The organism is Flavobacterium sp. (assembly GCF_044341265.1).
GTDB lineage: Bacteria > Bacteroidota > Bacteroidia > Flavobacteriales > Flavobacteriaceae > Flavobacterium.
Window position 1 is genome coordinate 1 of the sequence record NZ_JBIISA010000006.1, and the last position, 57,671, is coordinate 57,671.

The 57,671-nt window shown below is 28.5% G+C and carries 58 protein-coding genes and 1 tRNA gene (1 of these 59 running past the window's edge); 17 read left to right on the forward strand and 42 right to left on the reverse strand.

The window, feature by feature from the left end; genetic code table 11:
- On the forward strand, positions 1-482 hold a 482-nt coding region (locus ACIQ06_RS03995; RefSeq protein ID WP_396143987.1), incomplete at its 5' end, for a hypothetical protein.
- Positions 483-914: 432 nt separating this feature from the next.
- Here ACIQ06_RS03995 and ACIQ06_RS04000 read toward each other — a convergent pair.
- From ACIQ06_RS04000 to ACIQ06_RS04130, 27 genes are all read right to left on the reverse strand, one after another.
- The gene (locus ACIQ06_RS04000) at positions 915-1,187 is read right to left on the reverse strand and encodes a hypothetical protein (protein ID WP_396143988.1); all 273 of its coding nucleotides are present in this window, start codon (positions 1,185-1,187) and stop codon (positions 915-917) included.
- A gap of 80 nt (positions 1,188-1,267) precedes the next feature.
- Complete coding sequence (locus ACIQ06_RS04005; protein WP_396143989.1) at positions 1,268-1,711, reverse strand: hypothetical protein; 444 nt, start codon at positions 1,709-1,711, stop codon at positions 1,268-1,270.
- Positions 1,701-2,093, reverse strand: coding sequence for a multiprotein-bridging factor 1 family protein (locus ACIQ06_RS04010; protein ID WP_396143990.1), 393 nt, complete (start codon positions 2,091-2,093; stop codon positions 1,701-1,703). The genes ACIQ06_RS04005 and ACIQ06_RS04010 overlap by 11 nt, the downstream gene beginning before the upstream one ends.
- A gap of 12 nt (positions 2,094-2,105) precedes the next feature.
- On the reverse strand, positions 2,106-2,645 hold the full coding sequence (locus tag ACIQ06_RS04015) for a hypothetical protein (RefSeq protein WP_396143991.1): 540 nt from the start codon (positions 2,643-2,645) through the stop codon (positions 2,106-2,108).
- A gap of 314 nt (positions 2,646-2,959) precedes the next feature.
- Positions 2,960-3,832: an Abi family protein gene (locus ACIQ06_RS04020; RefSeq protein WP_396143992.1), complete on the reverse strand. Its 873-nt coding sequence runs from the start codon at positions 3,830-3,832 to the stop codon at positions 2,960-2,962.
- Between the two features lie 132 nt (positions 3,833-3,964).
- Positions 3,965-5,062: a hypothetical protein gene (locus tag ACIQ06_RS04025; RefSeq protein WP_396143993.1), complete on the reverse strand. Its 1,098-nt coding sequence runs from the start codon at positions 5,060-5,062 to the stop codon at positions 3,965-3,967.
- Positions 5,055-6,011 carry a hypothetical protein gene (locus ACIQ06_RS04030; protein ID WP_396143994.1) on the reverse strand — a complete coding sequence of 319 codons (957 nt, stop codon included), beginning with the start codon at positions 6,009-6,011 and terminating at the stop codon, positions 5,055-5,057. The genes ACIQ06_RS04025 and ACIQ06_RS04030 overlap by 8 nt, the downstream gene beginning before the upstream one ends.
- Before the next feature lie 280 nt (positions 6,012-6,291).
- Positions 6,292-7,713 carry a hypothetical protein gene (locus ACIQ06_RS04035; RefSeq protein WP_396143995.1) on the reverse strand — a complete coding sequence of 474 codons (1,422 nt, stop codon included), beginning with the start codon at positions 7,711-7,713 and terminating at the stop codon, positions 6,292-6,294.
- 26 nt (positions 7,714-7,739) lie between these two features.
- Complete coding sequence (locus ACIQ06_RS04040; RefSeq protein WP_396143996.1) at positions 7,740-8,042, reverse strand: hypothetical protein; 303 nt, start codon at positions 8,040-8,042, stop codon at positions 7,740-7,742.
- 2 nt (positions 8,043-8,044) lie between these two features.
- The gene (locus tag ACIQ06_RS04045; RefSeq protein WP_396143997.1) at positions 8,045-11,065 is read right to left on the reverse strand and encodes an Eco57I restriction-modification methylase domain-containing protein; all 3,021 of its coding nucleotides are present in this window, start codon (positions 11,063-11,065) and stop codon (positions 8,045-8,047) included.
- A 321-nt stretch (positions 11,066-11,386) separates the two neighbouring features.
- Entirely contained in the window at positions 11,387-11,527 is a 141-nt protein-coding gene (locus tag ACIQ06_RS04050; protein WP_396143998.1) for a hypothetical protein, read from the reverse strand.
- A 228-nt stretch (positions 11,528-11,755) separates the two neighbouring features.
- Positions 11,756-13,747, reverse strand: a complete 1,992-nt coding sequence (locus ACIQ06_RS04055; RefSeq protein ID WP_396143999.1) for a hypothetical protein — start codon at positions 13,745-13,747, stop codon at positions 11,756-11,758.
- Positions 13,748-13,924: 177 nt separating this feature from the next.
- The gene (locus tag ACIQ06_RS04060; protein ID WP_396144000.1) at positions 13,925-15,418 is read right to left on the reverse strand and encodes a hypothetical protein; all 1,494 of its coding nucleotides are present in this window, start codon (positions 15,416-15,418) and stop codon (positions 13,925-13,927) included.
- A gap of 115 nt (positions 15,419-15,533) precedes the next feature.
- Positions 15,534-15,773: a hypothetical protein gene (locus ACIQ06_RS04065; RefSeq protein ID WP_396144001.1), complete on the reverse strand. Its 240-nt coding sequence runs from the start codon at positions 15,771-15,773 to the stop codon at positions 15,534-15,536.
- A 155-nt stretch (positions 15,774-15,928) separates the two neighbouring features.
- Positions 15,929-16,072, reverse strand: coding sequence for a hypothetical protein (locus ACIQ06_RS04070; RefSeq protein ID WP_396144002.1), 144 nt, complete (start codon positions 16,070-16,072; stop codon positions 15,929-15,931).
- A gap of 71 nt (positions 16,073-16,143) precedes the next feature.
- The gene (locus ACIQ06_RS04075) at positions 16,144-16,296 is read right to left on the reverse strand and encodes a hypothetical protein (RefSeq protein ID WP_396144003.1); all 153 of its coding nucleotides are present in this window, start codon (positions 16,294-16,296) and stop codon (positions 16,144-16,146) included.
- 4 nt (positions 16,297-16,300) lie between these two features.
- Positions 16,301-16,747, reverse strand: a complete 447-nt coding sequence (locus ACIQ06_RS04080; RefSeq protein ID WP_396144004.1) for a hypothetical protein — start codon at positions 16,745-16,747, stop codon at positions 16,301-16,303.
- 150 nt (positions 16,748-16,897) lie between these two features.
- Positions 16,898-17,236, reverse strand: a complete 339-nt coding sequence (locus ACIQ06_RS04085; RefSeq protein WP_396144005.1) for a hypothetical protein — start codon at positions 17,234-17,236, stop codon at positions 16,898-16,900.
- Positions 17,237-17,317: 81 nt separating this feature from the next.
- A complete protein-coding gene (locus ACIQ06_RS04090; protein ID WP_396144006.1) occupies positions 17,318-17,944 on the reverse strand; it encodes a hypothetical protein in 627 nt (208 codons plus the stop codon).
- Positions 17,931-18,812, reverse strand: a complete 882-nt coding sequence (locus ACIQ06_RS04095) for a DUF4747 family protein (RefSeq protein WP_396144007.1) — start codon at positions 18,810-18,812, stop codon at positions 17,931-17,933. Before ACIQ06_RS04095 ends, ACIQ06_RS04090 begins: the two co-directional genes overlap by 14 nt.
- Before the next feature lie 83 nt (positions 18,813-18,895).
- Positions 18,896-20,122, reverse strand: coding sequence for a hypothetical protein (locus tag ACIQ06_RS04100; RefSeq protein ID WP_396144008.1), 1,227 nt, complete (start codon positions 20,120-20,122; stop codon positions 18,896-18,898).
- A 339-nt stretch (positions 20,123-20,461) separates the two neighbouring features.
- Positions 20,462-21,751 carry an HlyD family secretion protein gene (locus ACIQ06_RS04105; RefSeq protein ID WP_396144009.1) on the reverse strand — a complete coding sequence of 430 codons (1,290 nt, stop codon included), beginning with the start codon at positions 21,749-21,751 and terminating at the stop codon, positions 20,462-20,464.
- Between the two features lie 3 nt (positions 21,752-21,754).
- Entirely contained in the window at positions 21,755-23,947 is a 2,193-nt protein-coding gene (locus ACIQ06_RS04110; protein WP_396144010.1) for a peptidase domain-containing ABC transporter, read from the reverse strand.
- On the reverse strand, positions 23,948-25,363 hold the full coding sequence (locus ACIQ06_RS04115) for a TlpA family protein disulfide reductase (RefSeq protein ID WP_396144011.1): 1,416 nt from the start codon (positions 25,361-25,363) through the stop codon (positions 23,948-23,950). It abuts the gene before it with no gap.
- Positions 25,364-25,429: 66 nt separating this feature from the next.
- Complete coding sequence (locus ACIQ06_RS04120) at positions 25,430-25,687, reverse strand: hypothetical protein (protein ID WP_396144012.1); 258 nt, start codon at positions 25,685-25,687, stop codon at positions 25,430-25,432.
- Between the two features lie 102 nt (positions 25,688-25,789).
- Positions 25,790-27,334 carry a vitamin K epoxide reductase family protein gene (locus ACIQ06_RS04125; RefSeq protein ID WP_396144013.1) on the reverse strand — a complete coding sequence of 515 codons (1,545 nt, stop codon included), beginning with the start codon at positions 27,332-27,334 and terminating at the stop codon, positions 25,790-25,792.
- A 317-nt stretch (positions 27,335-27,651) separates the two neighbouring features.
- Positions 27,652-28,335, reverse strand: a complete 684-nt coding sequence (locus ACIQ06_RS04130; protein ID WP_396144014.1) for a response regulator — start codon at positions 28,333-28,335, stop codon at positions 27,652-27,654.
- Positions 28,336-28,442: 107 nt separating this feature from the next.
- On the opposite strand from ACIQ06_RS04130, the gene ACIQ06_RS04135 reads away from it, so the two are divergent.
- The 3 genes from ACIQ06_RS04135 to ACIQ06_RS04145 all read left to right on the forward strand — a co-directional run bounded on the left by ACIQ06_RS04135 (position 28,443) and on the right by ACIQ06_RS04145 (position 31,680).
- Positions 28,443-29,156, forward strand: a complete 714-nt coding sequence (locus tag ACIQ06_RS04135; RefSeq protein ID WP_396144015.1) for a LytR/AlgR family response regulator transcription factor — start codon at positions 28,443-28,445, stop codon at positions 29,154-29,156.
- A gap of 275 nt (positions 29,157-29,431) precedes the next feature.
- On the forward strand, positions 29,432-29,599 hold the full coding sequence (locus tag ACIQ06_RS04140) for a hypothetical protein (RefSeq protein ID WP_396144016.1): 168 nt from the start codon (positions 29,432-29,434) through the stop codon (positions 29,597-29,599).
- A gap of 134 nt (positions 29,600-29,733) precedes the next feature.
- The gene (locus tag ACIQ06_RS04145; RefSeq protein ID WP_396144017.1) at positions 29,734-31,680 is read left to right on the forward strand and encodes a sensor histidine kinase; all 1,947 of its coding nucleotides are present in this window, start codon (positions 29,734-29,736) and stop codon (positions 31,678-31,680) included.
- A 69-nt stretch (positions 31,681-31,749) separates the two neighbouring features.
- Here ACIQ06_RS04145 and ACIQ06_RS04150 read toward each other — a convergent pair whose 3' ends face one another.
- Together ACIQ06_RS04150 and ACIQ06_RS04155 are read right to left on the reverse strand one after the other, a co-directional pair.
- Positions 31,750-32,964 (reverse strand): tyrosine-type recombinase/integrase, encoded by a 1,215-nt coding sequence (locus tag ACIQ06_RS04150; protein WP_396144019.1) that lies wholly within the window; start codon positions 32,962-32,964, stop codon positions 31,750-31,752.
- A 67-nt stretch (positions 32,965-33,031) separates the two neighbouring features.
- Positions 33,032-33,105, reverse strand: a tRNA-Met gene (locus tag ACIQ06_RS04155).
- A gap of 135 nt (positions 33,106-33,240) precedes the next feature.
- On the opposite strand from ACIQ06_RS04155, the gene ACIQ06_RS04160 reads away from it, so the two are divergent.
- The gene (locus tag ACIQ06_RS04160; RefSeq protein WP_396144020.1) at positions 33,241-33,633 is read left to right on the forward strand and encodes an START-like domain-containing protein; all 393 of its coding nucleotides are present in this window, start codon (positions 33,241-33,243) and stop codon (positions 33,631-33,633) included.
- 61 nt (positions 33,634-33,694) lie between these two features.
- Entirely contained in the window at positions 33,695-34,525 is an 831-nt protein-coding gene (locus ACIQ06_RS04165; protein WP_396144021.1) for an aminotransferase class IV, read from the forward strand.
- On the opposite strand, the gene ACIQ06_RS04170 is transcribed toward ACIQ06_RS04165, so the two are convergent.
- The 6 genes from ACIQ06_RS04170 to ACIQ06_RS04195 all read right to left on the reverse strand — a co-directional run bounded on the left by ACIQ06_RS04170 (position 34,517) and on the right by ACIQ06_RS04195 (position 39,593).
- A complete protein-coding gene (locus ACIQ06_RS04170) occupies positions 34,517-35,077 on the reverse strand; it encodes a YqgE/AlgH family protein (protein ID WP_396144022.1) in 561 nt (186 codons plus the stop codon). The two genes, ACIQ06_RS04165 and ACIQ06_RS04170, sit on opposite strands and share 9 nt — an antisense overlap.
- Before the next feature lie 110 nt (positions 35,078-35,187).
- Complete coding sequence (locus tag ACIQ06_RS04175) at positions 35,188-35,460, reverse strand: HU family DNA-binding protein (protein WP_298115502.1); 273 nt, start codon at positions 35,458-35,460, stop codon at positions 35,188-35,190.
- Between the two features lie 181 nt (positions 35,461-35,641).
- Positions 35,642-36,589 carry a methionyl-tRNA formyltransferase gene (fmt, locus tag ACIQ06_RS04180; protein WP_396144023.1) on the reverse strand — a complete coding sequence of 316 codons (948 nt, stop codon included), beginning with the start codon at positions 36,587-36,589 and terminating at the stop codon, positions 35,642-35,644.
- Positions 36,589-38,484 (reverse strand): ATP-dependent DNA helicase RecQ, encoded by a 1,896-nt coding sequence (locus ACIQ06_RS04185; RefSeq protein WP_396144024.1) that lies wholly within the window; start codon positions 38,482-38,484, stop codon positions 36,589-36,591. Before ACIQ06_RS04185 ends, fmt begins: the two co-directional genes overlap by 1 nt.
- 77 nt (positions 38,485-38,561) lie before the next feature.
- The gene (locus ACIQ06_RS04190) at positions 38,562-39,056 is read right to left on the reverse strand and encodes a MepB family protein (protein ID WP_396144026.1); all 495 of its coding nucleotides are present in this window, start codon (positions 39,054-39,056) and stop codon (positions 38,562-38,564) included.
- Positions 39,057-39,593: an AAA family ATPase gene (locus ACIQ06_RS04195; protein ID WP_396144027.1), complete on the reverse strand. Its 537-nt coding sequence runs from the start codon at positions 39,591-39,593 to the stop codon at positions 39,057-39,059.
- Positions 39,594-39,730: 137 nt separating this feature from the next.
- Between ACIQ06_RS04195 and ACIQ06_RS04200 the strand changes: the two genes are divergently transcribed.
- From ACIQ06_RS04200 to ACIQ06_RS04225, 6 genes are all read left to right on the forward strand, one after another.
- Positions 39,731-42,916: a gliding motility-associated C-terminal domain-containing protein gene (locus tag ACIQ06_RS04200; RefSeq protein WP_396144028.1), complete on the forward strand. Its 3,186-nt coding sequence runs from the start codon at positions 39,731-39,733 to the stop codon at positions 42,914-42,916.
- Between the two features lie 208 nt (positions 42,917-43,124).
- Complete coding sequence (locus ACIQ06_RS04205) at positions 43,125-43,409, forward strand: DUF493 family protein (protein WP_298306661.1); 285 nt, start codon at positions 43,125-43,127, stop codon at positions 43,407-43,409.
- 1 nt (position 43,410) lies between these two features.
- Complete coding sequence (locus tag ACIQ06_RS04210) at positions 43,411-44,133, forward strand: DUF4290 domain-containing protein (RefSeq protein WP_396144029.1); 723 nt, start codon at positions 43,411-43,413, stop codon at positions 44,131-44,133.
- A gap of 77 nt (positions 44,134-44,210) precedes the next feature.
- Entirely contained in the window at positions 44,211-45,518 is a 1,308-nt protein-coding gene (gene murA, locus ACIQ06_RS04215; RefSeq protein WP_298304188.1) for a UDP-N-acetylglucosamine 1-carboxyvinyltransferase, read from the forward strand.
- A gap of 4 nt (positions 45,519-45,522) precedes the next feature.
- The gene (locus tag ACIQ06_RS04220; protein ID WP_396144030.1) at positions 45,523-45,963 is read left to right on the forward strand and encodes a hypothetical protein; all 441 of its coding nucleotides are present in this window, start codon (positions 45,523-45,525) and stop codon (positions 45,961-45,963) included.
- Between the two features lie 47 nt (positions 45,964-46,010).
- The gene (locus ACIQ06_RS04225; RefSeq protein ID WP_396144032.1) at positions 46,011-46,778 is read left to right on the forward strand and encodes a sulfite exporter TauE/SafE family protein; all 768 of its coding nucleotides are present in this window, start codon (positions 46,011-46,013) and stop codon (positions 46,776-46,778) included.
- Between the two features lie 53 nt (positions 46,779-46,831).
- Here ACIQ06_RS04225 and ACIQ06_RS04230 read toward each other — a convergent pair whose 3' ends face one another.
- From ACIQ06_RS04230 to ACIQ06_RS04255, 6 genes are all read right to left on the reverse strand, one after another.
- Positions 46,832-47,263, reverse strand: coding sequence for a hypothetical protein (locus ACIQ06_RS04230; RefSeq protein ID WP_396144033.1), 432 nt, complete (start codon positions 47,261-47,263; stop codon positions 46,832-46,834).
- Between the two features lie 45 nt (positions 47,264-47,308).
- Positions 47,309-47,668, reverse strand: coding sequence for a hypothetical protein (locus tag ACIQ06_RS04235; protein ID WP_396144034.1), 360 nt, complete (start codon positions 47,666-47,668; stop codon positions 47,309-47,311).
- Positions 47,669-47,707: 39 nt separating this feature from the next.
- Positions 47,708-50,182 carry a DUF5686 and carboxypeptidase regulatory-like domain-containing protein gene (locus ACIQ06_RS04240; RefSeq protein ID WP_396144035.1) on the reverse strand — a complete coding sequence of 825 codons (2,475 nt, stop codon included), beginning with the start codon at positions 50,180-50,182 and terminating at the stop codon, positions 47,708-47,710.
- Between the two features lie 127 nt (positions 50,183-50,309).
- Positions 50,310-50,729 (reverse strand): type II 3-dehydroquinate dehydratase, encoded by a 420-nt coding sequence (gene aroQ / locus ACIQ06_RS04245; RefSeq protein WP_396144036.1) that lies wholly within the window; start codon positions 50,727-50,729, stop codon positions 50,310-50,312.
- Between the two features lie 73 nt (positions 50,730-50,802).
- Positions 50,803-51,117, reverse strand: coding sequence for a DUF2752 domain-containing protein (locus ACIQ06_RS04250; protein ID WP_396144037.1), 315 nt, complete (start codon positions 51,115-51,117; stop codon positions 50,803-50,805).
- A gap of 5 nt (positions 51,118-51,122) precedes the next feature.
- Positions 51,123-51,485 (reverse strand): TM2 domain-containing protein, encoded by a 363-nt coding sequence (locus ACIQ06_RS04255; protein WP_396144038.1) that lies wholly within the window; start codon positions 51,483-51,485, stop codon positions 51,123-51,125.
- A 129-nt stretch (positions 51,486-51,614) separates the two neighbouring features.
- On the opposite strand from ACIQ06_RS04255, the gene ACIQ06_RS04260 reads away from it, so the two are divergent.
- On the forward strand, positions 51,615-52,493 hold the full coding sequence (locus tag ACIQ06_RS04260) for a hypothetical protein (protein WP_396144039.1): 879 nt from the start codon (positions 51,615-51,617) through the stop codon (positions 52,491-52,493).
- Positions 52,494-52,553: 60 nt separating this feature from the next.
- Here ACIQ06_RS04260 and ACIQ06_RS04265 read toward each other — a convergent pair whose 3' ends face one another.
- Complete coding sequence (locus ACIQ06_RS04265) at positions 52,554-53,114, reverse strand: porin family protein (protein WP_396144040.1); 561 nt, start codon at positions 53,112-53,114, stop codon at positions 52,554-52,556.
- Between the two features lie 189 nt (positions 53,115-53,303).
- Between ACIQ06_RS04265 and ACIQ06_RS04270 the strand changes: the two genes are divergently transcribed.
- The 4 genes from ACIQ06_RS04270 to ACIQ06_RS04285 form a co-directional block, all read left to right on the forward strand.
- Positions 53,304-53,906 carry an outer membrane beta-barrel protein gene (locus ACIQ06_RS04270; RefSeq protein ID WP_396144041.1) on the forward strand — a complete coding sequence of 201 codons (603 nt, stop codon included), beginning with the start codon at positions 53,304-53,306 and terminating at the stop codon, positions 53,904-53,906.
- 111 nt (positions 53,907-54,017) lie between these two features.
- On the forward strand, positions 54,018-54,914 hold the full coding sequence (gene xerD / locus ACIQ06_RS04275) for a site-specific tyrosine recombinase XerD (protein WP_396144042.1): 897 nt from the start codon (positions 54,018-54,020) through the stop codon (positions 54,912-54,914).
- A gap of 82 nt (positions 54,915-54,996) precedes the next feature.
- Positions 54,997-56,115: an ATP-binding protein gene (locus ACIQ06_RS04280; RefSeq protein ID WP_396144043.1), complete on the forward strand. Its 1,119-nt coding sequence runs from the start codon at positions 54,997-54,999 to the stop codon at positions 56,113-56,115.
- Positions 56,116-56,285: 170 nt separating this feature from the next.
- A protein-coding gene (locus ACIQ06_RS04285) for a PAS domain-containing protein (protein ID WP_396144044.1) crosses the window boundary here: on the forward strand, positions 56,286-57,671 show its 5' portion. 138 nt of this gene lie beyond the right edge of the window; the window shows 1,386 of its 1,524 coding nt (coding positions 1-1,386); its start codon is at positions 56,286-56,288; the stop codon falls past the right edge of the window.

Here is a 57,671-nt window from a genome sequence, read left to right on the forward strand (position 1 = left end):
ATATGAATTATGTAATCCTAAAAAACAACTTTAAAACAGAATTAAGTATGAAAACAAAAGAAATAGAAATAAAAGAAGTTAAGAAATGGTTTTATGATTTTCGACCTGATTTATCTGTAAATGATGAATTCCTTGATAGTTTGTATGATCAATTTTTAGTTTCAAGAGAGAGTTTGTCGCTTGACGAAAGAGGTTCTTTTTATGCATATGTTGTTACTAATTACAAGTCAAGCATTATCGAATTTATATATACTACGTTGGAGCACAACTGGAATGAAACTTTTGAAGTTTGGGAAGAAGAAAATCAAACACATTTACATATTAAAAACTTGAAAGAATTAATCGATTCTAAGGACCCAATTGAGAATCAAGATAAGCATCCACATTTAGAGTTTAATGAAGCTAATGTTAATGAAATTTACTTAAATATTATTAATGATTATATGGAAAGCATACAAGCCTTGAAAAGCAAGAGTTTTTAAGGTTTTTATTACTTGTTTTTTTATACTGAAACAAAGGTAAAATGTACCCTTAAAAAATTAAAGGAAAGTTATAAACCTTTCCTCAGAAATATTTAACAATAGTTAACTGTTAATGCTACTAAAGAAAAAAGTTTTTTTTTAATTCGTAAATAGCCAATTTCTAGAGGTAGAATAATATTATAGCTTAAGTAATTACAAATTTGCTAAATCCTACTTTGTTTATAAATGCTATCAATTTGCAGGAAACACAATTAAAGGAAACTTCGAAGAGGATGGGGGTTGCGCTTGGAAACCTAAAACGATAATTTACCACTAAACAAAAAAGTACGTTTTAGTTATTAAGAAATGGAATTAGTGAAATGAAGCAAACAAATAATTGATGCTAGGAATACATTGACTAGGAGAAATTTTTGTTCAGATGAATGAGATAATTTATTTTAAACCTAATTTATGACTAGTAATAAGTTTTTCATTAATTATAGTAAAATCAAGATTAGTTGCATTCATTTGGAATAACTTATATGCTTTAGTTTTTTTTAAACGATGTTGTAACTTTTTACTAGTTTCTATTGACAAGGCACCTGCATAATCACCAGCTATTTTATTTGGCATTGGAACACCCAAGCCACCTTTCTCTAAAATTAGTTTACCTTCAGCTCTCCATTTATTAACAATATGCTTTACGAACTTTTCAAAATTTTTCATTTTCGAATTATTTGCTTAAAAAAAATGTCCCAAATATTTACTATAAATGGGACAAAGTAAACTCTTTGAGGAATATAAAATTATTCTATCAACTTATTAGGATTGATAACCGGTAATATGAAATTACTTAAGGCTGTACCTTGAAATCGTGTCATTAGTATTCCTCTTGATGTTGAATATGTAATTGCTGCTAAAGCATTTCCTAAGGCAGGACTTATTGTAACCGTACTGTCTTCCTCTAATTTGGTTAATTCTTCAATATTATCCACATGAAAAACATAAACAAAACTGAACGCTCCGATTGCTTCTTCGCAATCCTCTTTTTCACTTTTGGTTTCAACATTTACTGAAAAATCAACTTTAATTAATTTATCTGGAATATTAAAACCTAATTCAAAGTTTACATTGAAATTGTGACCTTGCACTTTTTCTTCCTCAAAATCGAATGGACTATTAATTTGTCCTTTTATGATTTTAAAATCAACAATTTCGATTTTTTCAGGTTGTAATAAATTAGCTGACATTGGCTAATGCTGTTTTATTGTTTGATTTTGATTTTTTCCATGCACTTGTATATGCTACATCTGTATTTATAACATTGTTTCTATAGAGTGTTACATATCCAGTTGTTCCCATTGGCTTTCTTTGTGGAACATTAATAATTGGTTCCCCAAGTTCTGCTTCAAGTTTAGCTAAAGAACGTAAGGTAAAGTTATGTTCTCCCACCAACCATTTGTTCACTTCGGAAGGTCTTTTTTCTAGCTTATCTGCTAAATCTTTTTGGCTAAATCCTTTTGCTTTTAACAACTGATTTACTCGAACCACGATATCAGCATATAATCTCGCGAAGATTTTTGTTTCCTCCGGTGTTTCTGCTAAAATTCTTTGTGCTACTTTGCTTCTCATTGTTTTGGATTTTTAGAGGATGATTTCATCTGAACCATCATAATTAGTTAGTTTTCTAAGTTTTTCATTTACAATTATTGTTCCATCGTGTAAAGCTTCATTAATTCGTTTTGCGAATTCACATGCTGCTCTCCATTCTAAATGCAATGAACTTGTTTGATTTGTTGGACCATCTTTGATACCTCCATTGAAAAGTATAACTATGTTGTTTGTGATTTTTAAGGCGTATAATCTTAATGGAAATTCCGGAAAGTGGTAAGTAATATTTTCGATTGTTGTTTTACCTTGGACAGGTAATCCCTTAACTTCGTTTTCATCTCTATTGAATAATTCATCTATTGCTCCGTGATCATTACCAATTGATAACAATACAAAAGACAACAATTCTTGATTTGCTTCTTTATATTCTGCTATTGCATCATATTTTTCAAAGAATAAATCAGTTTCATTTGTCTCGGCATCATCATATTTTACGGTGTAAAAAGTGCATTTAGCAGCTTCATCATCCCATATTTCTAGAGCAAATATATTCACTTTATTATTAGTTTGCAAACAAAAATACACTTTTAAGTGTATTTTATGATTATTTAATGTTAAATTGTTTTATTCGCGAAAGGAATTGAGGTTATTCATTATTTCACTTACTATATTTTGAAGTCACGATTACAATTCAGTGACATCAGGCTTTTGGTTAGTTATTAGTTATGAAGATTAGTCTTTCAAACTTAAAGTATAAAAAAGACAAAACCCAGAGCAAATCTGGGTTTCTTAATGTTTTTTTATAGTGCACCATTAAAGCATACGAATAATGAGGCACTTTTAACAGTACAAAAATACAACATTTTTGACTATTACCAATTAAATAACTAAAAATTATAATTTATTTTTTCAGAAATCACACTTTTTATTAAATCATAATCATTAAAGCTATCAAACAATTCTTTAATTTCCCTCTCAATATCGTTATGTCTATTCTCTGAAATGCATTTTGTAAAAAAGCTAATTACCTTAATACAAGCATCAACAGAATTTCTGTCACCTTTATTAAAAGTTATTTGAGGTATTGAGTTTATACTTTGAGGTAGACTATAATCAAAAAGAACGCCATTATGAGCACAAATATTTCTTAATTGTCTAACAGTATGTAATAACCTTATAAATTTGCCTAAATCCCTGATACCATAACATTCAGATATTCTTATTTTTAATTCATCATCTTTTATATTTGTAAAAACTGTTATTATTGCACCTAAAGTTAAATATTCAAATGTTTTCCAAACTGGAGCATAATTATCTTTAGGATATTTATTATGATGTTTTTTTATAGTTAGATTTTCAGTTTTAAATTTTTCAGAATAAATATTTTCAAAATCATCAATAAAGCTTTGCTCCATTATAGTGTTGTTCACAAACCAAATAGGGTCTTTTTTATATTTCATCGATGAGAAATAGATTAATTTTGTTCTAAAATTTAACTCTATTCTATTAATATATTTTAGCAAGATATATTTTAAATCGGCATCTAAATAGTATAAATCAACAATGTTTGAAATCTTAATATCATTTTTAAACCTATCTGTTGCTTCGTCTATAAATGGATGGCAATAAAAACCTATTCGATAATATCCAATATCTAAAAGTATCTCTTTAATTTTCGCTTCATCATAACATTCAAGACTTAGTCCTCTTCCGGTAAGTTTTTTTATTTGTTCCGATATTGGTATTGCAAACTTTCCCATTATTAATTTATTCTATAAATTATTTTTTTAATCAATTTTTGCTGTTTTAAAATCTGTAAACACAAATTAATTTTGATTAACCGTGATAGAGGTCTACTCAGTTGATGTATCTGAGGACAAAACTATCTTAAATTAGCTTTCTTCGGTTCTAAAAAGCTCAAATTTTTCCAATTTGTATTTGTTTAAAACTGAATTAATCTTTTTTGTTATTACTGAATTAGTTACAAGTTCTTTATCTTTTTTATCTATTAACAGACTTGAAATATGGAATTGAAATTCAGAAGTATCCATATTGTTTTTGTCTGGAAATTCAAACTCGATTACACTAGTTCCATCACAACCCATTTTATCAAAACTATATTTGAATTTAATCGATTTTAATTGGATAAATTCATGGTTGTCTTTTTGAGTTATAAATATATGGTCTTGTAGTTTTTTCCCTCTTAAGCTTAAATTATTTACGTTATTAAAAAAATCTTTTAATTCTAAAGGTAATTCATTTGATTTTTTATTGTCTGGCAATATATTAATATCAGTTATTTCATCAAACTTCATTATATCTTTAAAGTCATTTGCAAATGAATAGAAAAATTTAAATCTATTAACATTACTAAAGTTTCCAAATAATATCCTACTAATTATTTTATCTTTTTTAAAGTAATTTTTTTCTTTCAACTTTTCTTCATAATTTCCGATTGCAAAATCAATCACTTTTTCTGAATCTTTTGAAGTAAAAGTTTTAGTACCAATAAGTTTATCATTTTCTTTTTTTAAACTTAATGAAGCTGTATGGTATGACTCTCTGTTAGACCATCCTTTTATATTAGATGTTTTTTTAATAGTAATATCCAGATTTATTTCATCATTGCTAATAACCATATTTGGGGTGCCATATATTTCATAATTTGGAGTATAGGTTAACTTATCAATTAAAATTTCTTTTATATTTAAATCAAGGCATAAATCAGCTAAATCAATATTTTCATCAATTGGAATAACAACAGATTTTACTTTGTCTTTTTCCTCTTTTTCATTGTTCTTTTCATACAAATAAATAAACTCTTCTTGCGAAAGTAAAAGTGACATATAGATAGGAAATGAAGCATTTCTATCAGAATTTTGAGTTATAATGCCTTTATCCTGTAACAACTTGTTCAAGTATGATGTTGTTAAAAATGAGTTAGAAAGCAAATCTCTTAACTCTGTACCGTTTGGAAGTATATTATTCATTATTTCTAAAATCTATATTATGTTTTACGACTTTTATTTGACTTCTTAAATTTTCATCTATTTCTTTAAGTGCTAAAACTTTATCAATAATTTGTTTATGGTCAAATTTATTAAAGTTAGGAAATGAAAATATTGTTGAGTTTGTTGTTTGTAAAGAATTTAAGTTTTTTGCCAAATTAATTAAACTAATAAAACTTTCTTCTGAAAAATTATCCTTAATTAACATGAATAAATACTTTTCACCTTTGTCCTCAATTCTTATGGGTATTACGTTAGAATTTAAATATAATAATGGAAGTTTGCTACCATAACCTAAATTGCTACTTGAAATATTAAAACCTGTTTTTGGGTAAATAAAATCTACTTTTTCGTAAGTCTTTTTTATATGTAAAATATTATTAAATAAAAATTCAAAAATATCATTATCAACTATTAAAACTTTGTCATAAACTTCATTTTCAATTGTTGTTAGTTTAGTGTTTATTTTAGTTCTAATATTCCATTCATCATCTTCCTTTTTGTCTTTATTAGATAGCCAAAAAATAATACCAACATAATCTGTACTTTTTACTTCTTCAGCAGTTACCGATTGATTAATTTCAGAACTTAAAGGATGTTTTTTAAAGCAATTTATTGTAAACACCAATTCTTTAAAATATTCTTGAAATTTTGTTTCAAATGTTGTTAGTTTTGGATAATGGTCTATTGTATGTTTTATTGAAACAATACCTACTTCTAAGTTGTCATCTTTTAAATTATTCTTACCATAAACAATCGCGTCAATTCCATGTGTTTGTCTATTGTTTGAAGTAGAAATCACATGTTTTTTATTATAAACACATTCAATTGTTTTATTTGTTTGAATATTTGAATAACCTATAATCTCCTTTAGAAATTTTTCTACTATTTCTTCACCGTGTTCACCACTTCTTTTTGATGTTTCTCCCATATTATAATATTTAATTTATAATTAATTGTCTAACTATTCTCTACAATCCCAATTTCTTCCTCACTCAATCCAAACAACTCATGCCTAGTAAGTATCTTTGTCACATAGGCTAATAATAAAACCATTGTAACTAATATAATAGACCATTTTGTGCTGTTAACTTATCATCAAATACTTTTAATAGCAGCCGTCTCGAATTGATATTATTCATTATTTTATTTACTATATTTTGAAGTCACGGATAACAAATCCGCAACATAGGGTGTATGTTATTTACTTTTTAATAATCTCTTTTACTAGCTGATAATTTTGCTCTTGCATCTACTACAATTATTTCTGGAGCATATTCTCCTTTTTTAATCAAGTTGTCATATTCTCTTTCTAAATTTTTAATTCCAGTATCACTATCCTTTGTTTTTAGGACTAAATAAATACTATTTCGAGAATTTTCAGCTTTATTATATGTTGGTAATTGAACTAAATAGCCTTTTACAAGATTTGAGTTTGTGCTATATTTTAATTCTACTGTTACAACACTATTATATCCTTTCGTAATTTTAAAATCTAAAGCTCCATTACCTGCATTTGGTTCTCTACTCAAATTTAAGTCATTTGCTCTACAATGAACATCCGCTATACCATAAAACAATTTCTGTGCAAATCTTTCATTCCGCAATTTACCTTCGTAATATAAATATTCATACCAACCACAATTTTCAATCAAATGACTATACTGATTACATATAACTCTTACAACTTCTAAAATATTTTCACTGGTAACAGGATTTAATTTTAATTTCTTGAAGTCAATTGGATATTCAACAACTGCATCTTCAGATAATTTAGCCCAAATTATTTCTCCTAATGGGTCATTTAAAAAATCATATTCTACTCGAGGTTTTTCTTTATATTGTGTAATTAAATCTTTAAAAGCTTCTTTATTTTCAAGTAAAAAATTTCTGACATGGTCTTTACTTCTTCTCATTACATCTTTCCAACTTGTTGAAATAATTTTATTAACTTCAGATTTTAAACTATCTGTTTCTGAAATTACTATGTCAATATCCTCCCAACAAAATGCAATTGGAATATCTCTTAATATTTTTTTTGGTATAAAAATTATAGGTTCATTATTGTATGGATTAAAAGGTAAATTATATTTTTTTGTTCTTCCAATGGGTCTAGTAGTAATATTTAATTCCTCGCTGACTCTAATAGTATAATTTATTAAATCTTGTTTGATAATGTGAGTAGCCATATCACTTATTCTATCTAAACTAATATTATCTTGTATTAAACCAATCAATTCAAAAATTACTGGGTCTTTAATGCCATCCTCAATAATTTCCATTGAAATATTTAGCATTTTTTCAGCTAATACTTTCCCAATTCCATTCCCTTTTTTACCTCCTACGGAATAACCTAACCCAGTAAATCTAAATTCTTTAAATTGTAATCTTTTATGTGCCTGAATCCAATAAGCATCTTTAGGTCTCTTAATTTTATCAATAAGTATAATAATATTTGAAAAATGAGTTTTAAATGAATTATATGAGTTTTTAAATTCATCAATATTCAAATTTTCTAACAAACAAGGGTCTATGTATAAACTTGAATCTATGTCAATAAAAGAGTTGAAAACTCCTTTTTCTTCAAGTTCTTTTTCAGAAACTTTCAAAATGGTACTTATTCTTTCAGGCATAATTAATTCTATTGTTTACTATTATATTATTTTCTCCTTTTCAGTCCATCAAAAACTTTTGGTTCATTGGTTCTTAAATATTCTAAAACTCTATTTTTTTGTGGTACAGTTGCCAAATTAAATTTTGATTGTAACCTATGTTGGTTATCAAAAATTAATGAAAACTCATCCATTTTTTGTTGGCTTACTTCCTTTTTAGTTAGCTTCTGTGTTGGAATAATTGGCTCTTTTGCTAATATTGTACTTTGACTTAATTTACTTAAAATCAGTTCTTGCATTTCAAGTATTTTATCAATTTTTGCTGAAAGTTCTTGTAATTCTTTATTCATACTTAACTATTCTCAACAATCCCAATTTCCTCTTCACTCAACCCATACAACTCATAAACCATTTGGTCTATTTTCTTATCTGTTTTGTCAATTTGAGCTTTTAAATCTTGTGCTTTTTTGCTCTCGGTTTCAAAATAATCTTCCCATTCTGCTTCTTCAGATAGCGAAAGTTTTACTTTCTTTTTGGCTAATTCTTTTATGAATTCTGCATAAGTCAATACATACCAATCTTGGAGTTTTTTTGGCAAATCCTCTAAATTGAATTTCCTTTGAATTGTTCGTTGAAATTTTTGAGATAACTCTTGTAAATTATTTTTTAACAAAAACATTTTATCTGCAATTTCTTCAAATGGTTTTTGTTTAGTTTTTGTTAATATTTGAATAGGCAAAGGATCAATATAAATAATTTTAACTTGTGCAAAAACTTTTCCACCTTCATTTATTTGGCTTTCATAGAAAAATCTCAATAATCTACTATTCATTAATACTAATAAATATTTTAATGAATAGTCTTGATCAATTAATAAACCATTATGAACAGTATCTAGTGTGAAAAATTGTTCGTAGTCAATTGTACAAATTGGATATGATGCTGTTTGTCTTAAAAGTATTTTTTCTGTAGCTTCAAAAATTTCTCTTTTCCTTGGTCTATGCAATTCTTTTACATCATAAATAATATATTGATTAGAATTGTTTAATAAATATCTATTAAAATCACTACCGGTTATTACCTTTTCAGTGAGTTCTGATTTTTTATTTGTAATATATTTACTGTTGCCACCAGTAATAATTCCTTGATTGAAATTTAAAATTTCTTTTAAAGGTTTTGTGTTTTTTGATAGTCGTTTTATTAACTTATCATTATTAGTAACTAACATTGATAAATCTTCATTCTGTTTTATTTCAGATATATCAAAATTATCTAAACTATAAATTTGGTTTTCAAAGGAAACGATATTTGAAATTTGCTTAAATTGGTATTTATCATTTACTTCTTTTTGTAATAAAAGAATTATCGAATCTACAGCTGCATCTTGAAAAACTAGTATTCCTTTAAAATCAATGAGTTCAATAATTTTAGTATTATCAATTATATATTTTCTTGCTTCCTTATAGTATTGATTTTTTAAAATGGTATATGGTGTGATAAAGCCTAGTATTCCTTTTTCTCTCAAAGTGCTAATTCCTTTTTCATAAAAAATTGGGTATAAATTCATGCGTCCAAATGCAGATTGATAATTCTTTTCTAAATATGTTTTATCAATCTCTGTAATATATTCTGTAGGAACATAAGGTGGATTTCCAATAATCACATCAAAACCACCTTTTTCAAATACTTCGGGAAATTGTTCTTTCCAATTGAACGCTTTGTCTCCAGCAACAGCTTTACTTTCAATTAAAGAGTTACCACATTTGATATTATTGTTTAAACTGGTTAGTTTTCTTTTTGGTTGAGCAGTTCTTAACCATAAAGAAAGTTTCGCAATTTCAACACTTTCCTCATTTAAATCTACTCCGTAAATGTTGTGTTCTAAAATTTGATTTTCAATATCAGGAAATGCAAAACCACCACCAAATAATTGTCTATTTAGTTCGTCTACATAACTGTGTTCTCTAATTAAAAAATCTAATGCTTGGTTTAAGAAAGCTCCAGAACCACAAGCAGGATCACAAATGGTTAATTGCAACAACCAATCTCGGTACTCTTTTAATTGTTGGTCTAGTTTTACAATAGTAGTAGCTTGGCGGTTTTTTCTGCCTTTGGCATACTCTTCGTCGATAATGCCTAATTCTTGTTTTTTATCGGTACATAATTTTCCAATGGTATTGTCAACAATGTATTTGGTTATGTATTTTGGTGTGTAGAAAACACCATCTTTTTTTCGTTTGGTTTTTTGCTTGTCGAAATCAGTGCCTTCAATTTCGGCATTTACACTCTCAATTTCATTTAACGAATGTTCAAAAATATGCCCTAAAATATTCACATCCACTTGACTTTGAAAGTCATACGTTGTGAGCTTTTTGGTATGACGGTACAATAAATCGTCGTCAATTATCATGGCATCTAACAACGCATCTGGTTGGAATAAACCTCCATTGTAAGCAAAGATTTCTTCTTTTTTATCGGTTCCTTTTCTTCCTGTGTCTAAATAGCTAAAGTATTGCTTATAACGGTCATATAGAGGAACAACCATGTCTAATTCTTCCAACGCTTTCCATTCGTTTAAAATCGTGGTAATAGAGTTTGGAGCTAATAAACCTCGGTCTTCAGCAAATAGAATAAAAAGGAATCTATCGATTAACTTTTGAGATTTTTTAAATAAGGTAAGTTTGACATTCTTTTCGTTTAATTCTCGAAAAGTTTCGTTTTTCATGTTTTGCTTTACCAAATCACGATATAACTCACGTTTAAAAATGGAATAATCACCGTAAAACTTCTTGGTTATATTTTCCTCTTCAACAATTGAAGCTTCTTTTATTGTTAAAGGTTTGTTAGCTAATAAATTGTCTTTAGCCAAACACAAATAGAACAATTCAAATTCGGTTTCAGTTAAAGTAAATAGATTAAACTCTTCAAAATCTACTGCGTTATTTATGTAAAAGCGCAGCTTTTCAAAGTTTGAAGTAATGACATATATACAACCAATTTGATTGGCTTTGTAATCAAAAGCTTGTTGGCGAATGCTTTCTAAATCTTTGGTATTTGTACCTTTTAATTCGATTACAGCCAGTGCCTTGTCGTCTTTTAGAATGGCACCATCTACTTTTTTTGCACCTTTTAGATTTTTAAGTTCGGTTGTTAAATTGAATTTTGGTGAAGGATTTAGAGTATAACCCAAAATATCTACAAAAAGCTCTCTCAAAAATCCTTCTTGAAATTGCTCTTCTTTGCTATTGCGAATGTTTTCCTGAATAGCGCTATTGTGGAAGTACTTAGAATATTTTTTATAGGCTTTTTGAACCGTTGGTTTATCTAACTGGCTGCTATATTTTTTTAGTACTGAAGCTTGGAATAATGACATTTGGTAACCTTAAAGTTTATTTTACTAAAATAGAAAAAAAATATGAGTATTGTACGAAAATTGTATTGTGTTTTGAACCGTTCTATTTTATCGCTTTTGTTCAAATTTGGTATGGATTAAACTTATGTTTTTCTATGGCTTTTATTTTGATTTTCAAAATCCAATTCAAATGTTCTGAATTGCATTAATGAATGCTTTATCCAAATAAGTTTATAATTTGAGCTTCTATTACTTCTAGAGTTTTGTGTTGTCTATGTGAATTATAATTCACATAGATTGATCATCATATTGACAATTACTTCAATTATTAATACAATTAAATTAATCATTTGGTTTGTGTTTTTGTGTTTTTAAATCAGGGTGTTTGTGTTTTGTTTCTAGTGTCACTCTTCTTCTTTTATAAGGTGTTCCATCTTCTTTTTTTGGTTTTGTTTCTGGTTTGATTGCTTGGATTGTTTTCATAAGATATTAAAAGTGTTTAATTTTTAGGTAACTTATTTTAGAAAGAGAGGAGCTGAAAAATTGCCACAAACGTTTCCAAACTCTAAGTTTGTTTTGTATTTTAAAGACTGGCGATAACGAGTATCCGATAACTTTGAAAGTAAAAGCTTCAATATTTTTTTCCCCGATTAGTTTATCGATATGTCCTAAGCCAAGGTAACGATGTAAACCTATGTTAGCAAATGTTTTTTATGTTTTTGTTTCATTGTCAAACCTTGTTTCAATTAGTTTTTCAAGATTTAGTCTTAACTCTTCATGTCTTTTAAAAAGCTTGGGTTTAGTCAAAGCTAGTGACGAGATAATCCAAAACACCAAATTAATAGCAATACCTATTAAATAATTTTCAAAATGTGAATCTTCTGTGTTATTATAATAATAAATGCCAAAGCAAGTAAGTACAATAAAGGTTAGGGGTATAATGATAAACCATTTTAATTTGTTTCTAAAAACTTTACTCTCATAGTTTTTAGTCTCTTCTTGTCGAATATGATCTTTTAATGCTTTTTCTGTTTGACTTAGCTTTTTTGTTTTGATTTCATTCTCTCTCTTCTCAAAAGAAAGATTTTCATAAACGGTATCATAATCTTGTATGAATTTGAGCTTTACATCTTGAAATTCTCGATTTAACGATAAACTAATTTCCTCTTCGGATAACCCTTTTAATCGATTAATATGAAGACCTTGAGCAATTTTAATTATTTCTTCTGCTGGTAATTGTTCGATTTGCAGTTCATTGTCTAAAATTTTAGAGAGATCAGCAATCTGGAAAGTATTTTTGTCAGGATGCAAATCAAAACGAATCATGTTCGCAAATAACGTTGAAAAGTCTAACGGATTTACATCAGTACCACCATTGTCAATGGCAAGCATATTAATCAGAGTTTCTAGTTTTATAGCAATTGGAAGGTCTTCCTTAACAGGTTTACTATGAGAATATCTATTAACAGAAATTTCTTGCGATAGAATAAATGCTTTTTCAGTTTTTCTGTAGTATTCTGCCCCAGCAATTATTCCAACATCATGAATTAAAGGAGCTTCTCGTTTATCGTTTCCAGTAGCTTTTTTATAAATATCGTTTATAATTGCTTTTTTTTTAGAATCGTTTTGCGCGCTAGCAATTTCACTATCCAATTGTTCATCGTTATTAAATAGTAATATGTCTAAAGTACCATCTAATTTTTTTGGTGGATTAGCAATTTGAGCACAAAAAGTTTCAAAATCTTCTAATAGATGACATTGTCTTTTTATTGCGGACTGAAGGAAATGATCGTCAGTTTCTTTTAGAACATCTACAGAAAACTTTGATGCTGCCCGAAGAATCTCTCCTTTTTTGTTCGCGCTAGTTTTTACATACTCAGTTTCTGTAATGGCTAAATAACCAGGTGTAATGTTTAATTTTTCAAAAACAATTTCTAATTTTTTAATTGCCTCATGATATTCACTTGCTTCTAATCCTATATTCATCAAAACATTTGTATCCAAAATACATTTAGAATCACTGAAAGCATTTATAGACATTGGATCTGCTCCAACAGAAGCTTGAAGTAAGTTAGCCGAAAAAGCTGATGTTCCATATTGCCAAAGATGAGCATCTAGGTCAGAGTCTTTTTTATAAATGATTGCATTAATAAACTTGTCTATAAGTAATTCATAATCATCAGGGTGTAAATTTTTATTATGTCTAGTTCTACGTTTAATATGTGCTAAAATATCCTCTTTTTTGGTTTTTAGTTTCTCAGTCTTAGTGTAGCATAAGTCAGAAATCCATTCGCTAGAATATGCCTTAAAAAATTCTATTGTAGCATCTGAAAACCATTCAATTACAATTTCTTTGCCAGAATTAAAAGGTACAAAATAATTTTCAATTATTCTATCAAGTCTATCTTTTGACTCTTGATATCTCTTTTCAAGAGTTCTTCTATTAGGCCTAGTTAGTATATATTTTTTTTCTTCCAGTTTAATTTCATTTTTTTCCATTAACTTATAAAGCCCATCATCAATTCGCTTAATGTTAATTGATGTGTTAAGCAGTCTAGAAACTTCAGTTCCAATTTGATCAATTGTTAAAGATTTATCGGATTGAAAAAGTATTCTAACTATTAATTGAGAAACAGCATTTTTAGTTAAAGATTTAGATGTACTATCTAATCTTAGATGTAGAGTTTTTATAATTTTATCCAAAATATAAGAGTTTTGTAATTTTTTTGTATGTATAAAATATTTGCTAACGTTTGGCAACTTTAAGAAGTTGGGATTTGTAAGTACTAAACTTTCGTTTAAACATTTAAAATCAAAAGTGCAAAACAAACATTAAATTAAGCTATTGCCCAATTTCTTATACACTGCCTCTGTATGTAGTTATATTTTATTATTGATAACTAGCTTTAATTGATTTTTAAATTCTGAATATTCTATATTTCTTCTTAAAATTTGAGAATAAATTGTTAGACTATCATTTAAATCAGAAAGTGGAATTTCAATCATAGCTCTTATATTTTCTAGTTTTTCTTTATCGTTCGGGTTAATTCTCTGCCAACATAAAAGTTGACAAGATTTAGCCAAAACCTTTGTTCTTTTTTCTTCCCTTGTATCATATTCTCTTTCAGCTAATGTTATAACTTCTTTTTCAAATAATGCAATTGCTATCTTTTTATTTTCTTCATCAATGTGATACATTGATTCCGCTAACCCATAAATATCCCATTTTAATTTATTTTTATCTTCACTTTCTATTTCAGCTATTTTATCTATAATATTTTCATTTTCTTCAATATTTAATACTTGTAAGAAAGTTGTTTTAGATTGATTTAACAATGTCTTTTTTAGTTCTTGATTTTCTGTATTACCGTAGCTAGAATAATAAACATTACCTAATGTGTTCAATACTTTAGCTAATCTTGCTTTTTTTATTGAAATTTTATTTTTCAAGGTGTCATCTACGTTAATTTCAGTAATTATATCGTTTAATTCATTTGCAATTGAGGTAGAATCTTCATTATTAAAAAATCGAGTTTCAACTTTCATTCTTTGCAGTTCATATTTTCTAGAATCAGTACATAATTTTTCTGCTTCTTCAAAGTTTTTGAGTCCGTCTTCAAATTCTCCACGGTTGTTATGTAAATATCCAATCCAATAAAAGGTTAAAGATTTTAGTTTTTCTTGATCAACACATTTAAAATCACTTTCTAATAGATTTGTCCAGGTTTTAATTGCATCATCAAACTGCTCTTTTAAATATTGGTCAATACCTTTTATAAAAGTTGCATATGGAGACAATTTAATCACTTGAGAATTATCTAACCCATCTTGGTCTAAAATAACTAGGTTATTTTCAAGTCCTTCAATTTTATTTCCTAATCTATGAATTTCATTTTGATTTTCTCTTTTAGTAGTTAATTTTCTGTCATCATCAAAGGATTTAGACTCTTTAATTAATTCAATTGATTCCTTTTCTATAGAGTTTAAAATATTTGATAGTCTAATTTGGAGTGATTTTGAAGAACGTTCGCTTGCTTGAACAGCTAACTCTAAAGTTCTATTAACAAGTGCTATGGTTGTTTCAGTTGTTTTTATAGCAGTTTGTTCACTTTTTTCTCTATCATCTAAAAACATCCCATATAGTTCGTTATTTCTATTGTCATTATTAGATTTATCTATCTTATACATATCAAATAGTTCTTTAGACCTACTTTCATTTTTGTTTGAGGCATTGACAGAAACTATAAATCCTCCTAATAAAAGTGTTCCTAAAAAACCTAAAATCCAATTTAATGTGTTTATATTACCATCTTGTTTAGATTTTATTAATGCAATCTCAGAATATAATTTATCAATTTCTTTTTCATATTTCATTGAGTACTCAGAATTTTTTTTTGATGCAATTTCAAACGAGTCTTTTTTACTTTGAGCATTAAAGTTTAAAGAATAGAAAATGCAAACTAGTATAATTATTATTTTATTCATAAGTTTAAAATTTTACTTCAAAATATTTACTTGATTTCCCCCCAATCTTGATACCGCTGTAGTTAGTTTTTAACAGCACATCAAAACCAGCTGTTTTAAGTTGATAAATTGCACCTTCACTAATTTTATCAAAATTTGCACCTAAACCGCCATTTTCAGCAGATTGTTTTAATTTATTAAGAATATTTTCATACTCAATTATAGTCGCATTAAAAGCTATTTGTTTTAATTCCTTTGGTGTCATAATTTTTATTTTTAAGGTTATTCGAATATTTAATCTAAACAAATAGCTATCATAAATGATATATAACTTTTTAACTATTGGTTATAAATATTTCGTAGTAGCTAACTCTCTTTTTATTAATTACTAATCGATTAGAATCACGCGATATTGGTGTTCTATTTTTTTGGTGTTGATTTTGATGGTTTTAACGATGGAGTATTGCCTGGCGTTCCCTTATTATCACGTTGACGTTGGTCTGGTTTTCCTGTTGATGTTGCTATTCTTTTTGGTCCTGGTTTGATTGCTTGAATTTTTTGCATGGTGTTTTATTTTTTATTACTTTTTTACATTTACACTGGCTCTAAAGTCAGTAAACTTTAGATGCTAGAAATTAATCTCTTTTTGGTCTATCACCTGAACCAATTCCTTTTTTAATTTGTTCGTTAAGTTCAGTCCTTCTTCTTTCTTCTTCAATTCTTCTTTGTTCTTGCTCTCTTTTAATTCGTTCTTCCTGTTCTCTTCTAATTTTTTCTTCGTCGCTCATAACTTTATGATTTTAAATTTTTAATAAAGATTAGTATAAATATTGCCCCAGCTATAAAACTTAAAAGGGATATGCCATTAAATAATGTTGTGAAAAAATCAAATATTTTTTTAAAACAATCATATTTCTGATAATTTAAATTATAATTTTTGCCTTCTAATTCTCTTATTTCCTCATTACAATATTTAATATCATTACGATTTGCAAAATATCCTGTTACTTGTGAAAGTAAATTAATTATAATAGCTATTGAAAAGAATAAACTTCCATAGAAAACATCATTTTTGTTAATACCTATAAATTTATCAAAAAATCCAGTGACAAGCGCAATACCTCCACTTGATAATGAAATGATTAAAATGTCAAATCTTTCAATTGAATACTTTGCTCTTGTTTCTGCGGTTTTTAAATATTCATTTAGATTTGCAATATGTTCTTTATTTTTTCCCATTTTTATAATTAATTTTTGTTTGGTTACCACGCGATGGGAATCGAGAGGTAGCTAGAGGCTATTACATGATTGATTACATGAATGTTAGTTGATTCCTTCGAAATAGTAAATTCAGTTTTTTGTTTAAAAGAATATGTACATAATGTGTTTTTATATTGACTCAAAAAATGATTTTACTTCCTCTAAAGGCGTTTTATTATTAAATGATTTTATAGTATTTCCTTGAATACTAGATTCTCTGATATCGATATTCCCGCATGTATGATCATAAACAAAGCAAAGCCTAGTTTGATTTACTTCAACCCACAATACATTTTTCATGTCTCCTTCACGAGATAAAACCTTAATTCGGTTAGTTGAACGCCAAATTATGCCTCCAGCAACAGCTAAAGCTATATTGTTGACGTTTTGGGCATGATGATTTGCTCTATCTAATACTCCTTTTAAATATTCTTGAAGGATTTCGATACTTTCTATTGTTGTTGCCATTATATTAAGTTTATATGTTCTACTATCAATTTAAAATTGGTTAGTTATGAAAAAAAAAATCAAGAATCAATTTTATCATAACTAATCTTTAAAGCTTTCAATCTTCTCTTTGTTTACAAAATAGTGATGAAGTTGGCTAAAATTAAAAATATTGATTATTACCTGTATTATCATTAATAATGAAATAGCAAACAAATATGAAATTGATAGTAGAGCAACTAAATTTATCAGTGTTACATAAATATCCTTTATATCAATTTTCATTTGCTTTTTTTTATCAAAAAAAATGAGCAAATGAAATAAATATGCAAAGACTAATGATATAGCTTGTATTATTATATTAGCAGCAAAAGTTGCAGATGATTTTTGATACAAACTGAATTTATTTTCCTTACTTATTGGTTCTGTAATCTTATTTATCATACCAACATGAATTAACCCAATCATAAATGAGTATCCAGCAACTGTAAAACCTAAAATACCAGGTAGAAAATTTATCATTAAATTTTTGATTTCAATTACTGTGATATAAAAATCTATTTTTAAGATAAAACATAATATTACAATTAAAAATGCTGAAACAAAAGGTAAAATATTTATCCAATTTGAAAATAAAACTTTTTTTACTCCAACAATTTCAAATATTGAATTAATACCAAAAATTGTGGTTTCCTTAATTGTACTATAATTTTGATTAGTTTTTGTCATCGTTTCTAAATCTGTTAATGATTTTCTCTAAAACCAATCTATTAAAACTACTAATTACGCCATATACATGTTCTTTTAAAGGGTAATCAGAAGTCTTGATAGTATCTACTCTTCCATTTTCATCTATTATTTTGGCTTCACTTTCTCCATTGCTAATAGAAGATTCCAAGGCACCTGTTAATATTTGACTTTCTTTTATTTTTATTGTTTTATTAGGTTTATGAGTAGCCTCAATTACTAATCTACTTGAATCCGAAGCTTTAATATCATTTTCAATAAACTCTTTGAAATCACCTCCATTATCAAAATTTGAATAATTAATATCTATCGTCAATTTTTTAATGAAATTTGAATTCATAATTTTTTCAAAACTTGAATAATCCGTTTCTACATCAACTTGAACGTATTCATTTTCTTTACATACTTCGTTTAAAGCAATTGTTAAAAATTTTTTTATAGTATAAGGCTTTGTTTTAAAATCTGTATTGATTTTATATGCAAGTCTATGAGCTTTAGGGACAAATATCACTTGAGTAATTTTAGCATCAGGAAATAAACCATTTGGAACTTTAAATTCTTCGTCAATATCAAGTGATTTTAAACTGAACCATTTGTCATTTTTTATAAATGTGAATTGTGCTAACGTTCCTGAAATAAATTTTACCCCATTAATATCATCATCAAAAAACAAGGTTCTGAAAATACAATGCTTTGTTGATGATGATTCAGCATGTGTTTTTGTATCATATACATCCTTAAATAAACGAATATAATCATGCTCATTTAAATCTTTATTTGATCTTTTATCTCTTAATTTAATATTTAATAGATAAAAATATTGATGTTTTTCTCTTTCCTCTTTTCTCATATGTTTATCATTTTTTTTATGAACTGAATAGTTTAACTATTTCTTTTGTAATAGCAATATCTATAATAGATTAGCGTGAAATATTATAATTTTATTTTATTTGTTTCTATTTTCCAATATTTTAATTCCTTCATTTTATTAAATATCAACCTCGTACAGGATTGTCCGTATTTGGAGTCGTCCCAGTAAGATTGGTGCATGGTTATGTGTTTTAGGGTTAAAAAACTGAATAAGTTGTATTTTTCTCTTCGAGCTATTTCGTAGTTGAGGTTTATTGGCACTTCATTTTTGCCCATAATACCATATTGGGCTTCTTTTGCTTCGTTATCTCTACGGAAATTACTCGAGAAGGCATCCATGGTGGAATATACGTTTATCCATTCTATTTTTTTGGACATCTTGTCGGTTCTGTCGGTGTAGAAATTTGGATAGTAGTTGTCAATGAATTCATAAGGAGCCCCAACGGTTATAAGTAGCTTTATGTTATTTAGTATGTTGTCACATGGTTCAGTTCCTATTGGAAATAATGCATCTAATGCGATGATACTCCCGAAACTGTAGGTGTGTAAATGTATGGTTGGCTTTTCTTCGTTTTCTACGATGTATTCTATTAATGCATCGAGATTACCTTGTATAATTTGTGATTGTTCACCGTATTGTATGTAGTTGTCTATTGTACTGAACTCAGCGGCTACTTTTGTTAATATCGTGCTTGATTCTGGAATGAATATAATTGCTAGTGAGGTTATTGGAAGCATTTTTAGGCTAAAGTCCCTTAAATATCTTAGCATGTTTATTATATTACTATCTAAATGATTTTTGATAAAGGTTAAATTGGTTCCATCAACAAATCCTAATAGAGAAGGAATAACTAATACAACCGCAAATGCCATAATTAAAAACAACAAGAACATATAGAATGTTTGTCCTGCTTTGGTGTAGGTTTTTTTCTTGAACAAACTTGTTATTAGTCTTGGTAGTTTTCTTATTACTAATATTAGTATTGTTATATTTTTAAATAAAATGTTTTTGTTTTGAAAATTCTGAATTAAAAGGTCGTTATATTCGAAGTCATAGATGGTGTAGAGTAGGGTGTCTTTGTTTGATTTTAGTATTTCTTTCGAGTTTTGGTAGATTCTAACGGCTAAACTACTTTGGTCGTCACTGTAATAGATTTTTTCAACTTTGGTGTAATGGTTTATACCACTAGTACTGTATTCTAATTCTTTTATATACCGTGCAGCATATTTCTCAACCGACTCTTTATTGGTTGATTGTCCTAAACCTGATATGTAGATTGCTGCTGGCATTTATTTAAATAATAAAGCCACAAATTATAAATATACATTCAATTGGTTTTACGGTTTTTTGAGTATTTAATTACGGTTTTTGATGGTATTTTATTCTTTTGTTTATACATATAAGCAGTTAGTAAAGGTCTACAGTATTCTTTTGATTGGTTTTTAATTGGCTCATGTATATAAATACAATTTTATTAGAAAAGGCCTATTTCTATTCTACTTTGTAATTTGATTAGTTCATAGTGCTTTTAATTTAATTGTTAACTTTTATTTTATATTTTTAAATAATTAGAAAAATTTTTTATTATTGTATTTTTCTTAATTTGTTACAGCGTCTTATATTTTGTATTATCTTTTAAAAATATCTCTAAATTGATAAAAAAACCGTTCAATTAATCTAGCGTCTTTAGTAACAATGTCTGCAGTGCCGGTCATTTCTTGTCTAAAAGTGATTTGTTTTTTGTAAGATGTTTGAATTCCATTTGGTAAAATTACATCTATTAATAAGTTACCATCTTTATCGGGAGTTAAAGAAATTGTTTTAATTTTACCTTTGATGATACCAAATTCTCTATCAGGATAATTTTCAAGTCTAATATTAACATTTTGCCCTATTTTTATTTTGCCTGAATTTTGTGCTTTTGCTTTTACTTTACCTATATAACCATTTTCGCTACTTGGGATTACTGCGAAAACATTATCGCCTGCATTTATTGTTTGATTTACAGTCCAAATTTGTAAAAAAGAAACTTTACCCTTGATGGCAGAACGAAAAACATAATTTAGTTCCCAATCTTTAATTGTTTTTTTTAATTGATAAAATGCTTGAATAACATTGCGTTCTAAATTTACATTCTCTTTATTTTCGTTTATTGTGGTTGTTTGTGATGCTCTGTTTAATTCATTTAAGGAAGACTTTAATGAAGAAATGGAACTTAATAAATTTTTATATCCTTTCTCGGTTGCCAAATAATTTAGCTTGTGTTTTTCAAGTTCTTGCGATGCAATAATTCCTTTATTAAATAAAGTTTGGTAACGTTCTAAATCGAGTTTACTAAGTTCTAATTCGTTTTGATTGATGCTTTTTTGAGATTCTAATAATTTTAATCGTTCTTTTAATTGAATACTTTCTAAACTGTGTGCATTGCCGTCGACTTTATACGGTTGTAATTTTTTGTTTAATTCGTCAGCAATATATTCTTTTTGAAATATTGCAAAACTACTTTCAATATCACCTAGTTGTGCAGATTGTAATTTATGGAATGGAAAATTTGATTGCTCAATATTTATTGTATCTACAATGCTTTTTAATAAAAAAACATCTTTATAGTTTGCTGTATTTTCAATTACAGCAAGTGGTGTATTTTTACTAATATTTGTTTTGTCATTGATTAAGATAACTTCGATTTTACCCGATGTTTTTGCAATTAATTTTTGTGGTGGAATATTGGTAGTTATTACAATATCACTATTTACAATATCTGGATATTTAATAATCCATGAAACAAGTAAAAGCATTACTAAAATTGTTAAAACTACCGCAGAACCCCAGCGGATTAACCAATGTGGAACACGAGTAAGTATCTCTTGAACTTCTTCACTTCGGAGTTCAAAAGTGTTATTTTTATTATCTTCCATTTTTTAACTTCCTAATTGCAATTGATTTTTTACTAACTTAAAATAACTCCCTTTTAAATCAACTAATTCTTTATGATTCCCAATTTCTACTATTTTTCCTTTTTCTAATACTACTATTTGGTCTGCGTTCATAACCGTACTTAAACGATGTGCAATGACTACTACAGTTTTATTCTTAAAGAAAATATCTAGTTTCTCCATAATTTCCTTTTCGTTATTGGCATCTAGGGCAGAAGTAGCTTCATCAAAAAATAACATTTCCGGATTTTTATAAACAGCTCTAGCAATTAATAGTCGTTGTTTTTGTCCAGTACTCATTCCGACACCTTCCATCCCAATTTTGGTATTATAACCCAAAGGATAATCTTGAATAAAATCTTTGATATTAGCCACATCTACAGCGTAAACTAATCGTTCTTTATCAATTATATCTTCACCAATGGCTATGTTATTGGCAATTGTATCATTAAAAATATAACCCTCTTGCATGACACAACCTAAATGACTTCGCCAAGTTTTTTGAGCAATTGTTTTTAGAGGTGTTGTACCAATTGAGATTTCTCCATTTATAGGTTCATAAAATTTTAATAATAGTTTCATTAGAGTGGTTTTACCACTACCACTTGTTCCCACGATTGCAGTTATTTTATTAGCTGGAATTGTTAAGTTTAAATTGCCTAAAACTATAGAATCAGAACCAATATATCGAAATGATAAATCTTTGATTACTATATCGCTGTTTTGAGGTATGTTATGAGTTTGAGTTTCTTCCTGTTGGGTTTCATCTTCTCTCTCGTGGATTTCAGACAATCGAGCTAAAGATATTTTTGCATCTTGTGCCTCTCTGATAAAACCAATTAATTGCAAAACTGGAGCATTTAAACTACCTACTATACTTGATATTGCCATCATCATACCCAATGTAATTTGACCATCAATTACAAGTTTAGCAGATAAAAAAACAATGATTATATTTTTTAATTCATTGATAAAGTTTGAACCTATAGTTTGTGTTTGTTCTAAAGCTAAACCTTTCATTGACACTTTAAAAAGTCGTGCTTGAATGTATTCCCAACCCCAACGCTTTTGTTTTTCGGCATTGTGCAGTTTTATTTCTTGCATTCCATTAATAAGTTCAATTACTTTACTTTGTTCTTGAGAAACTTCTGAAAATCTTTTATAGTCTAGTTCTTTTCGTCTTTTTAAAAATATTGTTATCCAAAAGAAATATAAAACACTACCAATAAAAAAGACTGCAAAAATTTTTAAGTTATAATAGGCTAGTATTCCGCCCATAATAACCATATTGATTGCAGAAAACAAAACGCTTAAAGACGAAGTTGTTAAAATTTTTTCAATTCTATGATGGTCGTTGATGCGTTGCATAATGTCGCCAGTCATACGAACATCAAAGAATGAAATGGGTAAATTCATTAATTTGATAAAAAAATCAGAGATTAAAGAAATGTTTATTCTAGTTGATAAATGTAATAAAATCCAACTACGAATAAGTTCCAACGCCGTACGCCCAAAAAATAAAAATAATTGTGCAAAAAGAATTAAATAAATAAAGTGAATGTTTTGATTTTGAATACCAATATCAACAACGCTTTGTGTTAAAAATGGAACAATTAATTGCATTATACTGCCTGCCAATAAACCTATTGCTAATTGAAACACAAAAGATTTATAAGGAAAAAGATATTTAAAGAGAAGACCAAAACCGAAGGTTTTGGTTTCTTTGTCTTTAAATTCTGATTGATGGAATTTTGGTGTAGTTTCTAAAAGTAATGCAATACCTTCTTGCGTAAATTCGTTGGCATTATTGCCAATCCAAAATTTTTGAAATTCTTCTTTAGTATATTCAATTAGTCCATGAGCTGGGTCTGAAATGTAATAAATGCTTTTTTTTATTTTGTAAAGCACCACAAAATGTTCTTTATTCCAATGAAGTATTAAAGGAAGTGGCGCTTCTTTAAGTTTTGTAACATTTAATTTGATACCTAGAGAACGGAGCCCAATATTTTCTGATGCTTCTGAAAGGGATAATAAACTTGTGCCTTCTCTTGTTGTTTCTGATAGTTTTCTTAAAGTTTGTATATTAAGAGTTTTGCCATAATGCTTTGCTATGATTTTTAAGCAAGTTGCACCACAATCTTTGGAATCGGCTTGTATATAAGTTGGGAATTTTATCATTTACTCTTCAAGATACTTATTGAACTCAATTTTAACTTCTTTGCTATCAGGCTTTGGAGCATTGCTATTCACAAGAATTCCTTTTTTATCAAAAATAATATAGCGAGGTATGTTTTTAAGTTGTAGTTCTTGAAATAAATTACCTTCAGGGTAATTAATAGCTAAATAGCTATTAATTGAATTTGATAGTTTTTCTTTTTCGTTTGTTTTAATCCATTTTTCAATTTCTGTATCAGTTGATATGTATATAAAAACAACTCCTTTGTTTTTATATTCTTCATCAAGTTTTTTTGAACTTGGAAGTAACGCTCTGCATGGGGCACACCAACTTGCCCAAAAATCAACATATATAACTTTACCCTTGTTTCTTTTAAGTATATTTTTTAATGATGTCTTGTTTTTGTCTTTGTCAAAAAGCAAAACTTCTTTATTTTCATTTTCTTTGGTTGTAATAATAGAAGGATATTTGTCCCTAAAAAAAATTAATAAAGATTTATTATGCACTTCATTTTCAAAAACATTAAAACAGGCTAAAAAGTCTTCTTTTAACCCAAGAGTAATAAGATTTTCTAAAAAATTAAACATTAAATAATCTCTATTGTTATCGTCAATGTCTTTTAAAGAAACAGCTTTATTAAAATAATCTTTAAAATTAGGGAGTTTACCTTTAGTATATTTTAAATTACTATATTTCATAAATGCACTATTTATCAAAGATTTGTAGCCTTCAATTGCCAAATTATAATGTTCTTTTAAGATTTTTATAGGCTCTGCTTGATCTAAAAAAGTTGTGTATTTTATATATAAAATATTTGAGTTATAATCAAGTTCGTTTATTTTTCCTACTTTTTTTAATGAATCATAAAAAGATAACTGTTTTGTTTCAATTTTTTTTACTAAAATAGAATCTTTTCGTAACTCATTTTCATCTTTGAATTTGTTATTTATATTAAAATATAGAATATCTTCATTTGCTAGCCGGTTTTTTTTATTAAAAAAACTCTTATGATTTAAATCGTAATTCTTATTCTTATTACTTTTAACAAAAGGAATCCCGTTTTTGTACTCAAAAGTAAGAGTATCGTTAGGGTAAAAAACATAATCACTGAAATATGTATTATTTATGTAATAGAGGTGACGAAGAAAAATAGGCTTAGACGTTTTTATACGAATTGTTTTTGATTCGTTTGTTATATCTAAAACTTTGTGGATAAAACTATTGTCTTCGCAATATGAAATTTGATTTTCAATAATTGAATAGGGTTTTCCTTTGTAAAAAAGAGTGTCTTTTATTTTTGGATTGTTAAAGACAAGTGTAATGTAAGAATCTTTATCATTTGTGTTTTTTTTGATTTCATTAAAACATGATACAAACGAAAAGCAAGCTATTAATAATAGTATTAAATATTTTCTCATAAAATTAAATTTATAGCCTAATATTATTTCTAATATTAGGCATTATTAAATTGTTGTTATTCTAGGCTATGCCCATGGTGAATTTGCACAACCTTCAACGGTGCAACAAACATCGCCTTGTCCACCACTACCACTTGCGGCATATGCTACAGAATTTGCATAGCTGTTCATAATCATTACTTGTGATACTAATGTACCAGATGAATTGATTACCCATCTTCTAGCATTGCAATAACCTAAATTTGTTCTACCACCATTAACGTTTTTTTGTTCCTCTTTGTTTAAAAGAGAAACACCTTCTAAATTTAAAATGTTTTTTAACATAATTTAAAGTATAAAAATGATTTATCTCTCAATCTTTTTTAAGTCAGTTGAGTTTCTGACTACTCTTGCAAGAATATCTTTAATCTATTTTAAAATAGATTTTTAGTTTTTGTTTTCTAATAGCATGTCATCAATAAAATAGAAAATATCTTTAATATTGTAATCTTCTGGATAGAAGTATTCATTTAATATGGTTGTTGGTGTTTGGGAAATATTATTATTTAACGACCATTGTCTGTGTTTTTCTAACATCTTGTTTATATCGTTTTTCACTTCTGTTGCCCCATATTTTTTAATCCAATTATCTAAATCTTTTGAATCAAACCATTTTTTTAATGCTTCGATTGCATCTTTTTTTGATTTTCTATGATATATTTCTAAAATAGAATTTAAGATTTTATAAGCTGGATTATTAGGGTCGTTTGTAAATAATGAAAAGACAAAATTTATTTGAACATCTTCATATTTGTTTAATATTTCATAGTAGGTTTGGAAAGATTCCGCACAATATCCACACAAAGGATTTGTAACTGCAATAAAAACTAGCTTTGGATTATTTGATCCAAAAAATATTCTTTCATCATCTAATACTATATCGTTAGATATTAATTGTTTTTTTGATAGTAACTCGTTAAATAAATTCTTATTTCTTTTGAATTTTATAAAATCAATTTTTGTTGATTCTAAACTTAAATTGCTGATTTGAATATTTTTAATTATATACCAGATTATGCTTGTAACAATAACAATAAAAATAGCTTTTGAAATTATAGATAAGTCAAAAATGAAATAGTTGAAATTATTGAATAAAATAAAAAAATGTGTTAGTAAGATTACTGATATTCCAACACACAGCGCACACCAATCTCTTATTACAAATGCTTGGTAATATATTGAGTAAAATATAACTGGAAGACTAAAAATTGAAATTAGAAAAAGTAAACTTACATTGAATTCAACAAAAACAGAAAATAGTAACAATGATGAAAAATAAACAATACAAGAATCGCTTAAGGAAACTTCATTAAATAATTTTGATTTTGTGTCATTAATTACATTACTACATCCTTGATTTTTAGAAACTGTATCGCAAAATTTATTTATTATTTTGTTATTCATGCCAAAAGTTTCTTTGACAATGAAATAACTAATCAGAAATCCAATAAATGTTAAAATAGTAAAGACAATTGAAATTAAATTAAAGTTTGCGATTGCAGGAATAATGCTAATCAATAATAAAATACTGAAGAATAAATATTCCTTTTTGATTTTATTATTATTTTCCATTTTTCCATTTGTTTCAATGGCTATTATGATTCCATTCCAAATTTCTTTTAATTTATCTAATGGGATCTTTGTTTTTTGCAATTTAAAATCGATTAAATAAACATAATTTTTGTCTTTTTTAACTAGATGTAGTTTCCCATTAATCAAACTAATAAAATTTTCAGGTAATTGGCTGATTGCTTCAAAAGGAACATTTGCAACAATGTTTTCTATTCCAAAATAGTCATAAGTATCTGAAATTGATTTAACACTTGGATAATCAGGATGAGTTAATAAATGCAAATCAACAGCGTTTTTTTCTACTTTGTAATTTGATAACTGAATGTATTTATTTACTAAGTTTTCTATAGATTCTTTCAATTTTTGGTGAATGTTTTTGCTGATTATTTAATTTATTTTTTATCAGTAGCCATTTTATTCATAGTGATTAAATTAAGATTAAATTAAGATTAAATTTGAAAAATAAAACCACTTAATCAAATACTTATACAATACTACTTAGTATTCTTCTGATGTTATTACGGTTTTTTTAGTTATTTTTTACGGTGTTCTTTTTAATCTTTATTATTAATAAACTATTTATAATTTAACAAATAAATTTTTTTATATTTTTTAAAAAATCAAAAGCCTCTAAAATGATTTTAGAGGCTTTTAATGTATGAGGCCATTATTATAGTTTATAAAAAACCTAAATTTGTTGCTACATCAATTAGTTCTTTGTCTGAACCTAAATTTAGGACTAATTGTTTTTTGATATTAGCTTTTCTTTTTTCAATAGCACTTAAAGATAGTGGAATAAACTTGGGAAGATTTATTGTTTTTTCTCCTTGAGCAATTAATTGAAGAATCTTACTATCATAGTCATCCCAATTTATATTTTTTTGAATCATAATTTTTTGAGATAACTTAATTGATTGGCTCATGTAAATTTCATTTTTTTCTATGCTTTGAAATATTTCAGGAAAACATTTATAATTAATATCGCTTTTAGCAATGAATCCTTCAGGATTAACACTTTTAAATATTTGGTTTACCCAATTTGGCTCCTTGTGCATAGAAATTATTATAATCTTGCAAAGCGGAAATTTTTTTCTAATTAGGATTGTAACATCGCTTCCTGAAAATAGTTTTTTTTCAGGATATTCAGGTAGGTTTATGTCAATAAAAGCAAAATCAATATTCTTACCATTAATTTGATGTTTATTGATTGCATTATATGTTTGTTCGCAGTCAAAAGCTACAAGATATTCTGCGTTTTTATTTGATTCTATACTTGATAAAAGAGTTTGGTAGCTGTCTACATTAATTGGATGGTCGTCTACTAATAAAATAGTTCGTTTTGGAAGATTTGATTTATCCATATCAACTTTATTCTAATTAAAGTAAACCAAAACTAATCAAAAAATATTAAAAATTACGGTTTTACCGTAAAATTGGTTTATAGTACTAATCTAAATTGCAAAAAAAAATGCAATTTTCTTATATACTTATTGGTGGTTCCAATGATTTAGAATCTACAGTGGAACAAATTAAAGAATTTGATGATTTTTTGTGTGTTGCCGTTTGTAAAACAAGAAAAGATGCCATTAATAGAATACTTGAATTAAAACCCAAAGTAGTGTTCTTATCTATAAATAGTTTAGACAAAGAATCTGATTCAATTTCATTTTCACTATTGAGTGAACTACATGAGTTTTTAGATGAATTACCTACAATTATTGTATTAAGTGATATTAAAGAAGCTGCTTATGAAGCTTATCAGAGAGGAGTATCGGGTTTTTTATTAACTCCGATGGACCCAAATGAATTGCGAAAATGCTTGATGCGCTTTCAAAAGACTCACAAAGCATTGCATACAGATACAATATCAATAAAATCGAATGGAGATTATAATTTTATTCGTGCAAGTGAGATTGTTTATTTGAAAGCAGATAATAATACAACTGATTTTTATTTGAAATCAGGAAAAGTAGTATCAGCATATAAGACACTTAAACATTTTGAGAAATTACTTCCTTTTTATTTTTTTAGAATCCATCATGGATATGTAATTAATATTCAATATGTAAGTAGGATTAATTTGGGTAAAAGTAGTTGTTATTTACAGAACAATGAAGTTGTTCTTCCATTTTCAAGAACATACAAAACTAATATTGATACTATAATTCTTCGTATATCTTAAAAATTGTTGAGTTATTCTCAAAACACTACGAGTTACTCGTCCAGATATGTGAGTTGCTAAACACCCTTAAAAACTTAGTTTTTAATTGGTTAGTCTTAATAAATTTGACTATTCCAAAAACGGAATATTAAAGCTTTAATGTGTGTTTTAATGTAGGGAAAAGACATTAAAACACAACTGTAAAAGACATCCCTTCTTTTCAGAAAAATCAAATGAATTGTTGTGTCCAGAAGACATGACTAAGAAACTATTTCTAATTTTTAAACTGATTTTTTATGAAAACCAATTTTTTAGTAAAACTATTTTTGTTGTCATTAACAGCATTATCATTGAATTCTTGTACAGTCGATGAAGACACTTCCCAGCCTACAAATCAAGATTCTAATATGCAATTAGCGAAAGATGTTGATGGAGATCCTATACTACCAGCTCCAAAAAAGTAAAAATGAAAGCCATGTTTAAACATGGTTTTTTTTTGTTTATTTTTGGAAAAAAAGTTTTGAAAAAATATCAAATTTTAATTATCTATTTTAGTTTCGGACTAATTTTATCTTGTAACCAAGAAAAAGTTAAATCCATGAATTACAAATTGTTTCAAAATAAAGATTATCAGAATAATACAAACGAATTAAAAATAAAATTTTTAGATTCTATATTTGAACATTCGAAAAGAATGCCTAATGATACTTTGTATAGGAATTTTCTATTTAATTTATCTAGTGAATATTACTACTTAAATGAATATTCAAAATCTTTTGAAGTTAGCAAAAAAATACTTCTATTATCGGGTATTGCAAAAGACACCTTTTCAATAGCTAGAGCATATTCCTACATGGGTGATACCTTTGAATTTACTCAAAAAGATAGTGCGTATTATTTTCATCAAAGAGCTGAAAAACTTTACAAAGCTATAAATAATAAGGAAAGGATAGGAATTGAATTGTTTAAAAAAGCTCATATTTTGTTTTTTGAAGGCAATTACTTAGAAAGTGAAATTCAAGTGTCCAATGCTTTGCTTTATTTAAAAAATGAGAAAGATGCAGAAATGCTTTTCGCAGCATATTCTTTGATGGGATTGAATTTTGAAAAGCTAGAGGAGTTTCAACAAGCATTAAAATATCAATTACTTGCAAAGAGCGTTTTGAAAGATATAAAAGGTACTAATTCAGATATTGAAAAACAATTTCTTTATAGTACAACTTCTACCATAAACCTCTCAAACGTTTATGAAAAAATGTTTCAATATAATAAATCTATAAAAGAATTAGAAATAATTTTGAATTCTGATTTGAAAGAGAAATGGACTAAAGGTTATGTTACAGCTCTTGCTAATCTTAGCTATTCTAAAATGATGAGTGGAAAGTTAGATGGAGTAGAAAGAAATTTCAAAGATGCATTATACATATCGAGAAAAAATGATTTTAAAGATAAGACAGTTTATCAATTAAAAAATCTGGGAGAATATTATTCAATAGTCAACGATACTGTTCAAGCTATAAATTATTTAAAACAATCTTTGCAATTGTCTGAAAAGCTTAAGATGGGAGAGGAAATTAAAAAATCATTACTATTACTATCTCAAATTGATGATCAAAATGCTGCTATTTACGACAAAAGATATATAGTCATTAGTGATAGTTTAGCTAAAGCCCAAAGAATTAATAGAAATAAATATGCCCGAATTGAATATGAAACTTCAGTAGTGGAAGATGAAAATAAGATTTTGAGTGCTAAGAATACTTATATACTTATTGGGTCTTTACTTTCGATTTTTGCTTTAGTTTTAGTAATTGTTTACCGATATATCAAAAGTCAAAAAAGAGAAATTGAATTTAGAATAGCACAACAAAAAGCAGAGGAGGAGATTTTTGATTTGCTAAAAGAATATCAACTAAAACTCAGTACAGCAAAAGAAGTAGAGCAGAATCGCATTTCTAAAGAATTACATGATAGTGTTATGAATAAACTTTATGGCGCAAGAATGCAGTTGGGAATTTTGAATGATAGCGATGCTAAAGAAATAAAGGAAAAACGTTTAACTTATGTTGACTTACTTCAAGACATTGAACAAGAAATAAGAACTATTTCACATGATTTACAGACAGATATAATAGGTGCTCAGTTTTGCTATGTTAGTTTACTATCTAATTTAATCCAGCTTCAAAATGAAATTGGAGAAACATTTTATTCTATTGAAGTTGATCATCAAATAAATTGGGACAAAATTGATAGTTTAGTTAAAATCAATATTTTTAGAATTCTGCAAGAATCTATTTTGAATGTTAATAAGCATGCAAAAGCAAGCGAGTGCAATGTAAAAATATCTTTAGAAAAAGAAAAAAGCATTTTGATTTTAAATATTCAAGATAATGGCAAAGGTTTTGAACAAAATGACAAACCAAATGGTATAGGTTTGAGTAATATTAGAGAAAGGGTAAAAACAATTAAAGCAGAACTAGAAATTAGTAGCGAAGTCAATATTGGTACTACAATTTGCATTAAGATAAAAACCGAAAATTTATAAAGTTATAGATTTATTAGATATTTCATTATATTTTTTAAATTTTATATTAAACATAGTGCTCTATCTTAATTACAAATATTTAGAATAATCTTCAGGTATATAAGTATTAATTTCTCTTAAATACTTCCTTAAAGCTATTTTGGTTGCATGACCTGTTATCGACATGATATTAGATTCAGCCTCTTCAGGTGTCATTTCCTTTATAAAGGTATTATATAGTTTAGAAATAAAAGTATGTCTAAAACTGTAAAGTCCATAATCTTTACCTAAACCAAATTTCTTTTTTACTTCGAAGAAATAATCTGAATAATCATTTCTTCTGCTCGTTTCATTAGCATCCCAAAATTGCCCAAAATCTTTTCTGCCAAACAGGAAGGCATCCTTATTGTATGAAGAAATATCTGGCATTTCATCAATAAGTATTTGAGGTATTCTTTTTAGTTTAAAACCTGTTTTAGTCTTAATCTTAATAATTTTATCGTTTAGGTCGATATCGCCTATAGTAAGTCTGTTAACTTCAACAGGTCTTAAAAAGTTGTATGAAATAAATTTTACGTATAAAGAAAGTAATTTGTTATTCTTGTCTAAATAATCGAAAATCTTAGTTTCTTCAGTACTTGAATACGATTTATTTTTTTCAGGATTGCTTTTTAATACAGGTATCTTTTGAACAAAATTTTGAGGAATTATTTCATTATGTTCTAAAGTTGAAAAAATAGTGCTAATATCTGCTCTAGTGTTATTTCTATTTTTAGGAGATGTGCTAATTAAAATCTCATTAAGGTAATGTGTTACAACTTTTTTATTTACAGAGGTAATTAATCTGTTTTTAAAACCATTTTCGCTCAACCATTTTTCAAAACGATTAATTCTTCCTTCCAATCCTTTGTAAGAAGTTTCAGCTAAAGTGCTTTTTTTAATATTTAATGCAAATTCAAAAGCTTCATTTATCGATTTGTTTTGAGACTCTTCGTTCTCAAAATTGAAGTTTCCGTCAGGATTATAGGGGTTAAATCCATCTTTTAACAGAACTGATAAGTTACGTTGAATAGTTTTCAACCATTCAATTCGTTCTTTTTTATCATAATGTTGAGGTGAATAGATGTTATTTGGAAACCTTTCAAGTGGTCCACCAATTATTTTTCTAAAAGAAAAATATACATACCAACGTTTTGATAAATCACCATTGGCATCATAAATTTTAGGTTCAGAGTATCTTTTCTTTTGTATCACTTTGTGTTCAAAATCGTGTTCAGTGTACAAATATCGTAATAAATTAGACATAAAAAAAGCGGGATTAAATTGCTCTAATCCCGCATAAAATATAGTATTACGTCTTTTTAAAAACTTGTAGCGAGGACGGGAGTTGAACCCGTGACCTCAGGGTTATGAATCCTGCGCTCTAACCAACTGAGCTACCTCGCCTGATGTGGCATTCCCTGAATGCGGGTGCAAATATAAGACTAATATAATATTGTCCAAATAATAAATTGAAAAAAAATATTTTTTTTCTTGACTGCTTTTTTAAATAAAAATTATATATTTCGCAAAAATTAGAATATGTCACCAAAAGTACGTTACGAAATAGAGTTTCCTATAAATTCTTCACCTCAATTGCTGTATCAATATATATCAACTCCTTCTGGATTACAAGAATGGTTTGCTGATAACGTAAATTCTAGAGGTGAGTTTTTTACTTTTGAGTGGGATGATACTCAAGAACATGCTAGACTAGCTTCAAAAAAAACTGGTGAAAAAGTAAAATTCAAATGGATTGATGATGATAAAAAAGATACTGAATTCTATTTTGAATTGAGAATTCTTGAAGATGAAATCACAAAAGATGTTTCTTTAATGGTAGTAGATTTTGCTATCGAAGAAGAATTAGACGAATCTAAACAACTTTGGGAAAATCAAGTTTCCGATTTAAAACATGTTATTGGTTCTGTTTAGAAATCATTTTTAAAACTTATATTTGTCCCGTCTTATTCTAATAAAGAGACGGGATTTTTTTATGATTAATTACAACGGCGAAATTCAATCTTCAGACACTACTTTGTCTAATGTTAATAGAGGTTTTTTATATGGTGATGGTGTTTTTGAAACGCTAAAAATCGTAAATAACAAAATCTTATTTCTTGAAGATCATTATTTTAGATTAATGGCTTCTATGAGAATTGTTAGAATGCAAATTCCAAATAATTTCACTTTAGAATACATAGAAGAGCAAGTTTTGAATTTGGCGAAAGCTAACAATTGTGAAAATTCAGCTCGTGTGAGATTGACCGTTTATAGAAACGATGGAGGATTTTATCTTCCTCAAACAAGAACTGTTTCGTTTTTAATTCAAGTTTCACCATTAAATGAAACGCATTATTCCTTTTCCGATGCAATGTATGAAGTAGATTTATACAAAGATTTTTACATTACAAAGCAATTACTTTCTACAATCAAAACTACCAATAAGATAATAAATATAACAGGTAGTATTTTTGCCGATGAAAATGATTTGCAAAATTGTTTGCTTCTAAACAATGAAAAAAACGTAGTCGAAGCATTGAATGGAAATCTCTTCATGTTAATTGGGAATCAATTGATAACACCATCTATTGAAGACGGCTGTTTAAATGGAATCATGAGAAAGCAAGTACTCCAAGTTGCGAGAAAAATTGAAAATATTGAAGTTTTAGAGCAATCAATTTCACCTTTCGATTTGCAAAAGGCTGATGAATTGTTTATTACCAATGTGATTTCAGGAATTCAACCGATTTCAAAATACCGCAAAAAGGAATACAAAAGTGATTTGTCTAAAGTACTATTGGAGAAAATTAATGACTTAATTTAGAATTGGATTTTCTGGTGCGTTTGACCAAATAACATATTCGCCACCTAATTCGATAATTTTTTCTTTCCAAAATTGCTTTGAAGATTTACTTAAAATAGCAGCTTCATAATTATTTGAGGTAATAATCCATGAGTTGGCTTGCAGTTCATCTTCCAATTGGTTAGAACTCCAACCGGTGTAACCCAAGAAAAAGCGAATATCTTCCTTATTGATTTTACCATCGTTGATTAAGTTCTTTGTCAATTCAAAATCGCCACCCCAAAAAATTCCATTTGAAATTTCAATACTATTTGGAATCAGCTCAGGAATGGTGTGAATGAAATATAAATTGTCTTGTTCCACTGGTCCGCCATTGTAGATGACAAACGAACCGTTAATCTCTGGAAGCAAATCGTTGATGGTATATTCAAGAGGTTTATTCAAAATAAATCCAACAGAACCTTCTTCGTTATGGTCGGCCAATAAAATAACAGACCTATTAAAAGATAAGTCGCCAATTATGGATGGTTCTGCTATTAAAAGTTGTCCTTTTTGGAGTTTTTCAGATGTCATTTTGACGCAATTTTAACTAAAAGTACAAATAAAAGTTATAAAACCAAATTTTATTGCAAAAAAAAACCATTCGATGAACGAATGGTTTTCTATATCAAAGATAAACTAGATTAGTTTACAGAACCTTCTAAGTCAGCTCCAGCTTTAAATTTTACTACATTTTTAGCAGCGATTTTGATAGTTTTTCCTGTTTGAGGATTTCTTCCGTCTCTAGCAGCTCTTTTAGATACTGACCATGATCCGAAACCTACTAAAGATACTCTTCCACCTTTTTTCAAAGTTGATCCTACGTTTCCTAAAAATGATTCTAAAGCTAATTTTGCAGCTGCTTTTGTAATTCCTGCGTCAGCAGCAATAGCATCGATTAATTCTGATTTGTTCATAATAATAGTTATTAATTGTTGGTTAAACTTTTTTGTTAATCAAAACAAATTTAGTAGAAATTACAGACTACACAAGTGATAGAGGTCATTTTTGCTAATTTTGTTGATAACTCGGTATATTTGTTAATAAAAGTGACGATTTTAGGTGAGAAAACCTTGTTTTTTCAATGATTGCAATGCCTTACAACGCTTTTGCATTTGTCGAAAACGTTATTCCGTTTAACAATTCGAAGCTTTTCATTCTCTTTTTTCCAGGAAACTGTAGACTTAGTATTTCCAAAAATCCATTATTAACAGCTATTCTTATTTCTTTTTTAGTTGTAATGATACTTCCAGTTTCAAAATTATGTGATTCTTCAACCAATTTTGCTTCATATAGTTTTACATTCCATTCTTCTGTTACATCTTTAAAGAAGCACCAAGCACTTGGATATGGAGATAATCCTCTAATTAAGTTATAAATTTCTTTTCCTGATTTCGAAAAATCAATTTTACAATTGTCTTTATTTAATTTGTAAGCTGTTTTAATATCTGATGAATCGGTTTGAATTGTAGTAACAATATTTCCTTTTTCTATCAATGCTAATGTTTCAACTACTGCTTCACTTCCGATAGTCATTAATCGGTCATGTAATTCTCCAGCACTTTCAGTAAATGAAATTGGAGTTTCTTTACTCAAAATCATGGCTCCAGTATCAATTTTATCATCTATAAAAAAGGTGGTAACTCCTGTTTTAGTTTCTCCATTTATTATTGCCCAGTTAATTGGCGCTGCACCACGATAATTAGGTAGGAGTGAAGCATGTAAATTAAAGGTTCCTAATGATGGCATTTTCCAAACTACTTCTGGTAACATTCTAAACGCTACAACAACTTGTAGATTGGCATTTAAACTTTTTAATTCCGCTAAAAAACTTTCGTCTTTTAAATTGGTTGGTTGCAATAAATTCAAATTATTTTCTAGAGCATATTCTTTTACTGCAGAATATTTTATTTTTTGTCCACGACCTGCTGGTTTATCGGCTGCTGTTATCACTCCAACAACCTCGTAGTTATTTTTAATTATGGTATCCAAAATGCCAACGGCAAATTCAGGAGTTCCCATAAATACAATTCTTAATTTTTCCATTATGATTTTATCGAATATAAATTATTTGGCTTAACAATAATAGTATCGTTTTCCATTAAATTTTGAAGTGCAAAGATAACATCGTCTTTTGGATATTTGGTCAACTTTTGAATATCTCTCGAACTCATTTCTTGAATTTTCAGTAAACCAATTATTTTATCTGATAAACTTGAAGTATCCGTCTTGTTTTTCTTTTTGGAAATACAATAGGAGCAAACACCACAATCTTTTTTGACTTTTTCTCCAAAATATTCTAAAAGCAATTTACTCTTACAAGTTTTTTCTTCCTTTATATAATGTAAAACTGATTTTAGTTGTTCAGTTTTTAATTGATTTTGTGCTTCAAGATATTTTACAACTCGGCTAATCGTTCGTTCATCTTCGCGAACTTCATTAAATGTAAGCGTGGCATCATTGTTTTTGGCATGCAATTCAATGACTTGCTTTTCATTTAATTTGTGAAGAATGGCTAAAACTTTGTTTTCATCACAATTGGATTTTTTTGCAATGAGCGAAATATTAATTACCGATTGTGATTCGTAAACTCCTGGATTGGTTCGTAAAATGGTTAAAATAACTTCTTCATCTTGTGGATTCAAACTCATATAACGAATCACTTCTTTAGACGGAATTATAAATTGCAAAGTGATTTTCTCAGTAAATTCTTGTGATAAACTGATGATTCCTTGTCCGTCTAAAAATTGCAAAGCATTGTAAACTTTTAAAACAGGAAAGTTGTATTTGGTACAAAAATGATTGATGTTAAAACTAAACTTCTCGTCAATTCCTTCACCATAAGCAATTTGGAAATAATTGCAAAGTTTTACAAAAACCAAATTCAAGAATGCTTTATCTGATAAAATGCTAAGAAATTGTGCTTCAACATGAATAACATCGGAAGGATTGGTTAGCAAAACTGCAAATGCTTTTTCGCCATTTCTTCCTGCGCGTCCGGCTTCTTGATAATAGTTTTCAAGATTGGGTGGAATGTGTAAATGAATTACCGTTTTTACATTGGCTTTATCAATTCCCATTCCGAAGGCGTTGGTGGCAACTATGGTTTGAACTTTTTCGTCCATCCAAAGTTTCATGTGATTTTCTTTGTCTTTTGAAGATAAACCACCATGATAATATGTTGCCGAAAACCCTAAAGATTCTAATTGTTTAACGGTTTCTGAACATGATTTTCTATTGGTAACATAAATGATTGATGGCTGCGGATTTTTCTTCAAAATTTGCTCCATTAAATGCAATTTATCTTCTACATTAAAAACCATGTACGCTAAATTTTCTCTAGCAAATGATTTAACAAAAATCGCAGGATTGTCGAGTTGTAATTGTGTAATGATATCTTCCTGAACTCTTTTAGTTGCCGAAGCTGTAAGTGCCAAAAAAGCCACATTTGGAAAATATTCTTTGAGCTTTGAAATCTTTAAGTAGGCTGGTCTAAAATCGTGTCCCCATTGCGATACACAATGTGCTTCATCAATAGCAATTAAATTTATAGGAAGACCTTTTATGCGTTCTAAAATCCAATCGCTTTGCAATCGTTCTGGTGATAAATAAAGGAATTTATAATTTCCATATTGGCAGTTGTCCAACAAGTCGATGATTTCATCTGAAGCAATTCCGCCAGTTAACGCAATGGCTTTGATTCCTTTGTTTTGCAAATTTTGAACTTGGTCTTTCATCAAGGCAATTAAAGGTGATATGACCAAACAAATGCCTTCCATCATCATGGCTGGAACTTGGAAAGTAATTGATTTTCCGCCACCAGTTGGCATTAATCCAAAAGTGTCTTTTCCTGCTAAAACGGAAGCAATTATATCTTCTTGCGGAGTTCTAAACGCATCGTGATTCCAATATTTTTGAAGGATTTCTAATGGTTTAGACATTGTATTCAATTACGAATTAGGAATTTTAAATTAGGAATATTTCGTAAAAGTAGTAAAAACAATAAATATAATTAGACTTATAGATTTTTTGAATAAAGTGATTGTGCTTTCAAAATAGAAATTGGAGTTTCTATAAAATAATTTAATTGCCAATTTTGAGTTTGTTGCGCTTGTTTGTTTTCTGTTTTATTCCAAGAAGGGTAAACTCGAAATCCTAATTTTCCTTTTTTAGATTGACTTTGAAGATATTCTTTTTCTTTTAAAATAGTTTTTGGAAAAACAAATTGTCCGAAGTGAATAGGAGTTTCACAATTAATAATCACAAAGTCAAAGTCATCGGTTGATGAAAACGGTTGAATTGGTTTTTCATCAATACGTTTCCATAAAGTAACAAATTGTCCAATTTTGGTTGGTGTGATTTTAGATTTTCGAAAAATTATTTTTGAATTGTTGAGTTCAAATTGAGCAGCGCAATACTCTTGACTTTCTTTTTCTATAATGAGATTTCGGATTTTTAAATCCAATTTTTCAAAAACTAAGCTTGAAGTTTTTTCTAGTTCTTGAAACGTCATTTATTGCAAAGCTTGTAAAATATAATTAGTACGTTCTTCAACTGTTCCTTTTGGAACTTCGATTAAGTCATAACCGTATTTTTGATACGTTTCTACAAGATGATTGTAGATTAATTTGGCTTGTTCGTAGTTTTCATAACGCTCGTCATCACTAACGTAGATTTCTTCCCATGGAGGAAGGATGAAAATTCTATCATAATTGTGGTCGCGACAAGCTTGATCAAAAAACGATGGATAACTATCGCCAATGTAATGCATGTAAGCCAAAACATCAGGAATTCCTCTGTCTAGGAAAACAGTTTTGTGTGGTTCGTTTTTGGCGTTTTGGAATTGTTTTTTTCTTCCTTCGAGGAGTAATTCACTGAAAAGTAGTGGTTTTTCTAGAAAAAGTTGTTCGATACCTTGTTTTTGTGCTTCGCTAATAATTTCGCGCGAAACCTCTGGATAACAACAATGTCCTTTTGATAATAAATTATCTATGATTGTTGTTTTTCCTGTTCCAGGACCGCCAATAATAACTACAATTTCTTTTTCCAAAATTTTTTGAAATAAGGTGCAAATTTATTGAATTGTTTTAGATAAAATGAAGTGTTTTTTATTTTTATTTTTTTATATTTAACAATTCAACGCAACCAAAATTTAATATCTGCATCTTTAAATATAAATAGGCTTTTATGTATAAAATCGATTTCAAGTCATTAACCATTTTTGGGTTGTTTTTTTTCTTTTCAAATCTTGCTTATTGTCAATTGACTAATTTTACATTAAATGTTACAAAAACTAATGAAACTTGCACAGCAAATGGAACTTTAAATTTTACTGTTGCTAATACTACGGCTGGTGCAACAATGGTTTATACGATTTACCAATTACCTAATTTGACCACTCCAATTTCAGTTCAAAACACTACAAGTTTTTCTGGTTTAGTTGCAGGAACTTATAGAGTAGTGGCTACCCAATCGTTAGGAAGTTTAACAAACAGCCAACAACAAGATATAACCATAGTAAATCAAATTGTATTATTAACGTATAGCTTAAGTGGAAACAATGAAATATGTGGTGCTGATGGTTCGATTACTGTAAATACTTTAACTGGTACAGCTGTTTCATATGAAATTTTTGCTGGACCTATTGTAAGACCTTTACAACCTTCAAATGTTTTTACAGGCTTGATTGCTGGTCAATATAGTGTTAGAGTATTTGATGCTTGTGGCGAAGGAGTTGTACAAACTTTTACAGTTCTGAATACTCCTGCTGATTTAGGAATTGCGGTTAGTAATACTATTGATATAATAAGTTGTACTTTAACAAAAATAACCATTTCAATACAAAATATACCTAATAGCGTTATAGTTTATCCATTACAAATTACAATATCAGTAAATCCACCAAGTGGTGGTGCGCCAATTGTTTATAATCAGACCATTACATCAAGTAACAACTTACAAGTTATGCAGGATATAATTTTATATCCTAACCAATATTATACATATAATATTAGTGTTTTAGATGGATGTGGAAATACTTATATTAGAAATGGAGTTGAAGTAAATTCGTCTACTGTTCCATTACTTACTTTTGAAAACTTACTTTGTAATAATCGCAATATCGTAATAATAAATGCTGTAAGTGCCGTTTTAATTAATGGTCCGTCAGGATTACCTTATGTTTTACCTTATACTTTGACAGCTAATTCAGTAGGGTATTTTGTTTTATTTACTTCTTTACCAGGAACTTATACATTCACTACAGTTGATAAGTGTGGTGTAATACGAAATCAAGTTATTACTTTGGCAGATGATAATGGATTTATCTTTGTTAGCCCAGCTGTAGGATGTTCTTCAGGTTTAGCTAATTTATTAGCAGGTGTAAATTTGCAAACAGCAATTTTAATTCAAGCACCTACTTCTTATCCAGCTACGTTACCATTAAATTTAACAAGTTCTATTTCAAATGGGTCTTTTACCATGGTTGATATTCCTCTAGGGATCTATATTTTTAATTTAACAGATGCCTGTGGAAATACATCCAATGTAACTGTTAATGCAAATGTTGGTCACATTCAAAATATTGATATAGATATTATAGAAAATTGTGGGTCATTTGATATTTATTTAAATCACACAACAAATAGTAGTATTAATAATGTTAATTTTTATTGGCTCCAACAATATAACCCAGTTACAAATCAATGGTTTAATCCATCTAATGGAGTTGTTTATACAGGCGGAGTATTATTTAGCAATAACGCAATACCATTAATAAACCAAGCAACAAACTATAATTTTGCATTTTTAGGACATTTTAGAATTTTAACTAGCTTTTCTTCTGCAACTTCTTGTATAAATGTATTACATGAATTTGATTATGACGGTCTACCCAAAATAAACGATGTGTATTCTTTTTTGTGTAACAATGGAACCTATGATGTTTTTGTTGATGCTATTGGTTTGCAACCTCTTATTTACCGAATTACTCAAAAAAACGGTTTGCCTTTTAGTATACAAAATGGAAATTCGAGTGTGTTTTTGGGTTTGCCAGCTGCGGTTTACAACTTTCAAGTGGAAGATGCTTGCGGTAATATTTTAAATAGTTTGTTTGAAGTGCCTCGACCTTTTAATTTTGCAATAACACCTGTAGGTTTTTGTAATGGTCAACCAGGTTCATTAACCCTACCAAATTTTTCAATTTTTCAATACGAATGGTGGAAAGACAACGCCACAACAACTATATTGAGTACTACCAATACTTTAGAATTTCCAACTTTCAATTCTGTTACTGATGTTGGCGTTTATCATGTAAGAGTGCGTTACACCGGCAATCCTAATTCATGTATTGATTTTACTTTAGATTATACCATTTCTGCGAATGCATTTAGCCCAAATGCTGGACAAAATAATGCAATTACTTATTGTGGAAATCCAAATAACATCGATTTATTTTCTTTGATATTAGGAAGTTATGATACAGGAGGTACTTGGCAAGAAATTTCAACAAGTGGAATGCTTACAAATAATATTTGGAATGCTACCAATGTACCTTCGGGTATTTATAATTTCAAATATAAAGTTATAGGATTGTGTAATACTTTTGATGAAGCTACTATTACAATAACAATTAAATCGTTGCCTTCTACACCAATAGCTTCTGTAGACCCCATAGTTTGTGATTCTAATACTTTAAATTTATTTGCTACTTTTATTCCAAATAGTACCTATAATTGGTCTGGACCAAACGGATTTTCTTCAACTGATCAAAACCCAACAATTAATTCCATTTCAAATTTAATGAGTGGAACCTATACTGTTAATGTAATTCAAGATGGTTGTGTTTCTGGTTCATCTTCTGTCAACGTTTTGGTAAACCCATTGCCAAATTTTGCTATTGAATCTGCTTGTTTAAGTTTAAATTTTGTTTTGACAGCAACTCCTATTCAGAACTCCTTTGAATCATCTTCAGTTTCTTATAATTGGACTGGTCCAAATGGATTTTCGGCTATTGGAAATCCAATTCAAATTACAGGAGGAGAGAGAGGACTGTATTATGCAACTATTACAGACGCAAACGGATGTTCTGCTACTCAATCTATTGACGTTCAGGCTACCTTTTGTGAGATTCCAAATGTTATTTCACCCAATAATGACGGCTTTAATGATTCTCTTGATTTGATAGGTTTAGATGTAGTTAATTTGCAAATTTTCAGCCGATGGGGAAGGTTGGTTTATGAAAAAGCAAATTATTTAGATGAATGGTATGGTCAAAACAATAACGGTGGTGACTTGCCTGACGCAACTTATTTTTATTTTGCACAATTAAGAACTGGAGAAACTAAGCGTGGCTGGATTCTTGTTTTCAGATAGTTGTTTTTCTTATTTTAGAATCTAATCTTGATTGTTTCACTTTGTTAAGGAAGTTAGATGAATTTCATTTGAAGTGTCGCCTTTTAGAGTGAAAAGCAGGAAAATAGTTTCAAAAAATGCACAAAACTTTCGCTTCAAAAAAATCTAATATCTAATGTCTAATATCTAATATCAAAAATGTATATTTGCGTTTATTTTAATTTGAAGAATGGATAAGAAGACGGAAGAATTTTACATTCGGCTGAAGGAAGAATTGGGAAATACTTCTGAGTGGCCAACTGAATACCTTTACAAATTTATTGTGCCAACTGATGCTAAAAAAATTGAGGAAGTTGAAAATGCTTTTGACAATATGGGCGCAGTAATAAAAACACATCAATCTAAAGCAGGAAAATATACGAGTGTTTCTATCAATGTAATGATGGAATCGCCAGCAGATGTGGTTGAAAAATACATAGAAGTTTCTTCGATTGAAGGAATAATTTCATTTTAATATGGTACCAAAATATATAAAAGAAAATGCTAACGATGTGGTATTCAATTTAGAATACAATGCAGAGCGTTCGCATTTAATCATTCCAGAGTATGGTCGTCATTTGCAAAAATTGATTGACTTGGCTGTGGCAATTGAAGACAAAACAGAACGTAATAAAGCGGCAAAATACATCATTCAAGTGATGGGAAGTTTGAATCCGCATTTGCGTGATGTTCCAGATTTTCAGCACAAATTGTGGGATCAGATTTTTATTATGTCCGATTTTAAATTGGATGTAGATTCACCTTATCCAATTCCGACGCGTGATGTAATCAATTTGAAACCAGAGCGTTTGGCGTATCCACAGAAGAATCCGAAGTATCGTTTTTATGGTAATAATATCAAATACATGATAGAAGTTGCCAACAAATGGGAAGAAGGAGAAATGAAAAGTGCGTTGGTAAAAGTAATTGCCAATCACATGAAAAAATCGTATTTGAGTTGGAATAAAGATACTGTAACTGATGCCGTAATTTTCGAACATCTTTTCGAATTATCTGATGGAAGAATCAATCTAACAGGAAGCGAAGAAGAACTTTCGACTACAAATGATTTGATTAGAACTAACAAAAAGGTTTCAAACAAATCACAATTGCAACAAAAAAACATGAAAATTCAAGGGTTCAAAAAACCAATTCCAGGTAAAAAACCTTTTGTAAAAAATAATAATAATCCAAAATAAATGCGAGTTACGAGTTGCGAGTTACGAGTTTTTTGAAACCCGAAACCCGAAACTTTTTAACCCGAAACTGATAAACTATGGGAACTTTTCAAATTGAAGGAGGCATTAGACTAAAAGGTGATGTTACACCACAAGGAGCAAAAAATGAAGCATTGCAAGTTTTATGTCCTGCTTTATTAACATCAGAAAAAGTACGAGTTACAAACATTCCTGATATCATTGATGTCAATAAATTAATTACATTATTAGGAAATTTAGGAGTTAAAATCCAAAAAAATGGTCCTGGAGATTATACTTTTCAAGCCGACGAAGTAAATGTTGACTACTTAAAAACAGAAGCGTTCAAGAAAGAAGGTGGAAGTTTGAGAGGTTCTATTATGATTGTTGGTCCGCTTTTAGCTCGTTTTGGTTGTGGTTATATTCCAAAACCAGGAGGCGATAAAATTGGAAGAAGAAGATTAGATACCCACTTTGAAGGATTCATCAATCTTGGTGCAAAATTCCGTTATGAAAGAGAAGACCATTTTTATGGTGTAGAAGTTGATGGAAAACTAAAAGGTGCCTACATGTTGTTAGATGAAGCTTCGGTAACAGGAACTGCCAATATTGTTATGGCTGCTGTTTTAGCTGAAGGAACAACAACTATTTACAATGCTGCTTGCGAACCTTATTTGCAACAGTTGTGTAAAATGTTGAACTCTATGGGTGCAAACATTAAAGGTGTTGGTTCAAATTTATTAGTTATTGAAGGAGTTGATTCACTTGGTGGATGCGAACACAGAATTCTTCCTGATATGATTGAAATTGGTTCTTGGATTGGTCTTGCGGCTATGACAAGAAGTGAAATTACAATTAAAAATGTATCTTGGGATAACTTAGGTGTGATTCCGAGTGTGTTTAGAAAATTAGGAATTACTCTTGAAAGAAGAGGCGACGATATTTATATTCCTACACATGAAACTTACGAAGTAAAAACCGATATTGATGGTTCTATTTTGACTATTGCCGATGCGCCATGGCCAGGATTTACACCAGATTTATTGAGTATTGTTTTAGTAGTTGCAACTCAAGCAAATGGTGATGTGTTGATTCATCAAAAAATGTTTGAAAGTCGTTTGTTCTTTGTGGATAAATTGATTGATATGGGTGCTAAAATTATGTTATGTGATCCGCACAGAGCTGTGGTTATGGGACATAATTTCAAATCGCAATTGAAAGCAACAGTTATGAGTTCGCCAGATATTAGAGCAGGAATTTCATTATTAATTGCTGCACTTTCTGCTAAAGGAACTTCGACTATTCAAAATATTGAGCAAATTGATAGAGGTTACGAAAGAATTGACGAACGATTGAGGGCACTTGGTGCAAATATCGTGAGAGTTTAATTTTATGAGGTTTTTAAGTTTACTTGTTTTTTTACTATTAGTTTCTTGTAAAACAACTTACAGAACTGTTTCAATAAATTCAATTTCTCAAAATGAGATTCAAAGAGTTTATGATTTTGGTAAACGAATGTTAGAAACTTGTAAAACACGAAAATTTATTCAATTAAGTCAAAAAGAGGTGACCGAAAGTTTATCAAAACTTTCTTTAGAAGAAATGCAACACGCTTGTGATGTGCTTGATGAAAGAAATGGAAAGTTTATTGACATGAAACTTATCGAAATTATTGATGATAGCTTCGGTTCAAACACGAAAATTTACAGATATAAAGCTAATTTTGAAAGAAATGAATTTCTAAATGAAGTTAGGATTTGGGTAAAACCAGACGGAAAATTTGCCGGAATTATTTGGAAAGAATGGAAAGACGAATATATACCTTATAAATAATCTAATCCCAATCTGCTAATGTAGATTGGGATTTTTAATTAAATCCTATGGAAACCTATATCATCATACTTCTTTGTATTGCCTCATTTTTCGCAGGATTTGTCGATGCTATTGTTGGCGGTGGCGGATTGATTCAAACTCCAGTAGCATTGATTTTATTGCCCAATATTGCAGTTTCTTCCATTATTGGGTCATTGAAAATTCCAGCTTTTAGCGGAACTTCGTTCGCAGCACGACAATATTTGAAGAAAGTAACTATGAATTGGAAATTGCTAATAATCATGGCAATTGTAGCATTTATTTCGGCATTTTTGGGCTCAACGCTTTTGACTTATGTCAGTAATGATTTTATGAAACCGTTGCTTTTCGTCGTTTTGATTTTAATAGCGATTTACACTTTCTTGAAAAAGAATTTTGGTAGCCATCAAGCAAAGAATTTATCAGAAAGCGATTTGCTTTTTTATGGAATATTGATGAGTATCGTAATTGGTTTCTACGATGGATTCATTGGTCCAGGAACAGGAAGTTTTTTAGTTCTCGGATTTGTAGCCATTCTTGGTTTCGATTTTCTTCATGCTTCTGCCAATGCTAAAATGGTGAATTTGGCAACCAATTTTGGTTCGATTTGTCTTTTCGTATTAAAAGGTAAAATTATATGGGCAATTGCAATTCCAATGGCGGTCTGTAATGCACTTGGTGGTTTTATTGGAGCAAAATTGGCAATCAAAAAAGGAAATGGATTTATTAGAATCTTCTTTTTGATTATTGTGATTGGAACACTGATTAGATTTGGATATGATGTTTTTATAAAATAAAAAAACCAATTTCATCATAGCTTTCAGACAAAATTGGATTTTTTAGCTTGTGATTATTTTAACCAACCTTTTGAAATACATTTTTTAGAATACCAAATTAAAAGTATTCCAATCAAAGGGATTAATAATGTAAATGTAATTTCTGCACCGGTAAACTCTGAAATTTTAAATCTCATAAAGGCATCGATGTTTTGTATTATAATTCCTAAAAATGATACTAAAAATAAGGTGTTAGCTAATTTTTTTCTAAGAAGTAATACTATACAACCTAATGCACCAGCAAAAACAGCAATTGCAAAAGCGGCTGTTGACCAAACTGGAGTGGCATCAATTAATGCTAATTTTTCAGCAGATAATCCAGCTCTTACACTTTCAGATTTATATGCCATTAAAATGTACTGATTTACACCCATTAAATTCCATAGTAATGCAATAATTGAAATTGCCCAAAATGAAGCACTTGGTTTTGAATTTGTTGTATTCATTGGTTTAGTTTTATTGGTTAGATAAAGCTAATGTAATAATTTTTTTTATTCAAACTCAGAGTAAACTTCTTTATTATCTATTGAAATTTGTGTTATATGTTTGCAAGTTGTTCCGAAAGGCGCTAATGGTGTCCAGCTTTTGGCATAGTTTAAAGTGACTTTTTTTCCAACAAAATCCCTTTTGGATTTATCTAATTCAAACCCATTTTCTAAACCTCGATTGATATAATAGGTGGTTTCCTCATTTTCTAATTCAAAAACTAAGTCTTTTGCGCCACCTTCAGAAACCGATTTGATAATTCCTGTAATTTCGATGCTGTTTTCTTTTGATGTATCTATTGGTTTTAGACCAATAATTAAAATGGTCAATAGAACTAAGACAATAAATAATAGTATTTTTTTCATTCATTTAGTTTTAAATTAAACGAAAAACCTATTAAAATATTATTCAACAATATTCAAGAATTTTAGACCAAAAATAACTGCATCGCCTTGATAACCATTTTGATAAGAACGAACGTAATCTACACGAAACATTCTGAATTTTCCGAAACCTAAATTATCTAAACCAATAGTAAATTCTTGATAAGGTTTTCTGTCTGGAACTGATAAGTTATGAAATCCTAAAACCAACTGCGAACCTAATTTATTTAACAACGGAATTTTATTCATAATATATCCTTTGTCATTGTGTTCTGCATGGAATTCTAAAAAGCTATCATTTGTACTTGCTGTATAATATGGTAAGTTATTAAAAACATTGGTATAACCATCTCCACCAGTTATGTGTGTTTGATTTCCATTAAAGTGTTTGTAATCAACAAAAGCTATGTTTTCTGCATTGAAGAACTTACCAGCTTTTAAATTTAACTTCATGTCACCTTTATTTCCAACAGATAAATCGTGTGTAATTCTTCCGCTAAGGAAATCATATTCATATTTCTTTTCTGAAGCCGAAAATCCTTTTTCATAACCAAAATACAATGTTGGTGACTTTTCATTTCCAATGTTAAACTTTCCATCTGGTCTAGTCCAATATTTTTGTCCGAATTTAATTCTCGTGTTTACAGAAGCTTTCATCAGGTTGTATTTCTCAAAAGCTGGTGTTACAAAATCAAATGGCTCCAACGGATTATTTGAAGTATAAATATCGGATGATTTAACAGAACTTTGATCACTAGTGTTCCACAAAGGTTTTCTTTCAGAATATTCTAAACCTACATTTAAGTTTAATCCATTAACTACTTCACGTCCAAAATTGGCTGAAACAAAATTCTTTTCATATAATTTCATAAAGTTGTTTTTGAAAAATAAGCTACTAATTGAATTAATATTATTTGAAATTGGATTACTCGAATTGAATTGATTTACAGCACTTCCTCCAGATATATTTATGTAACTATCGTTGGTGTTATTAAACTTATGATAAAACATTCCAGTAGCACGCAATTGATTTTCTGAAAAACCATAGTCTAATTTTGTAGCTATTCTTGTAAAACTTCTTTTTTCTTCGTCTCTTTTATTGAATGAAAATCCAATTTGAGTTTTCCATCCTTGAACGGTGTTGAAAGTAGTTGAAAGTAATGGTCCATCATAATTTAAAGACCATTTTTTAAAGGAATTAGAATAGCTGTAACCAAAAATGATATCGGTAAATTTAAATTTGTTTCTTTTTCCATCAATTGAATCTAGATATTTTTCTGATTTCTTTTTAGTTTGAAGAATATCTTTTTTAGTATAATCGGTACTTTCTTCAACAGTTAATGGAACTGGACGAATGGTTTCCCAAAAAGCATCTTCTTTTTTATTAGCGTTTTCTTCAAATTTCAGCACTTCAGCTGTAAAGGTTTTCTTTTCAAATTTTTCTGGGAATTCAAAATTGGAGAAAACATGAGTAAAAGTTCCGTTGATGTTTATGCCTAACATTCCAGCTTCAAAGTCAATGGTTTGGGTGTTTTTTGTCCAGATTTTAGTTTTTGTATTGAAACTATAATTTTGTTTTAAAGTTAATTTATTCAAAGCAGGATTTTGCATTTGACTGCCGGTTATAGATAAATCAACAGCATAAATGGCATACGATTCGTCTACTATATATATGTATCCTTCCATTGCTGGTTCCGACATTCTTTTGGGTGTAACCTTAATTTTATTAATCACTTTATTGTTTTCATCAGCAAAGGAACCTTCAAATTTATATTTGTAGTAATTAAAAGAGTTATCTGCAATTGGAGAAATTACTTTCACATCAAAATCTAAATAATTTTCATAGAAGTCAAAGTTGGCTTGTTCTGCATTGTTGAAACTAAATCCGTTATCATTTCCGCTTACTTTTGATGCAATAATAGTCTCTTTTAATTTGTCTGGTTTTTGAAAAGTAATTTTTGAAACGGTTTCAGATAAATATAAAATTCCACTTCTTGTTGAATCTATAACTTCATCAAAGAAATCTAATTTTTGTCCAAGTATTGTTTTAGGTAAATTTTTAACTCTAAAAATTCCTCTTGAATAGAAATCGGCATTGTATTTCTCAGTGAGTTTTGAGTTTTCCTTACGATTGGCAATAGCGTTTTTAATAATCTCAATGGCAGGATTTACATTTGGATTAATTACAACCTCATTAAGTTTAATTTCTTCTTCCACCAAAGTGACATCAACAGTTTGAGCAGTTTTTTTAGTTTCAACTACTTTCTTTTCAGTTTTATAGCCAAGGTATTGATATAGTATAACATAAGTGCCTTCTACTTTTAGATTCAACTCATATTTACCTTGTTCATTAGAAGTAGTACTTATGTAGGTGTCTTTTACATATATATTAACAAAAGACATTGGCTTTCCATTAGAATCAGTAACAGTACCTTTAATCTGCGAAAAGCTTACGATTGAAAACAATAGGAATAGGATAGAGGTGATTTTTTTCATTTGTAGGTTTTTTATATTATAGACGATTATTAATGTGAAAAGGTTGCATGAATTTCAAAAATCAATTTCAAAAGACATTTTTAAGTTTTTTTAAATTTCTCAAATTTGGGTTGCTAAAAAATAGTTCTTATTTTAATAAAAACGACTGCAAAGCTAATTCATAACTCTTCAATCCAAAACCAATAATAATTCCCTTTGCATTTGGTGAGATAAAAGATTGATGTCTAAAAGTTTCTCTCGAAAAGGTATTAGAAATATGAACTTCTATTGTTGGTGAAGTTATTGCTTTTACAGCATCGCCAATTCCTATTGAAGTATGTGTGTAAGCTGCTGCATTCAAAATTATGCCATCATAGGAAAAACCAACCTCTTGGATTTTATTTATCAATTCGCCTTCAATGTTACTTTGATAATAACTTAAATCAATAGAAGGATATTTAGATTTTAATTGATTGAAATACGATTCAAAAGTTTCATTTCCATAAACTTCGGGTTCTCTTTTTCCTAAGAGATTTAGATTTGGACCGTTGATGATGATAATCTTCATATAAATAGGTTTATGTAAAAGTAAAAAAAACGCTCATATAAATAAGCGGTTTTAGAAAAGTTTATGATTAAAATTAAGTTAATTTTCCGAGTAGTCCTGGCATTTGTTTTCCTTTGAGTTCATAAAAAGCTTTTAACCATAGAGGAAAAAGCATTGGGACAATAATAAATGAAAGTTTATTGAATTCCCATGCTGTTTTAAAATCAAAATGAATAAAGTGCATTACGGCTCTTGTTAAACCACAAGCGTAACATTCAATTCCAGCTAACATTTTAGATAAACATATACTTTGTCCTTTGTCAAAAAAGTCTTTTGGCAGAAGAAATAGTACGAATGGTGCTAAGATGGTAATCCATACCCTTGTGAAAAAAATAACCTTTTTTACCATAGTATTTATAAGGTTTTGTCGTACGACCCGTCTTTAGGCTTTAAGTCACCAGTAATTATTCTGATAAAATCAATTAAAGCCCAAATACCACATCCTCCAAGTGTTAATAGTTGAACAATTCCTTGCCAAGTATATCCAAGATAAAATCTGTGAATACCAAGTCCGCCAATTAAACCACAAAGGATTAAGGCAATAAGTTGACTTTTACTACCAGCAGCAGCAGCAGGAGAAGTAACTTCTTCTTTTTGTTTTTCAACAACAACAGTTGTGTTACTAGTAGTTTTTTGTTCTACTGGAAATGAAGCATAAGCGGCTGAAAATGACAACATGAAAACTGTCAAAATTCCAAAAAGCATTTTTAATTTCATAAATAAATTTTTAAGATTAATATTAGATAGCTAATTTATCAAAAAAATTTTTAAATAAAAAAAAATTTTTAAATTTAATTTAATCATTTATAAAATTATATTTGTGATATAAAATCAAAAAATAATAATATGCGAAAATTTATTTTGTTTTCTTGTCTTTTTTTATACACATTAACTTACTCGCAAAATTCTGATTATGAGTTTTATGGAGGATTAAAATTAAACGGAAAAGATGATCAAATAGTTACTTACAGACTGGTTTTTTCTGAATCTAAGGGTGTTATAAAAGGATATTCAATAAGTGACATAGGTGGAGAACATGAAACAAAAAATTCTATATCGGGTACTTATAATAAAAAATCAACAACTTTAATTTTTAAAGAGGATGATATTATATACACAAAATCGAAAATGAAAAAAAGTTCTTTTTGTTATGTGAATTTTAATGGGAAAGTTAATATCAATGCAAATAATCCAAAAATAAATGATGATTTTGTTGGTCTTTATTTAAATAAATCAAAATGTATTGTTGGAAAAATTCAAGTAGTTGGTATAAAAAAGATTCAAAAACTTGTTAATAAAGTAAATAATAAAATTCAGAAATCTAACAAAGTTGATGAAAAAACTAAAATGGATGTTGATCCAGTGAAAGTTTTAGATACAATAAAAATGAATGTTCTTAGGAACTCTCAAAATTTGTATGTGTACACTAAAGATACAAAAGTAAGTTTTGAAGTTAGGGATTTAGGTGTAGAAGATGGTGATATGATAAATGTTTATGTAAATAAAAAGTTAGTTTTAGAAAACTATATTGTAAAATATAAACCTAAAATTATTGAAATTGAAATTGGTGAAGGAATTACAAGTATTGAAGTTGAAGCCTTAAATGAAGGTGAAGTTGCTCCTAATACTGCTGATTTAATAATTAAAGATTCAAAAAATGAATTAAAAACATTAGCTAAATTAAAGAATGGTCAAAAAACATCAATTTTTATAGAAAAACAATAATTGCTATAATTTAGAGATTACTCGAGCAACTTAATTTGGGTTTATACTACTTTATTAGTTTTAAAAAAGGTAACCCAGTGATGCTTGAGCCACACTATTCTTTACATCGGCATCACGTTTAGGTTCTGTTAACCCTAATCCATATCGTGCTTGAACAAAGAAGTGTTTTCCCAATTTGTAACTTAATCCACCTGCAACAGCAAAGTCAAAGGTATTTGAATCATCGGCTTTAACTTCGTTTCTTTCACTTAACAAAAAGGAAGCTTGCGGACCAATCTCCATGCTTAAATTGTCAGTAAGATAGAATTTAGCCAATACTGGAATTGAAATATAACCCAATTCATTCTTAAATTCATCATTAAGATTCTTTAGACTTGCGCCTTGAGTAGAATAAAATAGCTCTGGCTGCAATGAGAAATTCTTAAAAATCTTTAATTCAACAAGTAATCCTGCGTGAAAATTAGTAATAGCATCGGTATTTACATCTGTGCCAGTATAATTAGCATAGTTTATTCCTGCTTTAAGTCCAAGTCTTGCGAAGGATGTTTCTTGGGCAATACTTTTTGAACCAAAAAGTAGTATGATTACTACTAATACGACGTTTTTTTTGAGTTTTAGCATAAAAAAAGTAGGGTTTTAAAATGAGACATGATTTTAGTTATTAACGAAATTGTTTATAAGTTATTGTGTGTCAAAACCTTTTGCTGTTGAAATTGTTAATAACTCTGTTGATAACTCTAAATGTTAATATAAATGAATAAAAAGAGAATAGGTTTAACTTTGCCCTATTAATTTTAAACAAAATAAAACATGAAAAAAATTATTTTAACAGTAGCTGCAGTATTCGCTTTCGGATTTGCTAACGCTCAAGACAAAAAAGAATCTTCTGAAGGTTTTTCTAAAGGTGATGTATTTGTAACAGGTGCATTTTCTCTTGGAAGTACTAACAACAAAAACAATGACGAAAAAACTAGTTCTTTCGAAATTGCTCCTCAAGTAAACTATTTCGTAACTGAAAACATCTCAGTTGGTCTTAAAGTTGGATTCGCTTCTGACAAAGCTGACGTTAATGGTGTTGATACTCAAGATGATTCATCTGTATCTTTCGGTTTAGCAGGTAGATATTACTTTACTCCAGCTTCTAAATTCTCTTTATTTGGAGAACTTGGTGCTGAGTATGTTTCTACAACTGATAACTTATCAACTCCAGAATTTAAAGTAAATGGATTTGGTGCTGGTTTAGGTTTAGGTATGAACTATTTCGTATCTTCTAACTTCTCTATCGAAGCTGGTGTTGCTGTTTTGAACTTTGCTTCTGCAAAAGCTGACGTAACTGGTGCTAAGAATGTTACAGCATTTTCTTTTGGTGGAGACTGGAGAGCAGTATCTTTCGGAGTTAACTACAAATTCTAATCTAAACATTAGATTAAAATATTTAAAACCTCACTTCGGTGAGGTTTTTTTTTATTCTGAACTAGTTTCAGAATCTTTCCAATTTCAGAATTTTTCCAATATATTTGAATAATGAATTGGAAAACCTTTATTAAAAGCTATCAGTCGTATTTAAAAATTGAAAGAGGATTGTCAAAAAATACTATTGACAATTATACTTTTGACATAGAGCGACTTTGTTTTTTTTTAGAACAAAATGCAATCGCTGTTTCTCCAATCAAAATATCAGAAGAAACCATTCAACAATTTATTTATACAATTTCAAAAGAAGTTAATGCTCGCTCTCAAGCAAGAATAATTTCTGGTTTAAAGAGTTTCTTTTCCTATCTTATATTTGAAGATTATCGCTCTGACAATCCAATGGAGTTAATTGAAGCTCCAAGATTAGGTAGAAAGCTTCCAGATACTTTATCTATTCAAGATATTGACGCACTTATAGAGGCAATTGATTTATCTAAACCAGAAGGTGAAAGAAACAGAGCAATGCTTGAAACACTATATGGTTGTGGGTTGAGAGTTTCCGAATTAGTTAATCTTAAAATTTCTGATTTATTTTTTGACGAAGGTTTCATTAAAATAACTGGAAAGGGAAATAAACAACGATTTGTTCCTATCAGTACAGTTACACAAAAGTTTATTTTACTTTACAAAGATCTTGTAAGAAATCACCTTATTATAAACAAAGGTCATGAAGATACTTTGTTTCTCAATAGAAGAGGAAGACAACTTACAAGAGCTATGGTTTTTACGATTATTAAAGATTTAGCCGTCAAGATTAATCTTAATAAATCAATAAGTCCACATACTTTTAGACACTCTTTTGCAACTCATTTACTCGAGAATGGTGCCGATTTGCGTGCCATTCAGCTTATGCTTGGTCATGAATCAATAACTACTACTGAGATTTATGTACATCTAGACAGAAAGCATTTAACTCAAATTATGAACTCCTTTCACCCAAGGAAATAAATGTTAATTTTCTAACTTGTAGAAATCTTTCTACGCTTCATTTTAAATTTTAGAAATAATAATATTTTCCTTTGCATTGTAAATGGATACAATTTTGAAAGGACTTTATATTGACGATCAAACAATTAGCGAAATTAGAAATCATTTTGCGGTTTCAGTATCAGGAATTGGTATTTGGGATTGGGATTTGGTTACTAACCATGTTTATTATTCTCCAGAATCATTATTGATTCTTGAAATGGATGAAATGAACTCCTATATTTCTACACCAGAAGAATGGGATGAAAAAGTGCATCCAGATGATAGAGAATTTTATTTTGGAAATATTAAAAAGCATTTTGAAAACGAAATTCCATACTACGAAACTTGTCATCGTGTTTTATGTAATGGTAAATATAAATGGATTCTCGATAGAGGGAAGGTTATATCTAGAGATGAACAAGGTAATCCACTCAGAATTATTGGTACTCATACTGATATTTCTTCACAAAAAGAAAAAGAGCAAAATCTTATTGAGACTTTAGATTTAGTCAATAATCAAAAAAATAAATTATTAAACTTTGCTTACATAGTTTCTCATAATTTAAAAAATCATGCCGGAAATCTTTCTACTTTGCTGAAGTTAAATGAGAATGGAATGTTTGAGAAAGAGGAATTTTTGTCTTATGTTAAGACAGTTTCTGATGAATTGACTAATTCTATTAGCAATCTTTCGGATTTAGTAAAAGTGCAAAATAATCAGAAGATTAATAAGGAGCATTTAAATCTTAAGGTGCACTTAAAAAAAGTCTTTAATATTCTTATGGAGGATATTCATCGCTCTAAAGTAGATGTCATTGATTTGGTTCCTAAAGATGAAACAATATTTTTTAATTCCGCTTACCTTGAAAGTATCTTACTCAATCTAACTGCAAATGCAATAAAATATGCCTCTGCAGAAAGGAAGCTAAAGATTACTTATTCTCTTGATTTTGTTGATGGATATAAAGTTTTGTCGATTGAAGATAATGGTATTGGAATTGATTTAGAGAAATTTAAGGAGCATCTTTTTGGTTTATATAAAACATTTCATACGAATAAAAATTCAAGCGGTATTGGACTTTATATTACTAAAAACCAATTAGAGGTAATGGAAGGTAAAATTGAAGTTGAAAGTATAGTCAACCAAGGTTCCGTTTTTAGAGTTTACTTTAAAAACTAATTTAATTTTTATTAGGTAAATACTTGTTAAAAATTAAAATTATTGACAAAAAGTGCATTTAGTCGAAAAAAAATGCATTTAATCGATATTAATTTTTATATTTGTTTTAAGTTTTATGAATTGGTCTATTCAATTTAGAAGATTTATTAGCCCCAAACCTACTAAACATTATGAAAGAAAATTCAATTTCCAATGATTTTTTATTGGAAGAAAAAGTTAATTTTTTCAAACAAATATTAAATCAAATACCAGATTTAATATTTCAGTTAACTATTTCTCCAAACGATGAATTTAATTTTACCTATCTTAATAAGAATATTTTGTCTTATTTTGAATTAAATAAATTCGAATTAAAATCCAATCCTATTGATGTTATTAGCAATAAAGTTCATCCAGAAGATAGAGATGTATTTTTCAAATCACTAAATTATTCTAAAGAAAATCTTGAACCGTGGAATTGCGAATTTCGTATTATTTCCAAAAATAAAAAGATTTCATGGTTTAAAGTTGATGCAAATGTTGCTAAAGATATTGATAAGAATACTATATTTTATAGTACATTAATAGATATTACTGATATTAAAGAACGTGAAATTAAAGTTCAAGAATCAGAAACAAGATATCAATTTGCTCTTGAAGCTTCAGAAAAAGGAATTTGGGATTATAATATTACTACTGGAAATGTTTTCTTCTCAAAAGAATCATTAGATATACTTCAATTAGATGAATTTGACAATATCAATACTAATTCAAAGTGGGATGATCGAATTCATCCGAATGATTTAAATGATTATTTAGAAAGTATTCAATCTCATAAAGAAAATAAAACACCTTTTTTTGAAAATACCAAAAGAGTTTTAGCTAAAGATGGTACCTACAAGTGGGTTTTAAGTAGAGGTAAAATCATTGAAAGAGACAAAAATGGAGATGCTGTTAGAATAATTGGAACACATAGTGATGTTAGTCATAACAAGCAAAAAGAAAATGAATTATTAGGTAATTTAGACATTATCGTTGAACAAAATAACAGATTGCTGAACTTTGCACATATTGTTTCTCATAATTTAAGATCACATACTGGAAATTTTAAAATGTTATTGAATATTTTAGATGAATCAAATGATAAGGAAAGCAAAGAGGAGTGTTTATCCTATTTAAAAACAACGTCAAATGCACTTTCGGAGACAATTGACCATTTAAAGGAATTGGTTGATATTCACAATACTATCATTCATAAGAAAGAAGATTTGAATCTTAATGTTTATTTAAATCAAACACTTGAAGTTTTAAGCAAAGAGATAAAAGATAATAAAGTAAAAATTGTTAATAAGATTGGTGAAAAAGATACTATAAAGTTTAATCCAGCATATTTAGAAAGTTTATTTTTAAACTTTACAACCAATGCTATAAAATACTCACATCCTGAGCGTCATCCAGAGATAAGTTATTCATCTTCAGTAGAAAAAGGAAAATTAGTTTTGGTTATTGAAGATAATGGTTTAGGAATAAACTTAGCTAAGCATGGTGAAAAGTTGTTTGGAATGTATAAGACATTT

Excerpts from the sequence above, each read along its gene's own strand:
- ACIQ06_RS04270 (WP_396144041.1), top strand. The coding sequence starts at position 53,304 with ATGAAAAAAATTATTTTAACAGTAGCTGCAGTATTCGCTTTCGGATTT.
- ACIQ06_RS04030 (WP_396143994.1), bottom strand. The coding sequence starts at position 6,011 with ATGGGAGAAACATCAAAAAGAAGTGGTGAACACGGTGAAGAAATAGTA.
- ACIQ06_RS04175 (WP_298115502.1), bottom strand. The coding sequence starts at position 35,460 with ATGAACAAATCAGAATTAATCGATGCTATTGCTGCTGACGCAGGAATT.
- ACIQ06_RS04090 (WP_396144006.1), bottom strand. The coding sequence starts at position 17,944 with ATGACAAAAACTAATCAAAATTATAGTACAATTAAGGAAACCACAATT.
- ACIQ06_RS04020 (WP_396143992.1), bottom strand. The coding sequence starts at position 3,832 with ATGGGAAAGTTTGCAATACCAATATCGGAACAAATAAAAAAACTTACC.
- ACIQ06_RS04025 (WP_396143993.1), bottom strand. The coding sequence starts at position 5,062 with ATGAATAATATACTTCCAAACGGTACAGAGTTAAGAGATTTGCTTTCT.
- ACIQ06_RS04100 (WP_396144008.1), bottom strand. The coding sequence starts at position 20,122 with ATGCCAGCAGCAATCTACATATCAGGTTTAGGACAATCAACCAATAAA.
- ACIQ06_RS04005 (WP_396143989.1), bottom strand. The coding sequence starts at position 1,711 with ATGTCAGCTAATTTATTACAACCTGAAAAAATCGAAATTGTTGATTTT.
- ACIQ06_RS04165 (WP_396144021.1), top strand. The coding sequence starts at position 33,695 with ATGATTAATTACAACGGCGAAATTCAATCTTCAGACACTACTTTGTCT.
- ACIQ06_RS04170 (WP_396144022.1), bottom strand. The coding sequence starts at position 35,077 with ATGACATCTGAAAAACTCCAAAAAGGACAACTTTTAATAGCAGAACCA.
- ACIQ06_RS04240 (WP_396144035.1), bottom strand. The coding sequence starts at position 50,182 with ATGAAAAAAATCACCTCTATCCTATTCCTATTGTTTTCAATCGTAAGC.
- ACIQ06_RS04115 (WP_396144011.1), bottom strand. The coding sequence starts at position 25,363 with ATGAGAAAATATTTAATACTATTATTAATAGCTTGCTTTTCGTTTGTA.
- ACIQ06_RS04105 (WP_396144009.1), bottom strand. The coding sequence starts at position 21,751 with ATGGAAGATAATAAAAATAACACTTTTGAACTCCGAAGTGAAGAAGTT.
- ACIQ06_RS04045 (WP_396143997.1), bottom strand. The coding sequence starts at position 11,065 with ATGTCATTATTCCAAGCTTCAGTACTAAAAAAATATAGCAGCCAGTTA.
- ACIQ06_RS04250 (WP_396144037.1), bottom strand. The coding sequence starts at position 51,117 with ATGGTAAAAAAGGTTATTTTTTTCACAAGGGTATGGATTACCATCTTA.
- ACIQ06_RS04040 (WP_396143996.1), bottom strand. The coding sequence starts at position 8,042 with ATGAATAAAGAATTACAAGAACTTTCAGCAAAAATTGATAAAATACTT.
- ACIQ06_RS04200 (WP_396144028.1), top strand. The coding sequence starts at position 39,731 with ATGTATAAAATCGATTTCAAGTCATTAACCATTTTTGGGTTGTTTTTT.
- ACIQ06_RS04225 (WP_396144032.1), top strand. The coding sequence starts at position 46,011 with ATGGAAACCTATATCATCATACTTCTTTGTATTGCCTCATTTTTCGCA.
- ACIQ06_RS04265 (WP_396144040.1), bottom strand. The coding sequence starts at position 53,114 with ATGCTAAAACTCAAAAAAAACGTCGTATTAGTAGTAATCATACTACTT.
- ACIQ06_RS04060 (WP_396144000.1), bottom strand. The coding sequence starts at position 15,418 with ATGAAATATGAAAAAGAAATTGATAAATTATATTCTGAGATTGCATTA.
- ACIQ06_RS04130 (WP_396144014.1), bottom strand. The coding sequence starts at position 28,335 with ATGGATAAATCAAATCTTCCAAAACGAACTATTTTATTAGTAGACGAC.
- ACIQ06_RS04255 (WP_396144038.1), bottom strand. The coding sequence starts at position 51,485 with ATGAAATTAAAAATGCTTTTTGGAATTTTGACAGTTTTCATGTTGTCA.
- ACIQ06_RS04190 (WP_396144026.1), bottom strand. The coding sequence starts at position 39,056 with ATGACGTTTCAAGAACTAGAAAAAACTTCAAGCTTAGTTTTTGAAAAA.
- ACIQ06_RS04110 (WP_396144010.1), bottom strand. The coding sequence starts at position 23,947 with ATGATAAAATTCCCAACTTATATACAAGCCGATTCCAAAGATTGTGGT.
- ACIQ06_RS04235 (WP_396144034.1), bottom strand. The coding sequence starts at position 47,668 with ATGAAAAAAATACTATTATTTATTGTCTTAGTTCTATTGACCATTTTA.
- ACIQ06_RS04035 (WP_396143995.1), bottom strand. The coding sequence starts at position 7,713 with ATGCCTGAAAGAATAAGTACCATTTTGAAAGTTTCTGAAAAAGAACTT.
- fmt (WP_396144023.1), bottom strand. The coding sequence starts at position 36,589 with ATGGAAAAATTAAGAATTGTATTTATGGGAACTCCTGAATTTGCCGTT.
- ACIQ06_RS04080 (WP_396144004.1), bottom strand. The coding sequence starts at position 16,747 with ATGGGAAAAAATAAAGAACATATTGCAAATCTAAATGAATATTTAAAA.
- ACIQ06_RS04210 (WP_396144029.1), top strand. The coding sequence starts at position 43,411 with ATGGTACCAAAATATATAAAAGAAAATGCTAACGATGTGGTATTCAAT.
- ACIQ06_RS04095 (WP_396144007.1), bottom strand. The coding sequence starts at position 18,812 with ATGAGAAAAGAGGAAAGAGAAAAACATCAATATTTTTATCTATTAAAT.
- ACIQ06_RS04070 (WP_396144002.1), bottom strand. The coding sequence starts at position 16,072 with ATGCAAAAAATTCAAGCAATCAAACCAGGACCAAAAAGAATAGCAACA.
- murA (WP_298304188.1), top strand. The coding sequence starts at position 44,211 with ATGGGAACTTTTCAAATTGAAGGAGGCATTAGACTAAAAGGTGATGTT.
- ACIQ06_RS04000 (WP_396143988.1), bottom strand. The coding sequence starts at position 1,187 with ATGAAAAATTTTGAAAAGTTCGTAAAGCATATTGTTAATAAATGGAGA.
- ACIQ06_RS04220 (WP_396144030.1), top strand. The coding sequence starts at position 45,523 with ATGAGGTTTTTAAGTTTACTTGTTTTTTTACTATTAGTTTCTTGTAAA.
- ACIQ06_RS04205 (WP_298306661.1), top strand. The coding sequence starts at position 43,125 with ATGGATAAGAAGACGGAAGAATTTTACATTCGGCTGAAGGAAGAATTG.
- xerD (WP_396144042.1), top strand. The coding sequence starts at position 54,018 with ATGAATTGGAAAACCTTTATTAAAAGCTATCAGTCGTATTTAAAAATT.
- ACIQ06_RS04145 (WP_396144017.1), top strand. The coding sequence starts at position 29,734 with ATGAATTACAAATTGTTTCAAAATAAAGATTATCAGAATAATACAAAC.
- ACIQ06_RS04230 (WP_396144033.1), bottom strand. The coding sequence starts at position 47,263 with ATGAATACAACAAATTCAAAACCAAGTGCTTCATTTTGGGCAATTTCA.
- ACIQ06_RS04135 (WP_396144015.1), top strand. The coding sequence starts at position 28,443 with ATGCAATTTTCTTATATACTTATTGGTGGTTCCAATGATTTAGAATCT.
- ACIQ06_RS04075 (WP_396144003.1), bottom strand. The coding sequence starts at position 16,296 with ATGAGCGACGAAGAAAAAATTAGAAGAGAACAGGAAGAACGAATTAAA.
- ACIQ06_RS04260 (WP_396144039.1), top strand. The coding sequence starts at position 51,615 with ATGCGAAAATTTATTTTGTTTTCTTGTCTTTTTTTATACACATTAACT.
- ACIQ06_RS04150 (WP_396144019.1), bottom strand. The coding sequence starts at position 32,964 with ATGTCTAATTTATTACGATATTTGTACACTGAACACGATTTTGAACAC.
- ACIQ06_RS04185 (WP_396144024.1), bottom strand. The coding sequence starts at position 38,484 with ATGTCTAAACCATTAGAAATCCTTCAAAAATATTGGAATCACGATGCG.
- ACIQ06_RS04280 (WP_396144043.1), top strand. The coding sequence starts at position 54,997 with ATGGATACAATTTTGAAAGGACTTTATATTGACGATCAAACAATTAGC.
- ACIQ06_RS04065 (WP_396144001.1), bottom strand. The coding sequence starts at position 15,773 with ATGACACCAAAGGAATTAAAACAAATAGCTTTTAATGCGACTATAATT.
- aroQ (WP_396144036.1), bottom strand. The coding sequence starts at position 50,729 with ATGAAGATTATCATCATCAACGGTCCAAATCTAAATCTCTTAGGAAAA.
- ACIQ06_RS04140 (WP_396144016.1), top strand. The coding sequence starts at position 29,432 with ATGAAAACCAATTTTTTAGTAAAACTATTTTTGTTGTCATTAACAGCA.
- ACIQ06_RS04085 (WP_396144005.1), bottom strand. The coding sequence starts at position 17,236 with ATGGCAACAACAATAGAAAGTATCGAAATCCTTCAAGAATATTTAAAA.
- ACIQ06_RS04120 (WP_396144012.1), bottom strand. The coding sequence starts at position 25,687 with ATGTTAAAAAACATTTTAAATTTAGAAGGTGTTTCTCTTTTAAACAAA.
- ACIQ06_RS04160 (WP_396144020.1), top strand. The coding sequence starts at position 33,241 with ATGTCACCAAAAGTACGTTACGAAATAGAGTTTCCTATAAATTCTTCA.
- ACIQ06_RS04010 (WP_396143990.1), bottom strand. The coding sequence starts at position 2,093 with ATGAGAAGCAAAGTAGCACAAAGAATTTTAGCAGAAACACCGGAGGAA.
- ACIQ06_RS04050 (WP_396143998.1), bottom strand. The coding sequence starts at position 11,527 with ATGAAAACAATCCAAGCAATCAAACCAGAAACAAAACCAAAAAAAGAA.